Here is a 53,228-nt window from a genome sequence, read left to right on the forward strand (position 1 = left end):
CCAGCGCACCACCCCCGAGATCAAGGGCGTCGTCAAGCTCGTCTCGGCCGACGTCACCCAGGACAAGGACGATAAGTCGGGCCAGTCCTTCTACAAGGCCACCATCCAGGTCCCGGCCGCCGAGCGCGCCCGGCTCGGCGAGGTCACCCTGGTGCCCGGCATGCCCGTCGACGCCTTCCTGCAGATCGGCGAGCGCACCGTCATCTCCTACCTCACAAAGCCCATCCTCGACCAAATCGCAAAGGCCTGGCGCGAACACTGACCCCGCCCAGGCATCGACGTCACACGCCGCGAGCCCGACCGAGAAAGGACATGGCCATGACGATCCGCTACCCCGTCCTGATGAGCGCCGCGCTTCTCGCGGCTCCCGCCGCGAGCGCCGACGCTCTCTCGCTCAGGCTGCCGCTCGCCTGCGAGATCGGCCGGACCTGCTTCATCCAGCACTACGTCGACCGCGATCCCGGCAGCGGCGCCCGCGACTACACCTGCGGCAGCCGCACCTATGACGGGCATGACGGGATCGACATCAGGCTGTCGAGCCGGCCCGCCGCGGCCGGACCGGCCGGCGCGGTGCTCGCCGCCGCGCCCGGCCGGGTGCTGAGGACGCGCGGCGACGCCGCCGACGTGTCGGTGCGCGAGACCGGGCGGGATGCCGTCGCGGGCGTCGAGTGCGGCAACGGCGCCGTGATCGCCCATGCCGACGGCTACGAGACGCAGTATTGCCACCTCGCGAAGGGGAGCCTGACGGTGCGCCCGGGCGATACCGTGGCGGCCGGCCAGGCGATCGGCCAGGTCGGCCTGTCGGGCGCCAGCGAATTCCCGCACCTCCACTTCACGCTGCGCCGGAACGGCCGCATGCTCGATCCGTTCGCGCCGACCGCCCCCGCGGAGGCCTGCCTCCCGGCCGGCGCGCTGCCGCCGGACAATCTCTGGGACGCGTCCGTGCAGCCCGCCCTCGCATACCGCGCCGGCGCCGTCCTCAATGCGGGCTTCTCGGGCGGCCCCGTCGGCATGGCAGAGGTCGAGACGGAGGCGACAGGGTCGGTCGAGCCGGCCTCCGGCGCGCTGGTGGCCTGGATCCGCACGATCGGTCTCGACACGGGCGACGCGCAGCGCCTCGTCCTCCAGGGACCGGACGGTCGCGTGCTGGCCGAGAACGCGGACAAGCCGCTCGCGCGGCCACGGGCGCAAACCCTGATCTTCGCGGGCAAGAAGCGGCCGGCGGCGGGATGGGGCCCGGGCACCTACACGGCGACCTACACCGTCTGGCGGGCCGGGTCGGTCGCCCTGCAGCACAGCTTCTCGACGACGCTGGCGGCGCGGTAGATCCCGGTCGCGCGGCGTGGCGGCCGGTTCGACCGCCCTGCCGCGCCGGCTGCGCCGCGGCCACCGAGGCGGTCCGGCGGATCGTCCCGCGCGGCGGGCGCGTTGAACCCAGAACGGGGGCAAGCGGAGTTGTCTCCATGGAGAAGCCGAGAATCGCGCCGAACGACCCGGTCGCCGAGGGCGCCCACACCCGGGCGCGCCGCATCCGCAAGGATGCCTGCCCCTACCCGCTCAATTCCCCGGAGCGGGCCGCCTGGATGGAGGGCTACGACGGCAGGCCGCGGGATTACGGCGCCGACCGCCCGCAGACCTCCGCCTGAGCGGGCGCCAGAGCGGGCGCCAGAGCGGGCCCTTGGGCGGCCGAGGCGGCGACATCCCGGATCGCCCAGGCGTAGCGGGCAAGGATCGACCGGTAGGGCGCGAAGGCAGCGGCCACCGCGCGGGTATCGTCGCGGCCGGTCAGGCGGCGCAGGCAGCCCACCGCCGCGACGTCGCCCTCCGGCCAGATGTCATGATCGAGGCAGTGGAAGATGCCGACCATGTCGGCCGTCCACGGGCCGACGCCCCGGATGCCGCGCAGGATGGCGGAGCGCTCGGCATGCGGCATGGCCGCGAGATCCGTGCCGAGCAGCCCGGCCGCGTCGGCCTCCCGGATCGCCTGCAGCGCCCGCACCTTGTTGCCCGAGATGCCGCAAGCCCTGAGGACGGCCTCCTCGCCCGGCACGAACAGGTCGCGGGGCGCGAGGCCGCGCGCGCCGGCGGCGGCCTCGACCCGCGCCCAGATCGCCGCGGCGGCCCTCACCGAGAGCTGCTGGTTGACGACCTCGACGAACAGGCGGTCGGCGACGGTCCTATGGCGCGGGGCCGAGATCGCAAGCGGACCGACGCGCTCGATGGCGGCCCGCAGCGGCTCCGAGACGGTGGCCGCCACGCGGCGCAGATGATCGTAGATCTCCGGATCGAGCATCCCGGCAGCCTGCGGCGTCACGCGGGGCGCGCACGGACCCGGCGGCGAGCCGGGGCGGCTGCCGATGCCCGCGCCGGGCGCTCGCGACCGGGAGCCTCGCTCGCATGCGCTTCGCTTGCACGCCTCTTCGATCCGGGAGAACGCCCGCGCTCCGGCGGCGTTCCGCCCTCACCCGACCTCCTCGACCTCCCGCGGCAGGCCGAGCCAGGCCTTCAGCTTCGCGCCGAGCGGGCGCGCGCTCGCCCGCGACCGCTCGGCCTCGCCGCGCGCCGCCCGCATCCGGCCCGCGACCTCGTCGAGCCCGAGCGGATCCGCCTGCCGCCCGATGGCGAGCGCCCCTTCCAGGATCCGGATGCCCTCGCCGAGCGGAACGCAGTTCGCGAGCGGCGCGTCGAGATCGATATGCGCCCGGATGTAGGCTGCCCGGCGAGCCTCCACCTCGGGGCTGTCGGCGCAGGCGAGCCGGTTGACGAAGGGCATCAGGCGCTGCCGATCGGCCTCGCCGGCCTCGTCGTTGAGCCGCAGGGCGAGCCGGCAGATGGGGCGCGAGAAGCATTCCGGCAGATCGAGCGGCGACTTCACCGGCCGGTACGGGAAGCCGCACGCCACCACCGCCGCCTCGTTGATGCAGGTCCCGCCATCCGGACCTGGAAAGGGATGAGAGCCGCGCTTCAGGCTCCAGTTCAGGATGTGGTCGAAGCTGTCCATGGTCAGCACCTCGGTTGCTGCCCCCGATCCGCAACGATCCTCCCGGCGAACGCGTCCGTCCATAACATGCCTCAAGGGCGCGCCGGCGCGGGCTCAGCCGTCCGGGGTCAGCACCGAGATCAGGGCGTTGCCGAACCGCGTCGCGGGCCGGACCTTCGCGGCATGCTCGATGCGGGCGATGATCTGCGACCCGTCGCCGTTGCAGAACGTCTCCACGATGTCGCCGGGCATCAGGCCGAGGTCGCGTCCGAGCAGATCGTGCACGGCCGCGAGGTTCTCGTCCGTGTCGATGGTGAAGCCGAAGGATTGGTGCGGCTTGTAGAACAGGACCCGGTCTCCCGGCCGGAGAAGGGTCTTGATCGTCTCGAAACTGACGTTCGGCGCACGCTCTGGCACCCTGCGAGCCTCCGGTGATCCCTGCCCGCGGGGTTTTTGCCGGGCGGATCCGCGGCGTCAATGCCCACGGTCCGCATAAGGCCGGCCCCGGGCCCGATCCTGCGGGCCTCGTCAAGCCCCGCCTCGCCAAGCCTCGCCTCGCCAAGCCTCGCCTCGCCAAACCCCTCAACGGCGCCGCCGCGGCGGTGTAGGATCCGTCGCGAGGAGGCGCCGCCGATGAGCACGACAGGCACGCCGCCCGAGCGGCTGGCGCGGGTTTCCGAGCTTGCGGCGAGGCTCGCCGAGAAGACTCTGGCCGATCGGATGCTCGAGCACCCGACCCCCGACGCGACGCTGCGGGCCCTCGCGGACGCGGCGCTCCTGCTGGACGCCCACGGCCAGCCGATCCCGCCGCTCGCCCTCGAACTCCTGACGCGCCTGTTCGAGGAGCGCCGCGGCGAGGCCGGCGCGGCGGACGCCGTCGCCGCCGACGAGCCCCCCTCGGAAGGAGGCTCGGACGCCGCCCCGGAGGAAGCGCCTGGCCGCAGGCTGATGCGGCTGTTCCGTGCGCTCCGCCCGGGGGCGAAGACCTGAACCGCCGCCAAGGCTCCCTCGACCGCCGAGCCGCCCTCCGCTGAGCCCGTCGCCGCCCGTGCGGCCGCGATTTCGCGCTGCCGCGGGCCGCGCAGCCCGGCATCCGCATCGGGCGAGTGTGATCGACCTCACAGAAGGTCGCCGCGCCCTTGGGGCAAGCCTCGCGGAATTCTTTATCCATTCGAGGTCGCCATGAGGACGTCGACGTCGCGGTTGCCGGATCTTGCCGAGGTGGAGGACTACGTCGCGGAGGGCACGCACCTGCTCCGTGCCGGGGCGGAGCGGCTGGATTGCCTCCGCCGGGACGGCGCCTGCGAAGCCGAGCAGCGCTGGGCCGCCGACATCCTGGCGGCCATGGAGCGCATCCAGGTTCTGCTCCAGGATCATCATTCGCGCCTGGCGCGGGCGGACGCGGTCCAGCCCGTCACCCGCCCGGCTCCGGGGAGCCGCCGCTGGTGGCCGGTCGCGGACCACCGCAGCGAGGGCGTGGCGCGCAGCCGCTGAACCCCGTCCCGGCGCGCCGCCCCGATCGGAGATGATCAATCGAGGAGAGGGCCTATATCGCCGATTGCTGTATTAGTCAAAATAACAACCGAGGGTTATTATCGATCATTTAGGAATGTCCGGCTAGACATCTTGTCCAAGCTTCGCGGTCGAGAGAGAATGCCATGGTCCTCCATCTCCACCTGTCGCGCTCCTACGAGGCGAAACGCGCCGGGCGGCCGGCCGCGAAGCCCGTGACCGAGGCCTCCATCAGGGAGGCGCTCATCCGCAGGAGCAGGCCGCGCTTCCATGCCGGCCACATCCTGGTCCTGCTGCCGCTGGCCGGCGCCTTGCTGTTCATCGCCCGCCTGATGCTCATGCGGCCGTGAACCGGCCGCTCCCGCATGCCCGGGCAATCCGTTCCGGCGGCCACCCGGGGCGCCGCACTCGCGAGGCCGCTATCCCAGGACGGGCGGAGCGGCTACACTCCGCCATGAGCAACGTCATTCGACCCGATTTTGGCCGGAAGCCTGCCGACGAGAGCCCTGGCGAGGCGCCATTCGTCTTTCAGGCCCTGCATGTCTTCGGCGATGCCGCGGGCTACCGAGTCTGCCTTGTGCACGATGAGGGGGCAGCGGAGGGCGACGTCCTGAAGGTCGTCGTCGGCCGGGTCGGAGGCTGCGATTTCGAGCCCGTCTCGATCCTTCCCAACACGCAGGACGGCAGGAGCGATGCGGCCTCGGTCGGCCTCGCGATCCTGCGCACGCTCGAGATCATCGAGAACGCCCCGTCCAGCGCCGGATAAGCCATCTCGAACCGTCGGGCCCGCGGCCGCGCTCCGGACGATCCAGAGCCCCGTGGGCAGCGCGAGCCGGTGCCGGAAACGCAAGAAGCCGCCCCGGACGGGGCGGCTTCGAAGCGGGGCGCGAGCGCGCCGGGCTCAGGCGGCCTGCAGGTTGCCGGCCGACTGCTTGCCCGAACGCCGGTCAGTCTCGATCTCGTAGGAGACCTTCTGGCCTTCGACGAGGTTGCGCATGCCGGAGCGCTCGACGGCCGAGATGTGGACGAACACGTCCTTGCCGCCGTCATCGGGCTGGATGAAGCCGTAGCCCTTGGTCTCGTTGAACCACTTCACGGTTCCTGTGCTCATCAGTCGTTCCATATCTGTGCTGGCGATCGAACGGGCCAGCGCATGCACTGCAGGGGCCCGGTCTCTTGTCGTCGAAATGTGGGAGAATACAGTACGCGCGCCTGTCAAGGCGATACGGCCGGATATCTGGCCAGAGATCGATTCCGATTTTCTACGCCATCCTGGCGATGTTTTCAAGCATCGGCCGGCTGACGCGAAAAGCTGCACGACATCAGAGCGTAGCCGGGCGTCTCTCGGCCCCGTCCAGCCCGATGCCGCGCTCGTGTGTTGTCCGGCGGCGGCCTCGGCGTCATATCGCGGTTCGGACGGTCGCGATCCTGCCGGTCGCGGCGCGTCGGTTCGGCTCGATCGGAGACGGCCACGACGCCGGGACGGGGCGAGACCGGATCTGCGAGCGCTCCGCCTGCCCTCCGTGGCCGTCGGTGTGCATGGACCGGCTCCCGAAGCCGGCCGGAGCTTCGCAGAGACGCGCTGAAATCGGGTCGGCCGTGGCAGTTGCGGGGTCGGGGGGCCATATCGGGACCATGAGCACCGATGCGATCTATCCCTACACCCTCGAGATCAGACCCTGCGAGGAGCCCGAGGGCCACTTCACCTGGGTGATCCGCGAGCGCGGCAAGCTTCTTCAGCGCTCGGACAAGCCGCATTCGTCCGAGGCCCTGGCCCGGAAGAGGGGCGAGGCCGAGATCGAGCGGCTACTCGGACCGGGACGCTGAGGACGCCGCCGGTCGCGTGAGACCCGCGCCGGGATGACCGGGCGCGGACGAGGCATCCTCCGATGGCTTAGGCTGCCGCCGCGAGCGATGGCGGCCGGGGAAGCTCCGGCACGTGGGCGCCGGGGCTTCCTTGAGCCCGGCCTGCCGGCGAGGCCTTGGCTGCGGGGCGCGACGACAAAACCTCGCGCTCCGAGCCCGGGCCCCGCCGGCGCGGGATCGCCGCGATCAGTGGGCCCCGGTCGACGAGGCGCCCGCCTTCGGGGCGCCGGGCGCCGCTCTGGTTGCGCCGGACGGCGCTGCCGTGGTGGCACCCGTCGCGGTGCCGGTCGTCGCGGCGCCGTCCTTGGCGGGCATGCCCTTCTCGGTATTGCTCTTGACGCTGCCGGGATTGTTCAAATTTTTCTCGGCGCTACCGGCCGCGCCCGTCTGGGCCAGGGCGGCACCGGACAGCGAGGCGAGCAGTACAGCCGCCAGAGCGACACTCTTCCTATGCATGACGTTCTCCCTTGACGCGAACCAGGATCGCGAGCCGGCGGCCTGCTTCGGCCCTCCGACGGCGGTTGGTCTTCACCAACGCGATCAGACTGTGCCTGTTCGGATGAACGCGGACTGAGGTGCGCGCCGGGTCGCCGTTCAGGGTGGGCCGAGCCCATGCGAGCGCATCGTCGGCCGGGCCTCACCGGTGCGCGAGCGAACGAGGCCGGCTCCGAGACGCGGCCGGACTCCCGGCCCTCGCCGGCCTGCCGGCGCGAGCCGTGGCTGCCCTCAAACGAGCGGACCGGGCCTGCCCATGCAGGCGCCGCGCGAACGGAGCGTATCGGGCAGCTTGCGCGTCCGGCGAACCCGCGCGGACGCCCGCATGAAGGTCGCGTAGTTCTCGGCGTCGTCCAAGCTCAGCCCGCTCACGACGGGATCGTGCCCCTGGATCACCGAATGGGTGCCGTCGCACCCGAGCTTCACGCTGATCTTCGACATGCGGCCTCCTCCGAGAGGGGCGCTCGCTCCGGCGCCACGGTGCCGGCACGCGCCATAGCCGCCTAACGGCTGACGACGGACTTGGTTCGGTTCCGACCCTCGATCCGGGCATCGCGACGATCCGGTCTCTCGGCGAGTTCCACAACCCGGCCGAACGGTCTCGACGGCATCACGGGCAGCGGTGCCGTGCGTTCGAGGCTTTCGCGGACGTCGCGTTTTTTCCGAACCACCCGGCCGACTTGCAGGTGATCGTCAGGGACGGGTGATCGTCAGGGGCAGGTGATCGTCAGGGCAAGCGACCGCGACGGCAGAACCGCCGGCGGCTTCGGCGACGCGGTCCATCCGTGAGGAGATGGCTCCGACGCTGCTGCCGGCCCGAGCGCAGCGTTCTCCGCGGTCGGGACGGCGATCAGCGGTGACGGCCCTCCAGGCCGCGACGCCGCGTCGAAGCGGCGTCTCGCAGATCGGAAGCTTTGGGAAGAATGGTGGGCGCACTAGGGTTCGAACCTAGGACCCGCTGATTAAGAGACTGCGGAACAGCGAGTTTCTACAAGGGCCATTTCGACATCTTCCCTTTTCGTTCCAGCATTGATTGGAAAGGGAAATTCCGTTTTGTCGAAACAGAACTCAGGACCGCTCTGCTCCAACGAAGTGACCTCTCCGCACGCCTTTGACGCAGAGCAGGCACTCCTCGGCTCAATCCTGCAAAACCCAGATGCGCTCGACCGGGCTCGGGAACACGTCCGCGGCGAGGACTTCATCGATCCCGTGCACCGGCACCTGTTCGAAGTCATGGGTCAACGCCGAGATGCCGGCGAGCCCATCGACCTCCTGCTCATGACGGCGGCTCTTGGAGATGCCGACGTCGGGGGAATGACCCTTCGTGCCTACCTGATCAAGCTATTTACTGAAGCAACCACGGTCAGCGGCGCACCCGGCTACGCCAAAATGATTCGTGACGCCGCGCAGATGCGCCGGATCCTTGAGACAGCGAAAGCCGCCGTAGCCGAGATGACGGCCGGCTCGGTGCACAGCCCGACCGCCTACGCCACCTTCATGATCCAGGAACTCGACGAGGTTGCGAGCGCTGGCCTAGCCGAGCACGCCCGCTGCGTCACGCTCGGGCAGAGCGTCGGCAGCGTAATCGCGCGCGTCCATCAGGCGCGAGCGGGTCTCACGCCGCGGAGCGTGCCTTACGGCCTGCCGAGGCTCGATCACGCGACCCTCGGGATGCGACCAGGGCAATTCATCGTCGTGGCCGGGCGCACGGCGATGGGGAAAACGACGGTCGCCATACATATCGCGATCTCGGCGGCTCGCGGCGTCGGTCCCGTCGGAATGTTCTCACTCGAGATGGTTGCAGACGAACTGTCTGAACGCGTGCTTTCCGCTGCCGCCTACGACCCCTATGCACAGGAGCCGATCACGTACCGGGCGATCGCCGAGGGCCGCGGGCTATCCGAGCAGGCCGTAGAGCGGCTCCAGGAGGCCGAGCGGGTCTGCGCGGGGATTCCGGTCTGGATCGAGCAGCAGGCCGGTCTCACGCTAGCTCAGATCGCTGCCCGGGCCCGGCAGATGCGGTCGCGGGCCGAGCGCCAGGGCGTGCCACTGGCGGCGCTGCTCATTGACCACATCGGGCTGATCCGCCCCTCGAAGCGCTACTACGGCAATCGCGTGCAGGAGATGACCGAGATCACCGCTGGCCTAAAGGGGCTGGCCAAGGAACTTGGCGTCCCGGTGCTTGGCCTCAGCCAGCTCAACCGAGAGGTCGAGAAGCGCCAGGACAAGCGCCCGCAGCTCGCGGACCTGCGCGAGAGCGGTTCGGTCGAGCAGGATGCCGACGTCGTGCTCGGCTTATATCGGGAGGCCTACTACCTTGAGCATAAGGCCGACCGGACCGATGTCGAGGAAGACCGTCTCGCGCGCTGCCTGAACACTCTTGAGATCGAGATCCTGAAGCAGCGCTCCGGGCCCACTATCCGGATCGAGTGCTTCTGCGACGTCGCTTGCAACGTCCTGTCGGAGATGGCGCGATGAAGGGCGAGTTCTACAAGATGGATTACGAGGCATGGGACACGGGCACCGTGGACCTGCCCCTGGAGCTTGAGGCGGCGTACCTGCGCCTCTGTCACCAGATGTACCGGACCGGCCATCCGGTTCCGAATTCGATCAAGCTGCTACAGGGCCTGTTCCGCTGTGGGCACATCAAGGCCGCCGCGCTCCTCCGGCGCTTGATTGAGGCAGGCAAAATCCAGGTCAATGAGCAGGGCCAACTAACCAACAGCCGGGTGAGCCGGGAGCTCCTAGCCCGGGAGTCATTGTCGAGTAAGCGCCGCGTAGCGGGCGCGTTGGGCGGGACTAACAGCGGAGTCAGTGGTGCCAAGCCATTGAAAAACAAGGAAGTGGATGCAGCAATTGCTTTGAGACTGCTAACCAGAGGAGAGGAGAAGAGAGAAGAAAAACCCCCTACAGTCCCCCAGGGGACAGAGGCAGCCGGCTTTGAGGAGTTCTGGTCCGCTTACCCGGAGCGGGGGGGCGACAATCCACGAAAGCCTGCAGCCGAGGCATACGCCGCGGCAGTGCGGCGAGGTGTGACGCACGCCGCGATCATGGCAGGCATCGAGGCGTACAGGGCCGAGCTTACGGAGGCACAAAAGATCGGTACCGAGTTCGTGGCGCACGCCGCTACATGGTTGAGAGAAGAACGATTCAATCGGTGTGGTGCCAAGCCGCAGAAGACCGGGAATGACCCCTATCTCGCCAAACTCGCCGACGATGACTGGCGCGAGCACATGCGGCGCTGGAAGGCGACCGGTGGCCAGTGGACGTTAGCTCAGAAGTCTGAGCCGCCGGATAGCCAGCAGACGAAGGTGCCACTGCATATTCTGCTTGAGTTCGGCATCGGGCTTACCCCATCGCGCCCGCTAATCAACCTGCTGACGGGGGTAGGCTGATGAGCGATGGCCTGCATACGTGCACCGAGGCCCTCGAGGCACGATATCTCTCGTATCCGAGGCGGAGGCATCCGCCGTGATCAGGAAAATGGATCTGTACTGTGGCCGAAGACTGGTCAAATAGTTTGGATGAGCCGCGCTCGCTTTGAGATCGCAAGCGGGCTTTGCCTGTATAATAACTTGGGCTGCTTGGTAGGTGCCGAGATGGAGAGAGCGCGCTGGGACGAAACTCATCCACAATTCTACGACGACTTCGAGGAGCTGTTTGACGAGAATCCGTATGCGGATTTGGTTTACTGGAGCAAGGTTGCGTACTGGACGATCGAAGAAGGAACCGCTCTGTCGTATGGTTGTGAACCGCGTGTAGTTAACTGGGATGCCCTTGAGGGCAGCGAATACCCCTTCGCTGCCATTTACGCGGTCCGGAGAGATCTCGCGATGCGGGCTCGTGACATGGGCCAGCTTCAGGAAAAAAAATGAACCAACGGCGTTCATCAAGTGGACGAAAGGACTCGATGTGCCCTTTTGCCCTGAGCTTGAGAAAGCCGTCTATGCAAGAGTCAAGGCTGAGAAAACCACGCGAACGTCGGGTAGCGATACCCTCAACCCGAAGGAGAAGCAGAGCCTGCAGAAGCTTGTGCTTGGGCTCGCTGTTGTTGCTTACCGGTACGCGCCTAAGCAAGGACCCAGCAAGATATACCAAGAAATCAAGAAGGACTTAGAAGACGAAGGCATCGTACTAGACGTGGACACCGTGCGCAAACACCTGATCGCGGCCGACGAAGCGTTCCGTCACTTGATCGAAGAGAAAGAGAAAGACTCCTGACCGAAATCGGCCTCGGTCAAACCGAGTTCGGCCACCGGTCTCCCGCCCGAGCCTACAAGGTGCCCGTCCACCACGAGACGGGAGGTCTACCATTGGAAAGTAAAGCTCATTCAGGTTCGGGGCCTCTGGAGATGACAGGGGTTCCCGAGCTGTTCCGTCCACATGAGTTCAATCGGCAACAGGCTGATCGCAACACTTTATCCCAGAGCCCGGCCCTCAGCCCGCCGGCCCCGTCCGGATACTGCAAGGGGCACGCCTCGGCTCTGAGGGCGGGCGGCCGGCAGTGAGCGCATCGCCTGCCGCAAGCAAGGCCGCGCACGTCGCCGCTCGTCACAATCGGCTACAGTGGCGTGTTCATGCCTTCAAACTCCGACGGTTGACCGCCGGACTGCACCGTGGAAGCCGGGAACGCCACGAGCGCGTGCGCACTCGCAGGATCAAGCGCAGCAGCCGATCACGGTCCAGGTGCTCCGAGCGCGCCGAGACTGACGGACCGTTTGCAGCCGATCGGCTAAGCAACACCACAGCCTAAGTAGCCTCGGCGCGTCGTGACCGGCTGGCTTAAAGCTGGGCTGTCCCGGACAACTTCAGGGCCAGAGGATTTGGACATCCTCCGTGGCTAAACGACGGGCACGGAGTAGTCGTGCTGAGGCAGCGCCAGATCGGGGTTAGGGTCACACGGTCGGCCGCAATGATGAGACGGACCAGGTAGATCTTAGAGGAACCGCCTCGCGATCTTAGGTCCCGATACCCGCACCGAATGTGGATCGTCTCACGGTCAGTAAATGGAGGATTATGCCTGATAAAGATAGAGGATCACACTCAACTGAATCTCAAGGGCAGCATCCAGCAGGCAGGGCGATGCCAGAGTAAAGTGATCACCAGCAAGTGATCACCAGTAAATCGACTTCACTCTCTGGAACAAGAACCCAGAACCTCGATCTCTACATTCGCTCCCTCTCCGAGATCATTCGAGATCGCTCCGCTCAAGGATGGTCGGTTAACCTCTTGACCATCATGCCCGACCGGATCAGTCGGGACGTGCGGTTGATCTCCTCCCTCCTTCATGAACCCACTTGCCGGATCTACGCCAAGTTGACCTCTCGTGTGGTCCGCCGTCCTCGGTCTCCGTCTGTAAGAGACCGGCTGCCCGTGCTGATCGGGTGTGCCGACCTGCCGATCTACAAGCGTCGCCGTGAGGGATCCTCGTCCTGCAATTCCGATGTGGACGGAGGCCTTCACCTCCACGCCCTCCTGGCTGTTCCGCCTGTCTCGCGGCTCAAGAGCGAGACGGTGGAAGAGCACTTCGCCCGGAACGACGCACTCTACCGGAGAGGTGGAGGTATCGCGGCGATCGACGTCCGACCGATTTGCTCCTCGGACATCGAGAAGGTGACCCGCTACGCCTTCAAGGCCGTGCGCGACGGCAAGATTGGTCTGGATGCCGGCGTCCTGATCCTCCCACGCACAGTCACGGAGCTCTCCCGGTAGGTGTGGCTCGGAGGCCTGTCCTAGAGCGCCCACTCTCTGCGGCTGGGACGAACAGGTCGGGCGCCTTACGGCATCACCCTCTCATACGTGCGCCATGCACGTGGGCGGAGGGCAGCGTGGAAGGTGGTCTCATCTGGCTCAGCATCATCGCCGGGATCGTGTGCCTGGACGGGCTCACCTACGGGTTCACGGCGCCATCGAAGGGGCGGCAGAACGATGCCCTCTGCGTGGCCACCGGCGAGCATGCAGCAACGTAGAATATGCCCACAAAACCGAAGCCATCCCGGCTCTCGCCACGTGCCGGGTTAGTACCCCCGCGTGATGTCCACGGCCTCAGGAACTTGTCCTGTTCTGCGGTAGGCGCGCACGTTGCCCGCGACGACAGCGGCCGCGGTGCGTGGGTTCGTCGGACCGCTGATGTGGGGCAGGACCGTCACGCTGGGGTGCCGCCAAAGAGGAGAGGTGACCGGGAGTGGCTCGATGTCGAAGACGTCCAGCACAGCGTGCGAAAGCTGTCCGGTATCGAGAGCCGCGATGAGGTCATTGGTCGCGACGACCGGGCCGCGCCCGAAGTTCATCAGGGCTGCGCCCGGTTTCATCGCGGCGAGCTGCGGTGCGCTCAGCAGGCCGGGCGTCTCCGCCGTCAGCGGCAGGAGGCAGATTACGATGTCGCTCAGCGAGAGCAGTTGCGGCAGGCCATTCGCTCCAGCGAAGGCCCCGTCCACTGTCAGAGACGCCGGCAATGCCTTGGGCGAGCGGCTCCAAGCAGCGACCCGGAAGCCGGCCTGATGAAGCCTTTCAGCCGCAGCGATCCCGAGGGCACCCATCCCGAGGAGACCGACCGTCGTCTCCGCGGGAGAGTGATAGGCGTGGGGCTGCCAAATCCTCGCCTCCTGCTGGCGCCGGTAGGCCGGCATGTCGCGCTGCAGGTAGTAGGTCCAGGCCAGGGTCGCCTCGGCCATCGTTCGGGCGAGTTCCGGATCGACTAGACGGACAATCGGCACGCCTCTCGCCCCAAGATCGCGGACGATGCGCTCGACGCCCGCCCACACGCTCTGGATCCAGGCGAGGCGCGGCAGCAGCGCGACCTCGGCGGGATCGGGATTGGCCACGATGGCGATCTCGACTTCGGTTCGTTGCGCCGCTGTGAGGCTGCCGAAGGAGCGAATGTTCTCCTCAGGCAGCGCGCTGGATAGCGCTGAGAGGAAGGCCGCTTCCTCGTCCGCACCTAGCGTGCCGAGGAAAACAATCGGTTTGCGCATCGGACCTCTCTTGATGGCTCCGCTGCGAGCCGAGACGGGCAGTTGTTTCCGCAGCTCAACCGCCGCGACCGGGTCGCGACCCGCCTCTACGCCACCGGGCTCATCGACCCGGCCGGTTCATCATCGGGCAGCACCGCATTCTCCGCCCTGTCGCTGGAGCGTTTCACCGCAGCTCTGGCGCAGACGGGCGGCGGCGCGGAAGCGGCCTATCTCCAACACCGGTATCTCGCCCACACGCCCGTCCTCGATCTTGTCCTGGCCAGAGGCTCAATGCCGGCCGCCGCACCACCGCCCTCGGCAACGCCCCTTGCTCTGCGCTCCCTTCATCCGCGCCCGTTAATCCGCCGCGAGAGGACGCCCTGCTCCTTTGTCGGCTGCCTCAATGCGCTGTGCTCGGCAGCCGCACCGACGCACTGTAGCCCGGGTCGCAGCAGCGCAACCGCCGTCGTCTACCCCGGGCCGCACCTCGGTCTCGCGTCGGCGCATTGAGGTGCGCTGATGTTAGCAAGGCAGCCGTGTCGCGGAGTGCGAGCACCGGCAGATCATCCTGGACACGATTGCGCGGTACGCCTCGTCGGCGCCGTGAGACGGTCCCTGGCGCAGATTCCGCGAGCGCCGTGACGCTGCCGCCCTGAAGGCGAGCCGCTCGGGAACGTCATCGAGCCGGGCAGCGCCCGATGCAGCCCGCGCGCGGCGAACGCCCCGAATTCGTAGCGGTGGGCGGACTTTCGTGCCTTACACTCCGAGCGCCACGGCTTCCCTTCGGCCGACAATCGCGGACGACGATGCGCGACCCGCTGCCCTTCACCTTCGGGATCGCACTGGTGCCCCGGCCGCTCGCGCGGAACTGGGCCCTGATCGAGGCATTGCTCGACCTCACGCTCACGTCGGTGGGCGCGCAGACGGATCCGGACTTTCGCGTCGTCATCGCCTGCCACGACAGGCCGCGCACGGCGATGGACGGCGATCCACGCCTCAGCATCCTGCCCGCCGATTGGCCCGTGCGGGAGACCGGCCCCCATAACGACGACAGCGGCCGCAAGAAGCACGCGCTCAACGACCACGTCCTGGCGCAGGGCGGCGGCCTGTTCATGCTCGTCGACGCGGACGATTGGGTCGATCGGGAGACCGTCGCGGCTGCGCGCGCCTGCATCGGGCCCGAAGAGGTGGGCGGTCTGATCGAGGCCGGAATGATCCTGGATCTCCGGACGCGGCGGATCGCGGCGCTGCCGCACCCGGACATCTTTCCCGGCGAATTCCACCGGCTCTGCGGCACGAGCACCGTGGCCTGCCTGCGTCCCGGCGCGGCGGACCCGGTTCGCCGCGACCCGTTCAGCACCCTGCGCTCACATCATCAATGGCTGGAGATGGCGCGGGAGCGCGGCGTGCGGCTCGCGTCCCTGCCGATCTCGGCGTGCTACCTCATCAACACCTCCGAGAACCACTCGGACCTGCACGGGCCCCATCTCGCCTGGCGCCGCACCCTGACGGCGGCCGTCAACGCGCAGGGCTGCGACCTCGATGACTTGCTCGCGGCTCGCTTCGGCCTCGATGCTGCGCGGGTGAGATCCCTGTCCCGGCGGTTCTTCCCGCCCGCTTCGGACGCCCGCGTCACGGCCTGAGCACGCGCCGCAGCTTCTGCGCGTAGCGCGCGCTCGATCGCCGGTGACGCAGGGCCTCGGCGGGGTCGTGCGCGGCGTCCGCCGCCATGCTGGCGGCACCGAGTTGGAAGGCCAGGTAGCAGGGCGTCAGGAATGCGAGGAGTTCGGGATCGACCGGGCGCCCTCCCCCGCGCGCCACGATTGCCGCGAGGCGGCCTTGCGCGTCTTCGGGAAGCGGCAGTTCCGCGACTGCGCCGACGATGTCCCAGGCGACATCCTGGCAGCCGACGAGATCGTGGGCGACATGGTGGTCGAGGGCGTCGCATTTCAGGAGGCGCCCGTCCGGGCGGACGAGGAACTCCCAGGGCTGCATCCGGCCGTCGATCTCCACCGGATGCGAGCGGTCGGCGAGCCCTGCCAGGCGAGGTGCGGTCCAGGCACCGAGCGCTCCGGCCCAGTCCGGCCCGAGGGCCTCGCCGACGTTGTGGCGGGCCATCGCGAGGAGATCGGTCACGCTCGCGCCGCGATCCGGCCCGCTCGCGAAGTGCCGCGCCCGGAATCCGAGATAACGTCCGACCCGATCGATGAGGAAATCCGGCGCGACGAAGCAGAGGTCGAGGGGCCGGCCCTCCTCGAGCCAGCGCTCGACGAGGAACCCGTGGCGATAGCCGGCGACCGGAGGCGTGAACCCGGCGGCGTTCAGCGCACGGGCCCGGCCGAGCTTCGCGCGCCCGGCCGGCCCGAGACCGGCGAACTTGAGGAGCCAGGCTGAGCCGCCGGCTCTTACCAGGAACTTGCGCTTCTCCTGCTGCGCGTCGACGGGCGGCCAAGCATCCTCGCTGCGGCCCTGGAGCGCCCGCCATCGCCCGCCCGAGATGTCCGCGAGGGGCGCCTCCGCCGGGCCCACCAGATCGGCAACCCAGGCCGCGAGCCCGCCGGCCAGCACCACGTCCTCGAACGATGCGAGGTGGCGCCCGAGCCGATGCCAGCGCGCCCGATGCCGCTCGGCCGCCTGCGGACCCGGCGCGCCGGGATGGCTCGGGAACAGGGCGATCCGGTTCTCGGGGATCCCGAGATCCGCGAGCCTGTCGAGGACCGCCCCGAAGGAGCTTCCGGACAGGCCGGGCCCCTCGTCGGCGACCGCGAACCCGCCCGGATCTCCCGCGATCAGACCCGCGGCGAGCGCGTCTCCGAGGGAGAGCTCGCGCCGGAACGGGCGGCCGACGGGCCGCACCGTCCACAGGTCTCCCGACCCGAGCCCCGCGGCCACCATCGCGCCGAGGGGCGCGCCGATGCTGCGAATGCCGACGATACGCGTCGTCGCGCTCAAGCCGGCGCGCGCCGCCGCGACCGCGTAGCTCTCCGGGTAGAGCGCGTAGAAGGCGAAGCCTTCGGCCCAGCGCGTCGTGATGCGGTCGGGCAGCATCGTCGCAGCGAGGACCGCCAGGTCGGGCGCCCCGGGCGTCTCTCTGAACCCCGTCCGCCACGAATCCCAGACCGATCGGGCGAGCGCCATCAGGAGGCCGGTCGCGGCGTCCTGTGCGCGGGAGGGGGCGTCGTGGCCGCGATCGCGGAACGCCGCATCCGCGATTCCCTGCGCGAGTTCCCCGGCCTCGATCAGAGCCGCGACGAGGGCACAATGGCGGCCGATGCCGGGCGGCTCGTCCGCCATCTCCCGAAACAGCTCGGCGAGGATCTCGAGCCTGTCGCGGGGATCACCCGTCCGGCTCGACTTGCCGAAGACGAGCATGGTCGCCCCTCACCCGGTATCCACCCGCGCGGGCGCGTAGCGGCGCACCATGTCGGCGCAGAACGCGACGTATTCCTCGAGCACCTGCGGCGCGCTGGTGTGATGGGGGGCGATGCCCCGGTGCTCGGGCGTGAAGCAGAACGTCACGGTGACGTCGAATTCGCGCAGCGCCTCCATCTGCCGGTCGAACCAGTTGAGGGCGTCCGGCCGGAAGCTGTCGGCCCAAGACAGGCCGGTGCGCAGGTAGGTCACGCCGAGGCGCTTCATCCAGGCCACGGCCTCGTCCAGGCGGTGGTCCTCGAAGTGGAACCACTGGCACAGGCCGAGGGCCGGCGTGTGCTTGGCGAATTCCTCGAGCGCGAGCTTCGGCGTGCCGTCCTGGCGAAGCAGGCCCATGTGGAAGTGCCGGTAATAGGACGAGCCCTCCGCCTCCCGGTGGCGGGTTGTGGCCTCCCACTCGCGCGGCAGGTCGTAGAGGCTGTACCAGTGGATGCGCGGGGCACGCCCGGTCAGGAGCTCGGCCGTGCGCGCGAGCCCCCAGAGCTGCACCTCTTCCGCTCCGAAGGTCGAGACGCCGACCTCAGAGACCCAGATCGGGAGGTCCGTGACGGCGCGGATCTCCGCGATCTTCTGCGGCCATTCGTGAATCGTCCAGAGGTTCCAGTCGAGGGGGAAGCCGTGCACCGCGACCGCGTCGACGGCGCCGAGCACGCCCTGGCCCTCCATGCGGCGGATGAAGAGCGGATCGATCGGCGAGATGCCGCCGAGAACCCGCGTCAAGCCCGGATTGACGGCATGGATCGCCTCGCCCGCGGCCCTGGCCATGGCGCCGAAGCGCAGCCAGTCCGGATCGATCTCGGGATCCCAGTGCGACTTGTTGTTGGGCTCGTTCCAGAGCATGACCGCTTCGATCATGGGCCAATGTCCTCGGCTGTCGGGGTGTCGTGCCGCGGGCCGGCCGGCCGCATCGGATGAACGGCCCCGGCGCCTTGCGGGAGGGGAGCGCAGCGGCAGACATAGACCTCCTCCTCGGGGTGGGCGACGACGGCGAAGCCGCTCGCGCGCAGCATCGCCTCGGTGCAGGCCCGATTGGGGACCCACCAGTTGGTCCAGTCGTTCGCGTAGCGATGCTCGATGAAGTGCAGCTTCGGGTAACCAGGCTGCGCGAAGTGGTCGTCCTTCCAGAAGTCGTAATCCTCGGCGACCGGCGCGACGTCCCGCGCGCCGCGCTGCATCGACTGGAACACAAACAGGTCGCGCGCCGCGTGCTCGCGGATCAGGTCCAGCGCTAGGAGGGGGTGGCGCAGGTGGTAGAGCACGCCCATGAACAGCACGACGTCGAAGTGTTCGCCGAGCGCCCCGACATCGTAGACCGAGAGGTTGCGGAACTCGATGTCCTGGCCCGTCCAGGCGGAAGCGAAGCGGGCCTGGGCGAGGTAGCGCTCGTCGGAATCCACGCCGAGGACGCGTGCCGCGCCGCGCCGCTTCATCTCGATGGCGTAGAATCCGCCGTTGCAGCCGATATCAAGGACGCTCCTGCCTGTGAGATCGGCCGGGATCGCGTCGGCGAAGCGCTTCCACTTCACGCGCGGGTAATCCCCGAGGAAGTGGTTCGGCGCGGTCGGCACGCCGTCGAGGTCGATGTTGTGGAACCATGCCCCGAGCGCCTCGATCCTTCGGCGCAGAGCGGCGCTCTCCTCGACCGGGCTCATCGTGTGCTCCCTCCGGGCATCAGGGGATCGGCGGCGCGCAGGCCTGGGCGGCGGGCTCGCCGAGGGAGAGGCGTCCCGGCGTTCCGGTCCGCTCGGCCTCGCCGAGGAGAGCGATGGCGGCTCGATACCCGTCGAGGGTGCCGACATCGACGTAGGAGCGCCCCGCCCGGATCCCGAGAGCGCGCCCACCCTCGGCCAGATAGGCGTTGACCAGCGTGCCGATATACTCGTCGGCGCAGTCCCGCGACCGCCAGGACGCGTGCAGGGCGCCTAGGATCCGTCCCGGCATCTTGAAGGCGCCCCAGATCCAGCGGGAGGTCGCATCCCTGCGCTTCACCTGGATCTCCACGACCCGATCCTCGGCATCGAGGACAACCGCGTCGAAGCGCTCCGGCTGATCCACGGGAAAGAGCAGGAAGGAGAGCGCATCGTCCGGAAGCGTCCTCAGAGCCTCCTCCGGAAACCAGATGGTGTCGGGAAGCCCGACGATCACCGGCTCGTCAGGGGCGATGAGGGGCAGGGCGCGGAAGACCGCGTCGCACAGCCCGACCGGGCGCGGCTGCACTACGTAGGCGATCGGAACGCAGCCGTAGCCGGCCCCGTAATACTCGACGATGTCGGACTTGCCAGGCGAGATCACGAAGCAGATCCGCGTGGCCCCCGCGCGCAGCATCCGCTCCACGAGGTACTCGCTCACGGCGCAGGGGCATGGCGAGCCGTCCCGGAGGCGGCTTCCCACCGGCAGCAACTCCTTCGAGAAGGCGAGGGGTTGGATGCGGCTGCCGCGGCCCGCCGCCGGCACGATTCCCCACATGCTCAGGGCTCTCCGCCGAGTCCGGCCAGGCGCGCGCTGATCTCGGGTGCGCGCCTCGGCGCCTCGGCGAGGACCCGCTCGAGCGCGTCGACGCGACGGGTCGCGCTGTGATCGGCCAATGTGCGATCGCGACCCGCCTCGGCGACACGCCGGATCTCGGTATCGGTGAGGTCCATGGCGGCGCAGACATCCTCGGCGCTGCGCGCGATCAGGATCTCCTCGCCGGGCCGATAGAAGGCATCGAGCCCCTCCCAGTCGTCGCTCAGGACGGCGGCGCCGCAGGCCGTCGCCTCGAACAGGCGGCCGGACGGGCACCAGCCCATCCCGGCCATGGCGCCCCGCGTGACGTTGAGCGTCAGCCGCGAGGACGAGAAGAAGGCTGGGTGCTCCTCGGGGACCACGTGGTGCACGAAGTGGATGTTCGAGGTCCAGGGAAAGTCCGCAGGGTATTGAGCCCCGCCGATGAGGAAGCGCCGGTCCGGACGGTGCCGGGCCGGCTCGATGAGGAGGGCCGAGACGCCGGCCTGCCGGTCGGCCGCGTAGGTCCCCAGATAGGATATGTCGGACCGGTAGCGATCGAGGGGAGCGGCCGGACGATGCACGGAGGGATCGGCATGCCCGTAAAGCGGGGCCACCCGGCGTGCCCCGAGCTCGTCCCGCAGGGCCGTCAGCGCGCTGCCTCCGGTGTAGCTCAGCACCAGATCGAAGCCGCCGAGTCCGCCCGGACCGATATACTCGACCGCCTCGCCGCGGCGCAGGCGGGCGAGCGTCACCGGCGTGTCGAGATCGTAGAAGACCCGCCTCGCCCGGGAGGCCGTGAGCACGAGATCCGTCGCGGCCAGAGCGTCGGGGCAGTAGGAGGTCACCATCGCGGCGTCCGTGTCGGTGAGCTCGCGCGCCGCGAGGGCCTGCACCTCGCTCCACGCGTCGAACAGGACGAGGCGGCCGCCGGGCAGAGCGGTGAGGTCGCGGTGCGCGCGGTAATAGGGCAGGTCGCGCTCGAAGAAGACGACCTGATGGCCGTGTTCCGCCAGCGCGCGGCACAGGCCCCGCCAGAGGGTCGCATGGCCGTTGCCCCAGGCCGAGCTGACGGTGAGCCCGAAGACGATCAGCTTCATCGTGGCCTCACGCGGTAGCCGGTTGCTCGTTCAGGCCGACGAGGCGTCCGCCCCCCGGCCAGAACTCGATGAGGCTCAGCGACCCGGGATCGACCGCGATCCGGTCGTAGGCATCGAGGGACAGACCGAGAACCCTCACGAGGACCGACCGGATGACGTCGCGATGGCTCACGAGGACGCAGGTCCCGCTGAGCCGCTCCAGGAGCCCGAGAACGCGCCCTTGCGCCTCCGCCATGCTCTCCCCTCCCGGCGGGCGCGCCGTCGCGCGGGCCTCGTTCCATCGCCGCCAGGCAGGGTCGTCCGCGAGGTCCGCGAAGCGTCGCCCGGTCCAGTCGCCGAACGCGATCTCGTCGAGTTCCGGCGCGATCCCGAGCGGCTGCCCGAGGCGGGCGGCGATGGGTTCCGCGGTCTCCACGGCCCGTTCCAGCGGGCTCGAGAGGACGAGGGCGGCGCCTGAGGCGGCGAGGCGCGCGGCGAGCGCCGCCGCCTCGGCACGGCCCTGCGCGCCGAGCACGATCCCGGGCATGCGCCCGCAGAGGGTCGCGTGCACGCGGTCGTGCGAGGCGTGACGCACGAGGTAGACCCGACTCACGTCGGCTCCGGCGATCCGGGCGTCTCCGGATCGGGCAGGCCGGCGACGAAGCGGAGCGTCCGCTCCCGCGCCTCGCTGTCGGTGAACTGGCGCGGCGGCGCCTTCATGAAGTAGCTCGACGGTCCGATCAGCGCCCCGCCGATGCCCCGGTCACGGGCAAGCTGCGCGCAGCGCACCGCATCGATCACGATGCCGGCCGAGTTCGGGGAATCCCAGACTTCAAGCTTCAACTCGATGTTGAGCGGCACGCCGCCGAAGGCCGTTCCCTCAAGACGGATATGCGCCCATTTGCGGTCCGTCAGCCAGGGCACGTGGTCGCTCGGGCCGACATGGATGTCGTCCGCGGCAAGGGGCACGTCGAGCTGGCTCGTGACGGCGCGCGTTTTCGAGAGCTTCTTCGATTCAAGCCGCTCCCGCTCCAGCATGTTCTTGAAATCGGCGTTGCCGCCGAAGTTGAGCTGGTAGGTCCGATCGAGACGGACTCCGCGCTCGCGCAGGAGATTCGCGAGTACCCGATGCACGATCGTGGCGCCGACCTGGCTCTTGATGTCGTCGCCGATGAGCGGCAATCCGCGCTCCGCGAAGCGCGCCCGCCAGGCCGGATCCGACGCGATGAAGACCGGGATGCAGTTCACGAAGGCGCAGCGCGCCCGCAAGGCGCACTCGGCGTAGAACTCGGCGGCGCGCTGGGAGCCGACCGGCAGGTAGCAGACAAGGACGTCGGTGCGGGTCCGCTCGAGCTCCGCGGCGACGTCGACTGTCGGTTCGTCCGCTTCCGGCACGTCGGCACGCAGGTAGGCCCCGAGCCCGTCGAGCGTCGGCCCGCGCCGCACCACGACGCTGCCCGGCGGCACGTCGGCGAAACGCTGGGTGTTGTTCGGTGCGGCGAGGATCGCCTCCGCGAGGTCGCGGCCGACCTTCCGGGCATTGATGTCGAAGGCCGAGACCACCTCGATATCGGCGACGTGATAGCCGCCGAGTTCGACGTTCATCAGCCCCGGCACGGTCTCGTCGACGCCTGCCTCCCGGTAGTAGCGCAGGCCCTGCACGAAGGAGCAGGCGCAGTTGCCGACGCCGACGATGCCGACGCGAACCTTGGGGCCACCCATCAGGGCCTCCTCATGCGCGCTGAAATCCGGGGACGAAGCAACGCCCCCCTTTGTCTGCGGGGTCGCGCTCACTCCGCCGCAAGGACGTTATCCTTCTGCCGCTTCAGCGGGGCCGCGACGTCCGGCACGACCTCGTTCGCGAACCACGCGATCGTTGCCTCGAGCCCCTCCTCGAGGGCCACGACCGGGGACCAGCCGAGCAGGTCCCGCGCCCGCGTGATGTCGGGCTTGCGCCGACGCGGATCGTCGACCGGGAGCGGCCGCTCGACCACGCGCGAGGCGGTCCCGGTGAGGCGGACGACGCACTCGACGAGGTCCCCGATCGTCAGCTCGTTCGGGTTTCCGAGATTGACCGGACCGCCTGGCAACGCATCCCGCGCCATCAGGCGCATCAGACCGGTGACGAGGTCGCTCACGTAGCAGAACGAGCGGGTCTGCCGCCCGTCGCCGTAGATCGTGATGTCCGAGCCCGCGAGCGCCTGACAGACTACATTCGAGACGACGCGCCCGTCATCCGCCCGCATGCGGGGCCCGTAGGTGTTGAAGATGCGCGCCACCCGCACGTCCGTGCCGTGGCCGCGCTCGAAATCGAAGACCAGGGATTCGGCGGCCCGCTTGCCCTCGTCGTAGCAGGCGCGCGGTCCGGTCGGATTCACGTGGCCCCAGTAGGATTCCTGCTGCGGGTGGACGTCGGGATCGCCGTAGACCTCGCTGGTCGAGGCCTGGAGGAAGCGGGCGCCGTCCGCGCGGGCGCGCTCCAGCAGACGGTTGGTGCCCAGCACGCTCGTCATCATCGTGTGCACCGGGTTCGCCTGATAGTGCGGCGGCGAGGCCGCGCAGGCGAGATTGAAGATCCGGTCGAATCGCGGCAGGCGCGGCAGCGGATCGACGAGGTCCGCCTCCAGGAAGGTGAAGCGGGGCTCGCGCCTGAGATGGGCGAGATTGGCCTGGCGCCCGGTCAGAAGATTGTCGAGGCAAGTCACGCGCGCACCGTCGGCAAGCAGAGCGTCAATCAGATGCGACCCGATAAACCCGGCACCACCAGCAAGAAGAACATTCAGGCCTCTCTCTCCCGTCATGGGACCTTCCTTTTCTGCTGCCGTTATTCGCTCATCGCTTCACTGGCGGATGCCTCGGCGAGCACCAGGCGCATCGTGACGTTTCGGCGTCTCTCGATCGCCACCCGAAGATGGTTTTCGAGTTCCGCCGCGCGGTGCGCCGCGCTGTGGCTGCCGAGCACCCGCGCGCGGGCCGCCGCGGCGAGCCTCAGGCGCTCGGGCTCCGGCTGCCCTTCGAGCAGGGCCAGCACGTCCTCGGCGGTGTCGACGGGCAGGATCTCGCGCCCGGGAGCGAGCACGGTCTCCAGGCCCTTCCAGCGATCCGTCAGGATCGGCGTGCCGCAGGCGGCGGCCTCGAACAGGCGCACGCTCGGGCTGTACCCGGCCCGGATCATGTCGGCCCGGGTGACGTTCAGGGTGTAGCGGCTCGCCGCGTAGAATGCCGGGTGTTCGGCCGGCGCCACGTGCTCGATCCGCTCGACGTTGCGCGGCCAGTCGATCTCGCGGGGATATTGCGGGCCCGCCACCGCGAAGCGCAGCTGCGGCGCGCGCCGGGCCGGTTCGAGGAGGAGCCGCGTCAGGGTCGGCTGCCGGTCGGGGCTGTGGGTCCCGAGATAGGACAGGTCCCAGAGCGCGTCCCGCTCCAGCGCCGGGTAGGCCTCCGGGTCGACCGAGCAGTAGAGCTGGCGCGCCGCGGGCGAGCCGTAGCGCTCCTCGATCCTGCGCAGCGTCGGTCCGCCGGCGAAGGACAGGTAAAGGTCGTAGGAGCGGATCAGATCCGGCGCGAGGTACGCGTGGTCCCGCGCCTCGAGCTTCGCCAGGGTGACGGGCGTGTCGATGTCGTAGAAGGCGCAGACGGATCGGTTCCAGGCACGGACGCGCCGGCCGACGGCGACGCCCTCGGGCACGTAGGAGCCGACGATCACCGCGTCGGCCGAGGCGATCCGGTCCCGGAATCGTTCGAGGTCGACGAGTTCGCGGTAGAAGGCGAGGTCGCAGAAATCGGACTCCGTCAGGTCCCGATGCTCGGCGTACCAGGGGACCTCGCGCTCCAGAAACAGGACCGCGTGCCCGCGCTCGGCGAAGGCCCGTAGCAGGGCCCGGTAGGTCGTGGCGTGGCCGTTGCCCCAGGAGGAGGACAGGCTCAGCCCGAGGACGACGAGGCGGAGGCGCGCGCGCGTCATGCGACGCTCCGCTCACGCTTGCGCGCGCGGACCTCGTTCAGGATCGCGTCGACCTCCGCGCCCCGGTGCGCGTAGGTGTGCTCGCGGGTGATCCGGGCGCGGGCCGCGGTCCCGACGGCGCGGGCGCGCTCGGGCGTCAGGGCCCGCATCTGCTCGGCGACGTCCCGGCCGTCGCGGGCGACCAGAACCTCCTCGCCCTCGCGCAGGAACAGGTCCAGCCCGGTCCAGGCGTCGGTGATCAGGCAGGCGCCGGCGCCGGCCGCCTCGAACACGCGGGTCGCGGGGGAGAAACCCACCGCCGCCATGCTGTCGCGGGCGATGTTGAGCACCGCGCGCGGCGTCGTGTTGAAGGCGTTGTGCTCGCGTGTGTAGACGTGGCCGAGATGGCGGACATTGGCCGGCATGGCCTTGGTGTCCCAGCCGTTGCCGCCGATCAGGAAGGAGCGGTCGGGCAGCCGCACCGCGGCGCCGAGGAAGAAGGCCTCCACCCGCGCCTCGCGGTCCGGCAGGCGGTTGCCCAGGAAGGCGAGGTCGGCGGCGAAGCGCGGATCGGCCGGGACCGGATGGTGGGTGTCGGGGTCGAGCGCGTTGTAGATCGGGATGCAGCGGGCGGCCCCGAAGCCTTCGTAGGCGGCGATCACCGGCGGACCGCCGCCGTAGGTGAGAACGAGGTCGAGAACCGGCATCGCGCGGTGGAGGGCATGATCGGGGAACCGCGCGAGTTCGGCGAGGGTCGCGGGCGCGTCGACATCCCAGAAGATGCGGATCGCCTCGGGACGGGAGGCCGCGATGACGCCCGCCAGCAATTCGTCGTCGAACACGCCGACGCCGCTCGCCTTCACGACGACATCCGCCTGGGCCGCCTCCGCCGCCACGGCGCGCATCGCTTCCGGCGTCGCCGGATAGACCCGCACCGCGGCGTAGGGCGGCGGGTCGATGTCGCGGTGCTTCTGCCGGTCGAAGGCGTCTGGCTCGTAGAAGGTGATGCGGTGGCCGCGCGCGGCGAGGTCCCGCAGGAGACCGCGGTAATACGTGGCCGCGCCGTTCCAGTAGGAGGACAGCAGGCTCGATCCGTAGAAGGCGATTCTCACGCGAGACTCTCCTGCAGGGCGGGAGCGCGCAGCCGCCGAGCGACACTCAGAAGCTCGTCGGCCCGGTGGCGGCAGGTATGGCGGGCCCGGATCACCGCGAGCCCGTTGTCGACGAGGCTGCGCCGCAGCTCGACATCGTCGCGCAGGGCGCGCAGGTGGCGCTCCATCTCCGCGCCGGTTCTGGCGACGAGGTAATCGATGCCGGGCCGGAACAACCCCTCCGCATCCTCCCAGGGCGCGCTGACGAGGGGTATGCCGCAGGCCAGCGCCTCGAAGACCCGGATCGTCGGAATCCCGGGCAAGCGCTCCACGTAGAAGCGCCGCGGCACGTGCACGGTGGCGAGGTGACGGGCGAACAGCTCCGGAGCCGCGGCGTTCGGAGCCCAGCCGCGATAGCGCGCGCCGGTGCTGGCAAGCGTCGCCAGAGCGGCTCCGGGGTAGCGCACGCCGTAGATGTCGAGGGGCAGCCCTACAGCCTGCGCGGGCCCGAGCAGGAAGGTCTCAAGCTCGGTGCTGCGCTCGTCGTCGCCCCAGTTGCCGATCCAGATGAGGCCCTGCCGCGGGCCTTCCGCGAGCGGAGGACGGAACAGGCGTGTGTCCGCGGCCTCGTGCCAGACGGCGACGCGGTCGCCCCAGCCCCATCCGCGATAGACCTCGGCCAGAGTTTCGCCGAAGGCGAGCACGCCGTCGTAGCCCGAGAGATCGAAGCGCCGTATCGCCTCCGGCTCGCTGACCGCCCGGTGATGCGTATCGTGAAACAGGAGCGTGCAGGCGGCGCCACGCCCGCGCGTCGCGCCGAGCGCCGCGATGAGGGCGGGCTCGTTCCATTCATGCACGATGACGAGGTCGGCCTCCGCCGCGCGCTCGACCGCGGGCTCGAGCGCGTCGTAGACCTGCGCATCGAGTTCCGGATAGGCGGCCCGGAAGGGAGCCAGCCCCGCCTTGCCGTGGTCCCGCAGGAGGTTCGCGAGGCTCCAGGCGCCCCGCGGCTCGAACGCATCCACCGCATGGCCGCGCAGGATCAGCTCGCGCAGGACGCCGCGCAGAAAGTGGGCGTTGCCGTGATTCCAGCACGAGGCGAGCGAGTGGGTGAAGTAGGCGATCCTCACGCGGCCTCTCCCTTCAGGGAAGCTCGGGCCGCAGGCCCGGCAAGGAGTGCCTCCAGGGTCCGCAGGACGCCCGCCGTCGAGGCCGCGATCGTGTAGCGGCCGGCTCGCTTGCGCGCCGCCTGCCCGAGCTTGGCGCGCGTTCCCGGGTCGGCCGCGAGGCATTCCAGGGTGCCGGCGACCGCGTCCGCGTCACCGGCATCGACGAAAACGGCGGCGTCCTCCCACAATTCTCGGAAGGTCGGCAGGTCCGAGAGCACGAGGGCGCAGCCCACCTGTGCGGCCTCGAGAATTGCGAGGCCGAAGGGCTCATAGCGCGCGAGCGAGACGAAGATCGGGCGCCCTGCGAGCTGCGCCGCGATGCCGGCCTCGTCGAGCTGCCCGAGCCATTCGAGATGCACCGGCGAGATGCGCTCGCCATTGGGTCCCGCCAGGGGGCCGGCCGCGCGCACCGGCAGGGCCGCCCGGGCCGCGACGCGGTCGAGGCCCGCGACGTTCTTTCCCCGGTCCCACAGCCGTCCCGCGGTGAAGGCGGAGGGGGTTGGCTCCGTGCACGCCGCGCCGGTGAGGCTCAGCGCCCGGCGGCCGTTGTGAACGATCCTCGGCGGCCGGGTCAGCCCGTAAGCGCGGGCGGTCGCGGCGGCGAAGGCCGCGCTCGGGGCCAGCAGCGCGTCGGAACGGCGGCAGCCGCGGCCGACGAGGTCCGCCCGCCACGCCAGATCGTCGGGAAGCGGGCCGGTCTCGACCGCCGCCCACCAGGTCGCGACGCAGGAATGGCAGACCGCGACGACGGGCACGCCGAAGGGCGTCTGCGCCGCGAAGGCGGGACTATGCAGGTGGACGAGATCCGCGCCGACCGCCCGGGCGGTCCGCGCCAGCATGTCGCCGGCCTCGATCACCGCGCCGGGCTCCGCGGCCGTCCAGTCGAGGGGGAGGCCGGTCCCGACGAGGCGGCAGCCGGCAGCCTCGGCCCGCGCGGCCTGTGTCGCGGACGGCTCCGGTCCGAGCACGGCGAGCGTCACGCCGACCTCCGCGCCGGCGAGGCCCTCGGCGAGGTCGACCGCGTAGGACCAGACGCCGCCGACGGCGTCGGCCGTCATTAGGACGTGGAAGCGCTCGATTCTCAAGTCCGACCGCATGCAGCCTCCAGTTCCCGAAGCGGCAGCGGCCGCTCCTCCTGGATGTCGCTGAACACATCGAACTGGCCGAGGTAATGGGCGTGCGCCCGCTCCCAGGCCTCGTCGTCCGGCTCGCCCCAGAGCCGCCGGTAATCGGGGGAACTCGGATAGGGGTAGAGCGGCACGGGATCGTTCGCCCAGACGCCGCGCCCGCGCAGGCGATCGCGCCACAGCGCCACCAGCGCCGGATCGTCGCCCGCGACCTTGATCAGGTTCGCCTGCACGAAGGGCACCGTGTTGCGGGCGTGGATCAGCCGCTCGGCGAGCTCGTCGGTGGTGGCGCGGCACCTCTTGTCGAGGGCTGCCCGGCCCTCGACGGTCAGGCTCTCGATGCCGGCCTCGATCGAGACGCATCCAGCCGCACCGAGGAGGTCCAGCATGTCCGGCTTCCACAGGTCGATCCGGGTCTGGATGCCGAAGCGCAGGTCGCGCGGAACCAGGGCCTCGAGGAGGGGCTTCTGAGGCAGGAAGATCTCGTCGATGAAGTAGACGTAGGTCACGCCCTGCGCGACCAGCCCGTCGATCTCCGCGAGAACGGACCCGAGTTCGCGGCGCCGATACACGTCGCGGAAATCGATCTTCGCGCAGAAGCTGCACGTGTAGGGGCAGCCCCGCGAGGCCTCGACCTCGGCGCCCGGCCCGTCGGGCTCCCGGTCGAAGCGGTGGTGGTGGTGGGAGTGGCGCGCGATCCACTCCGCTGGCCAGCGCAGAGCCGGGAGGTCGCTGAAGCGGGCCACGTGCGGTCGACCCGTGATCAGAACCCCGCCATCGTCCCGGCAGGCGATCGCGGGGACGCCGCGGAGATCGTCAGTTTCGGCGAGGCGCAGCACGATCTCTTCGCACTCCCCAAGCACCACCGCGTCGACGCTGAGCTTCGCCAGCGTCGGCCGGGGCGTCGCCGAGCCGTGCGGTCCGACGGCGACCGTGCGCCCGCCGCGCCCGGCCAGCGCGTCGAGGAAAGCCCGCGGCACCCGCAATTCCGGTGGGGCGCAGCGCCAGAACAGGTAGGTCGGCGCGGTCGTCACCACGGTCATGTCGGGCCCGAACGCCGCGACACCCTCGGCGGCCCGCTCGTTCGTCAGGCTGCAGAGATGCGCGTCGAGCATCAGGACGTCGTGGCCGGCAGCCCTCAGGAGCGCCGCGGCGTAGCCGAGTTCGAGCGGGAGATGCGGCTCGCGGCAGCCGAAATAGATGCTGTTGCGGTAGTCCCAGGCAGGGTTGACGAGGGCGACCTTCATTCGGCCGCTCCCATCAGCGGAACGTCCCGATCGCCGAGGCACGGGATCGCGCCGGTGCCCCGCGCTGCCGCGAGCCAGGCGGCGAGGTCCGCCACGCCCTGCCGCCACGGCGTCGGGGCCGGGAGGCCGAGGATCAGCGCGGCGCGGCGGGTATCCGAGACGTAGTAGCGCTGGTCTCCCGCGCGCCAATCCGAGAAGCGCAGATCGACCGGGCGGCCCACGAGCGTCTCGACGTGAGCGAGGACCTGGCGCAGGCTCACAGCGTTGTCGGGACCGCCGCCGAGGTTGAACGCCTGGCCGGCGATGCTCTCGATCCGCGTCCAGGCCGCGAGGTAGGCTGTCACCGCGTCCGAGACGTGCAGGATGTCGCGCACCTGCCGCCCGTCCCCGTAGATGCTGATCGGCCGGCCCTCGATGGCGCTGATCAGGAAATGGGCGACCCAGCCTTGATCCTCGGTGCCCATCTGGCGGGGGCCGTAGATGCAGCTCATCCGCAGGACCGAGGTCGGGACGCCGAAGCTGCGGGCGTAGTCGAGCACGTACTGGTCGGCGCCCCCCTTCGAGCAGCCGTAGGGCGTGTGGAAGTCGAGGGGCCGCTTCTCGCCGATGCCCCATCGCCGCAGTTCGGGATCGGTCGGCACGTAGGCATCGTTCGTGGCTGTCAGCGCAAGATCCGGCAGATTGCCGTAGACCTTGTTGGTCGACGCGAAGATCAGCGGCACCCTGCGCTTGCGCAGAGCTTCGAGCAGCGTGACGGTGCCGCCCAGATTGACCGCGAAATCCTCGCGCGGTGAGACGAGGCTCGTGGTCACGGCGACCTGTGCCGCGAAGTGGAAGACGACATCCGCCCCGGCCACGCAATCCGCGACCCGGTCCGCGTCCCGGACGTCGCCAATCACCGCCGTCACTCGGGCGGGATGGCGCTTCTCCAGCCAGTCGAGGTTCGCCTCGACGCCCGGGCGCACCAGGGCGTCGAAGACGACGACGCGGTGCCCGGCCGCGGCCAGACGGTCCGCGAGGTTCGCGCCGATGAATCCGGCGCCCCCCGTGATCAGAACGTCGCATCCGGCCGGGTCGCCCGGCGGGCGGAGTCGCGACCGCATCACGCGACGAGGCCTCGGGCCTCGAGCTCCCGGCGGGCCTCGGTCACCCGGTCGGTGGCCTGCTGCTCGGTGACCCAGGCCGCCAATTCCGCCACCCCCTCCGCGAAGTCCCGCCGCGGCGCGAAGCCGAGCTCTCGCCGGATCTTGCCGATGTCCGCGATGCAGTGCCTGATATCGCCCGTTCGAGCCTGCGCGATGATCTCCGGCTCGAGATGCGGCTTGCCCATCGCTCGGGCGAGGATCTCGGCCACCTCCCTGACGGACCAGTTCTGGCCGCTTCCGACATTGTAGACATTGCCGGGCGCGCGCGGGTGCTCGAGCGCCAGCACGAAGGCCTCGGCCACGTCCTCGACATGGACGAAATCGCGCCGCTGCTCGCCGTCCTCGAAGATCATCGGGGGCCGCCCGTTGTGCAGCCGCGAGGCGAAGATCGCCAGGACGCCCGTGTAGGGATTCGAGAGCGCCTGCCCCGGTCCGTAGACATTCCAGAGACGCAAGGCGACGCCCTCCATGCCGTAGACCGGGCTGAGCGTCAGGGTCAGGCGCTCCTGCACGTGCTTGGTGAGCGCGTAGACCGACGCCAGGCTCGGCGTCTTCCATTCGGGGGTCGGCACCGGCACGAGCGGATGCCCTTGCTCATCCACCGGATCCCACGGCTCGCCAGCGCGCCGGGCCTTGCGTACCGCATCCTGAACGATGCGGCCGTCCGCGGCCCGATAGAGACCCTCGCCGTAGATGCTCATCGAGGAGGCGACGACGACACGCCGCACCGGCCTGTCGATGAGCTGCTGGAACAGCGCGGCGGTGCCGCAATCATTGACCGATACGTAGCGCTCGACCGCGTACATGCTCTGGCCGACGCCGACCTCGGCCGCGAGATGCACGACGGAATCGACGTCATCGAGGGCGCCGGCCACCGCTTCCGCGTCGCGGATATCGGCCTGGATGAATTCGACCCGCGGATCCGGAGGCCTCGGCCTCGTCCCATCTCCGTGAACCTGCTCGATCAGGCTGTCGAGGACGCGGACCCTGTAGTTGCACATCAGTAGAGCATTCGACAGATGAGTCCCGATGAAACCCGCGCCTCCGGTGATTAGGACGATTTTTTTCAAGCTGCAGATACCTTCATGCGCTCACGTTGATGGAAGGACAGCAGGTCCGTCGAGGCTCCGTGTCTCCCGATCGGAGCTTTGCAAGACTAGTACACGCACAAGCAGACAGCGCCTCGCGCCTGCAAATCCGCGAGCGGCTTTTCCCAAAGACTGGGCTCGGATTTCACTGCTCAGGCGGCGTGATCCTGCGCTTTGTTCAACTTACCCTTGAAATCGGTTCCAAAAAATATCCTGTGATAATCTTATGAATTGGATGACCGCCGCGGATCGGACGTTCGCGCCTTTTGCCCGGCTGGCCTTCGGCCCCAGTGGTCGTCAACGCCGCGACCAAGCCCGGGCAAGTCTGCGCCGGGTGCTGGTCGCGGGCCTGCACGACCGCGGCCCGCCCCCGACGAGGTGGTCCCTTTCCGAAGTCGGTGTGCGGCTGGCACAGACAGTTCCATCTGATCGACGCCCAGACCATCTCGGCGCGCCTGCTCGCGCGGAGTGCGGGCCCTGCCAGCCGGCAGGCACGAGCGCGATACGCAGCCGGATGCCGATCAATGGATCCACTGGATCATCTCAACATCTGCGGCAAACGGTAGCATCGCCCGCGAAAGATCTTCAATCCGATCGCTCGTCATCGCGAAATAACCCAGATTAATCTCCACAGCGAAGGCGGTGTCCGCGTGGAACAATGCTCGGCCACTGGGGTTCCGAATGGCGATCTTCTTTAGATCGTCCGCAGCACGGCCCGAAGCCGGCAGCCCTCATCAGTCCGATTCATGCCGGATCGCAGGGTCGCCGGCGGCGATCCGTGCGCCGCATCCTGATACGAGGCGCAATGCTCCTGCCCACCGACGACAGCTCGCATCCCCTGGCCGAGCGGTTCCGAACCTTCATCCGGCAGGCGCCCTTCCCCTGCGTCGGCGCGAAATCGGCCCTCTCGCGGGGCCAGATGAAGGTGATGGTCGCCCGCGACATCGGCTCGGCCTGGGACGACCTGCGCATCTATCCGGCGCTCCTCGCCTTCATCTGGCGCTACCGCGAGCAGCCGGACCTGTTCCAGAGCTTCGCCGTGGTCTTCGAGGGGCCCCACACCCTCTCCGAGGAGGAGTTCGAGGCGGCGCTCTGGGCGCGGGTCCAGTCGCTCTCGGACAAGGACAACTGCCTCGGCCAGGGCTACGACCCGCGGGTCAAGGCGGATCCGGACGATCCGCATTTCTCGCTCAGCCTCGGCGGCGAGGGCTTCTTCATCGTCGGGCTGCACCCGGGGGCGAGCCGGCCCGCCCGCCGCTTCGAGACGCCGGTCCTCGTCTTCAACCTGCACGACCAGTTCGAGCGCCTCCGGGCGGAGGGGCGCTACGAGCGCCTGCGCGACTCGATCGTCGAGCGCGACGTGGCCTTCGCGGGCTCGTCGAATCCGATGCTCGCCCAGCACGGGGAGCGCTCCGCCGCCCGGCAGTTCAGCGGGCGGGCGGTGCCGGAGGACTGGGCCTGCCCGTTCCGGCGCCGGGAGGAGGCGCCGCCCTGGGACGCCCAGCAGGTCGCCGCCGACCTGCGCACGGGCGCCTTCCTCGCTCCGCAGATGGACGGCTGAGATGGGCATTGGGGATCGGACCATGGCGCAGTCGCTGGCCTTTCCCGCCGACGAGGACGCCCTCGTCGCCCTTGCCCGCGCCGTTAGCGAGACCGGCTACACCTTCACCACCGTGACGCCCGCGACCCACGCGCGCGTCAACGCGCGCCCACGAAACGCCGAGGCGCGCAGCCTCCGAGACGTGTTCGGCTGGAGCCGTCCCTTTCGCCGGGGCCTCCTGCCCGACGCCTTGGTGCGCCTGATGGACGAGGCGGGCGCGCTCATGCGCGAGGGCGAGCGCCTGCGCGCGGCGATCCGCCTGTCGAGCCTCGACGGCGAGCTGTTCGCGCACGCGGCCTATCCACCGAGCGCGGCCGATGCCGTCTTCTTCGGGCCCGATACGATGCGCTTCGTCGCGGCGGTGCTGGCGCACCTCGAAGGCCGCGACCGGCCCGTGCGCCGCGCCGTCGATATCGGCTGCGGAGCGGGTGCGGCGGGCATCGCGCTCGCCAAGCGCTTGCCCGGCGCCGAGATCGTGCTCGCCGACATCAATCCCGCGGCCCTGCGCGCCGCCCGCGTCAACGCCCGGCTCGCCGGCACGGAGGGCGTCGAGCCCCGCCGCAGCGACATGCTGCGCGACGTCGGCGGCCGCTTCGACCTCATCGTCTCGAACCCGCCCTTCATGATCGATGCCTCGGAGCGCGCCTACCGGCATGGCGGCGGGCCGCTCGGGGCCGGCTTGTCCCTCGCCGTCGTCGAGGCGGCGTGCGAGCGGCTCGCGCCGGGCGGCAGCCTCGTCCTGTTCACGGGCGCGGCGATCGTCGAGGGCCGGGACCCGTTCCGCGAGGCGGCCGGCGCCGTCTGCGCCCGCGCCGGGCTCGACTGGTCCTACCGGGAATTCGACCCGGACGCGTACGGCGAGGAGCTCGACGACCCGGCCTACGGGGAGGCCGAGCGCATCGCCCTCGTCGTCCTCACGGCGACGCGTCCATGAAGGCGGATTCCCTTGCCGGCTTGCCGGAGCAGGCGGAGCGCGCCGAGTTCCTGCGCGACGCGCTCACGGGGCTGACGGCGCCGGTGAAGGCGGTGCCCGGCAAGTACCTCTGGGATGGGACGGGCTCGGACCTGTTCGACAGGATCTGCGGGCACGCCGACTACTACCCAACGCGCCAGGAGATGGCCCTGCTGCCGCGCGCCGCCGCCGAGGTAGCGGCCCGGGTCGGAACCGGCGCCACGGTGGTTGAGTTCGGCAGCGGCGCGAGTCGCAAGATCCGCACCCTCCTCGACGCGCTGGAGCGGCCCGCCGCCTACGTCGCCATCGACATCGCGCGCGATTATCTCGCGGCCGCTGTCCGGCGGCTCGCGCCGGATTACCCGGCGGTCGCGATGATCTCGGCCTGCGCCGATTACACGAAGCCGGTGCGGCTACCAGTGGAGACGGCGGGCCGCACCATCCTCGGCTTCTATCCCGGCACCACCATCGGCAACTTCCCGCCCGCCGAAGCGATCGCGTTCCTGGAACGGGCGCGGGCGACGCTCGGCCCGAGCCTCTTTCTCGTCGGCACCGACGCGACGACAGATCCTGAGCGCCTGCGGCGCGCCTATGCGGGCTCGGACGGGCTGATGGCGGCCTTCCACCTCAACCTCCTCGCGCGCCTGAACCGGGAACTCAACGCCGATCTCGACCCGGACAACTTCCGCCACGCGATCCGCCTCTGCGGCGATCCGAGCCGCGTCGAGGCCCATCTCGTGGCACGCTCTGACGCCACCTACAGCCTCGGGGGCGAGGCGATCAGCTTCGCGGCGGGCGAGAGCGTCCGCACCGACACCTCGCACAAATATGGGCCCGACGCTTTCCGGACACTCGCGGCCACGGCCGGCTGGCGGGTCGCCGAGACCTGGCAGGACAAAGCAGGCCATTTCAACCTCCACCTCCTCGAAGGTTGAGGGCGCCCGGAACAGCGGCGCGCGGGCCGGGGTTTGCGATGAGGTCCCCTCGCTCGCGGACGCCGTCTCCTCCCTCCACCACGCGGGACACCCGGCATGGCTCAACAGATCCCCATTTCCCAGAGCGGCCGCGCCGACGATCCGGCCGCCGACGCCCTGCGCGGCGACCACACGCACGAGATCGCGCCCGATCTCGCCTACCGCCGCCTTGCCATCGCCAACGTCGTCCTTGTCGGCGCGGCGGGCGCCGGGGACCGCGGCTGGGTGCTGGTCGATGCCGGGATATCGGGCTCGAAGCCATTCATCGTGAGCGCGGCCGAGGCGCGGTTCGGCGCGGGCGCGAGGCCCGCGGCGATCGTGCTGACGCATGGCCATTTCGACCATGTCGGCGCGCTCGAGGACCTCGCCGCCGCCTGGGACGCGCCCGTCTACGCGCATGCCCTGGAGCACCCCTATCTCGACGGCAGCCGGTCCTACCCGAGCCCCGACCCGAGCGTCGGCGGCGGCCTGATGGCGCGCATCTCGCCCCTCTATCCGACGAGTCCCGTCGACGTCTCCGGCCATCTGCGCGCGTTGCCGGCCGACGGGAGCGTGCCCGCGATGCCCGGCTGGCGCTGGATCCACACGCCCGGCCATACGGAGGGCCACGCTTCGTTCTGGCGCGAGGCCGACGGCAGCCTGATCGTCGGCGACGCCTTTGTGACGACGGCCCAGGAATCGGCCTACGCGGTCGCCACGCAGGCGCCGGAGGTGCACGGCCCGCCAATGTACCTCACGACCGACTGGGCGGCGGCGCGCCGCTCCGTGCGGGCCCTCGCCGAGCTTGCGCCCGAGCGGGTGATCACCGGGCACGGCCGGCCGCTGGCCGGCCTGGAGATGCGCCGGGGCCTGAGCGCGCTGGCGCGCGATTTCGACGCGGTGGCGGTGCCGCGCCAGGGCCGCTACGTCGACACCGCCGCAAAGCCCGGCCGCCCGGCCTGAGCGCGGAGCCTTGCGCGCGTCCGCCGGTCGCCGAACGCTCCTTCGTGTCGGCGGGGCCGGCAGCCTGCGCGGTTCGGCAGCAGCGCGGCGACATGGCTCGGCCCGTCCGAAGCGGCCGCCGATCCGCCCCGGCACCTCGTCCGATCCGCGTGCCTGCGGGCCGCCCCGCGGCCATCCTCAGGCCCGCTCGCCGGCACTCGGCAGGGCGCGTGCCAGCCCCGGCCGACTGCCCGGCGGCGGCCGTGAGACCAACCGGTAGAAGGCCGCCAGGGCGAGGAGGAAGGCGGCAGCCGCGAGCGCCGTCGCCGTGGCGTGGAACTCCGCCCCGACGAGCGCGAGCGAGTTGCTGCGGCCGCTGAAGGTGTCGGAGGCCGCGATCAGCACGCCGACGAGGCTCTCGCCTACGAGGAAGCCGGAGGCGAGGAGCACGCCGCGGCGGCGCGCGTCGCGGCTCGCCGCCGCGTCGCGAGCGCGGAGCGCGCGCGCGGCCAGCCACGCGACCACGCCTCCCGCCGCGATCGTCATCACGACCGTCAGCGGCAGGTACATGCCGATGCCGATGGTGAGCGCCGGGAAGGATAGGCCGCGCCGCCGCAGCGACGCCTCCAGCGCGACGAAACCGGCCCCGATCCCGATCCCGGCGAGCAGCATGCCGTAGGGCAACTGCCCGTGCACGATGCCGCCCGCGATCTGGGTCATCAGCGCGGCCTGCGGTGCCGGCAGGGCGCTGCCGGCCTCCATGCCCTCGTGCGGCAGGGCGCCGACGAAGCCGTAGGCCCGGTAGAGCAGCTCGAGCAGCGGAGCGATCACCAGGGCGCCGACGGTGACGCCCGCGATCAGCGCCACCTGCTGGCGCCAGGGCGTCGCATCGACAAGCTGGCCGGTCTTCAGGTCCTGCAGATTGTCGTTGGCGATCGAGGCGACGGTGACGATCACCGCGGCCACGAGGAGCACCATGCCGATCACGAGGCGGTCGCCCTCCGGCCCCGCCGCCCGCCCGATGAGGAGCGGCAGGAGCAGGGCCGCCAGGATCGTCGTGAGGATGCCGATCCCCGAGATCGGGCTCGACGAGGAGCCGAGGAGGCCCGCGAGGTAGCCGCAGGCCGCGGCCATCAGGAAGCCGACGAGGATCACGAACAGGCTCGCCGCCAGGATCAGCACTGGCAGGAGGCCGCCGAGCCCGGCGCCGAGCGCGAACCAGGCGAACAGGCCCGCGATCGGCAGCGCGAGGGCGAGCGCCGCCCCGCCGACCCAGGTGATCGGCAGGTCCCGTTCCTGGCGCGGCAGGTCGCTTGACATGCCGCCCGCGCGGGCGGCCTCGAGCGCGGAGCGGATGCTGTCGAGGATAGGCCGGGCGAGGCTCACCACCGTGAAGGCGCCGCCCGCCGTGATGATCCCGGCCCCGATCAGCCGCACCTCGCCGGACCAGACGGCCTCGGCAGCCTGGGCCGGGGCCCCGCCGCCGTGGCCGAGGGCGGTGAGGAGCGGCACGGCCAGCCCCCAGGCGAGGACGACGCCGGTGAGCAGGGCGAGGCAGGCGCCGATGCCGACGAGGTAACCGACCCCGACGAGGGCGAGCGAGAAGCCGGTGCCGAGCCGGAACACCGCTGGACCGGCGGAGAAGGTCCCATGGATGCCTTCGGCGAGCAGCCGCAGCCCGCTCGTAGCGAGCCCCAGCGCGGCGGCGACGCCAGCGGCGCAGAGCAGGTCGCGCAGGCCGCCGTCGCCCTCGCCGGCCTTCAGCACCTCGGCGGCGGCGGTTCCCTCGGGATAGGGCAGTCCTGCGCCGACCACGAGGGCGCGGCGCAACGGGATCGAGTAGGCGACGCCGAGGAGGCCGCCGAGGAGGCAGACGGCGCCCGTCTGCCAGAAGGGGAAGCCCTGCCAGTGGCCGATCAGGACGAGGCCGGGCAGGACGAGGATGACATTGCACAGTGTGCCGGCGGCCGAGGCCTGCGTCTGCACGATGTTGTTCTCGAGAAGGCTCGCCCCGCCGAGAAGCCGCAGGCAGCCCATCGAGATCATCGCGGCGGGAATCGACGAGGAGAAGGTCATCCCCGTCTTGAGACCCATATAGACGTTGGCTGCCATGAACACGACGGTGATGGCAGCCCCGACCAGGAGGCCGCGCAAAGTCAGCTCGCTGGCATGCGCCTGTGTCGGCCCGCGGGATGCCATCGCGCTCCTGAGTCTGGCCCGGTCCGCGGCCGCCGGCGCGCACGGACATCCCGCGACAACGCGAGGACGATGATCCCGATCCGTTTTACACGCAGAAGATGTGAAGTCCGGTGAGCCAATCGGCGTCTCGGACGTTCTCGCCCGCGGCCCGGCACTCCGCCGGCGCGCCCGACAGGTTTTTCGATGCCGAACATGCCCGCGCGACCCGCCGCCTCTGCCCCGGCCCCGACCGGAGCGCACGCGATCCGCCACACCATCCCACCCCGCTCGGGCGCCGCCTTCACCCTCGCCCGCGGGCAACGCCTGACTGTGATCGACCCGGAGGGCGAGCAGGTCGCCGACCTCCTCGCCTTCTCGGCCGGCGATACCCACGAGGTGATCTCGTCCGGGCGCAGCCTCGACTATGCGAGCCGGATCTTCCTGACGACGGGAGACGCGCTCTACTCGAACCGCAGCAACGTGCTCCTGCGCATCGTCGAGGACACGGTGGGCCGGCACGACTTCCTGCTGACGCCGTGCTCGGCCGACACGTTCCGCATCCTCTACGACGACGTTGAGCCGCACCACGGCTGCTTCGGCAACCTCGTCCGCGCGCTCGCGCCCTACGGCATCGGGCCGGACCGCATCCCGGTGGCCTTCAACGTGTTCATGAACGTCACGGTGGACGGCGGGACGGGGGAACTCGCGGTGCGCCCTCCCTTGAGCCGGGCGGGCGACCGCATCGTGTTCGAGGCCGAGACGGACCTCATCATCGGGCTGACGGCCTGCTCGGCCCCGCAATCGAACAACTTCGCCTTCAAGCCGATCCAGTACTCAATCTCGGATCCGCCATTCGAGGCCAGCGCTCGATGAACCCCAGGGACGGCTGTGGGCGGCCCGTTCGGACCTACGCGACGCCTGCGTCCGACCCGAGCGAGTTCGCGAGGCAGCAGGCTCTCGCAGGCCCCGTGATGAAGGGTCGAGGGTTGGGTGCGTGAGGTCGAGGTACGGCCAAGAACGAGCGTGGCCGGCGCTATCGCCCGAAGCGTGTGCATGCGCTCGGCGGTTCCCCCGGCTGCGCCGGCCGAACAGGAGCCTATCTGCTCCGGTCGGTGTTCAGGCTAGGGGAAACCGCCAACATGCGAGGGCAAGCAGATGACCAGAGCCGTCAAGGAACTGAGCGGCCACGCCAGCGACCCAAAGCTGAAGCAGATGCTGGAGCACTCGGTCGGCGGCATCGAGAAGCACACTGGCACCCTCAAGGAACTGATCCAGCAGTGTGGTGGTGAGACCGAGCCGGAGTACTGTAAGGGCATGGAGGGGCTCGTCACCGAGGCGCGCAAGCACGACATCCAGGAGGCGGCGCAGGATCCCAAGCTGCGGGATGTGGAGATCATCGCGCAGTACCAGCGCATGACGCACTACGGGCTAGCCGGCTTCGGCACGGCGGCGGCCTATGCCAAGGCGCTCGGCAAGTCTGAGGACGAGGGAAAGCTTAGGCAGGCGGTCGCGGAGATCTTCAAGGGCGACGAGTTTGCCAGCAAGCTGGCCGAGAACCTGCAGCAGGTCGCCTCCAAGTAGGACGAAGTTTCCGAACAGAGCCGACGTGGGCAGACAAGCTCGGCCCTCGACATTTCAGGCCACCGCGGACCGCCCGATCATCTCGCCCACCATGTTGACGATGGCCTTCCCCTGATAAGGCTTCGTCACGAACCGCGCCCTCCGCCAGATCGTGCATGCTCGGCCACTGCCGGCCGGACGCGGCCCAAGCCCGAAGCTTTTACCAAATGACGCGAGCTGCGTCACGGGTGGTGCCAGGTGGGCAGTCAGACGCGGGCGCTTGGCCAGATCCGCCACCTTGCCGTCCTCGGGCCTCCGGCACGATCACACCGGAAAGCTTGGAGCGCCTCTATGGCGTCGAGATCGTGGTGGTGCCACTTCCTACCGCTGCCAGTATGACGCGATCCGCTCCAGCCTCATCGGCAGTGTAGCCGAACATAACGGCCAGCAGCTCACGCGCGCGAAAGACGCGGCTCTTCACGGTGCCGATCCGGCAGCCCATGATCACCGCAGCCTCCTCGTAGCTCACGTTGTTGATGGTCACGAGCACGAGCGTCTCGCGCATCGCGGCTGGCAGCTTGTCCAGGGCAGCCTGCAAATCTTGCAGGTCGAGGGCGGAACTCTGGGTTGGCGCGACCGCCAGCATTTCGGCGGTTGCTCCGTCTATGTCCTGAACCTCGCGGCCAGCCTTCTTGCTCTCCGTGTAGAAGTTGTTGCGCATGATCGTGAACAGCCACGAGCCCAGGTTCGTGCCGGGCTGGAAGCGATCACGAAATCGCCACACCCTCAGTAGCGTCTCCTGCACCAAGTCGCCGGCCCGCGCTCCGTCTTTCGTCAGCGATATGGCGTAGCTGACAAGGCTCGGGACAAGCTCCAGAAGCGCTGTACGGAAATCTCGCTCGTCCTTGGCGCCTTGCGTGACGAGGGCGACTTCAAGATGACTCAGCAGATCCTTGAAGCGGTCGGTGTCCTGAAGGTCGGACAGGTCGGCATAGACCAGAGCGAGCGCTTGGCCGAGGTGTTTCCGGATCGTGTCTACAAGCGGTTATGGGCAATCAGGCGTGCTCACGAAATCTCTCACGTGCCGGTCACACGTCCTGACACATAGGGCGCCTGTGCAAGCTTTGCAGAAGCGAGGGCGGCAACCGCTTTGATGGCGTCTGCCTCAGCCTCTCCGAGTTCAATGCTCCGCTCCGCCGGCCTGAAGGTGGTGCTGGCGCTCCCGCAGCACCTTCAGGTTCTCCTCCAAGAGGTGCAGCAACAGCATGGAGGAGGTTACGTCCTCGCCCTCTGCTCCGCGCCGAGCGATGAACTCTGCTTGATCGCGTCGGCGGCACTCGGCCTCGGCGATGCTGATCGCCAGCGCGTTGAGCTTGTTCTGTGTTGAAGCTGTCATGCCTTGAGCGAAACCGATGCCGGGGCATAACGCGGTCGTGCCGGTTCGGCTGCGGCTGGTCTCCTGGCGTTCAACGGCTACCGAAGGCGCTTCGCCTGGGCATTGCCCCGGGTGTGCTGTTCTCTCTGGCCGAGTCCCCGGCCACCGGCCATGCGCGTCGAGTGGACGGCTTGAACCTTCGACGGGCTCGCCGGTTTCCCCTTACGAGTCCAATGACTCGCGCATTGCAAGGTACTCCTCGATCGAGAGCCGGTTGTCAGGATGGGAGCGGGAGCTTGGTCCGCCTGTCCTGACAGCCGGCTTTCACCTGCGTCCGCTGATTTGGTATTCTGGCGCCAGCCTTCGGCGCAGGATCATTGCGCTCCCGGTAGCGCCATCCGTCATCCGGGCCAGCCGCGTTCCCGATTCGTTCGGATGACGGGCGCGAAGGTTCACAACTACACGCACGGTGCGGACACGAGGCGGCGCGCAACCGCTAGGAAGCGGACTGCAAGCGGGCGAACGAGCGTACCACGGCCAGGATCTCGCGCCGGAACTGCGGATCGCGGATCGCCGCGTAGGCCGCGCCAAGTTCGTGCGCTCCCCCGACCTGCATCAGCGCCAGTACCTCCTCCGACAGGCCGCCCGCAGAGCCGGCCGGGTCCACGATGTCGGGCACCGACACACCAAGAGGGCGCGCGAGCTGGTGCAGGCGTGCAACCGGGATCTGGTTCCTGCCGCTCTCATACTTCTGGATCTGCTGTTTCGTAATACCTGTTGCGGCCGCCAAGCTCGACTGTGACAAGCTCTTCGCACGGCGGATTGCGGCGAGCCGCTCGCCGATATCGCGGTCACGCTCGTTCGCCTTCAATCCCCCCATATTTCCCAGCCTCGAATGCGTCGGCCCTTCCAGCGAGGATGAGTGATGGGGTGCCGACCGCACCCCTTGAGGTGCAGGACCGCCGGCTCTCGGCGTTATGCGCCACCCTCCGAGTGGGCGAGGCCGCCCCGTCACTAAAGCGATCTGGTAAAGTCTACCGATGTCGAAGGCGCGAGTTCCCTGTCCGCCAACAGCCGCGAATTTAGTTGCTGACTCTCGACGTCCTGGCCCGCACCGGCAGGGAAGGCACAGAGATCAAGCGGGGTGGGGTTCGTATCTTCAGGAACATAAGGTCTGCGGCGGGGTTCCGGCTCAACCACACCGGGCAACTTCAGTCGTCCCGGGTGCGATCCTCGATCCGGAGCCAACCTCATGCACAGACGCGACTTCCTGTACGGCATGCTGACCGCTACCGCTGCGCTTGCGGTCACGCGCACCGCTATTGCCCAGCCAACCCCGGCCGGTGCCATGCCGACGCCCGTCTACCTCAACATGGCGACCAAGGGCGGACTGTTCCTGGAAAACACCGCGCGTGACGCCCACGAGAAGACCCGCAACCCGCGCGTGAAGGCATTCTCTCGGGCAGAGGTCATCGAGCAGGTCAACCTCGCCAACAAGATCGACGGCTATACCGGTCGCGCGGCGCCGCTCGCAGGAGGTCCGCCGGGCCCCGGTGGTGTGGTGGGCGGTCTCGTGGCTGCACCGCTCGCGGTTGCAGGTGGCGTGGCGGGCGCCACGGTCGGAGCTGTTGGCGGGGCGCTCGGCGCTCCCCCGCCGGGCAGCATGACGACGGACGAGCAGAAGGCGCAGATCCTGAGCCAGCTCTCCGGCCTACAGCCCGGACCGCAGTACGACGCCGCGTTCGTCAACGCGTCGCTGCAAGGGCATCGCGAGGCGCTAGCGCTCCACGGCTCCTACGCGCAGAGCGGCGAAGATCCGGGCCTGCGTCGGATCGCGCGCGGTGCGCTTCCGCTGATCAATCTGCACATCTCGCAGCTCTCCCGCATGCAGGCCACGATGGGGCCAACGCAGGGCTGATGGCTGGTGCGGTGATGGGCACCTTGCTAGAGTTCCTGCGGCCGGAAGCGACAAGCTCGAACTTTCCACGTCGAGATCTGTTGGTTCGTTGAGCCTTCGGGCTCGTTCCTTCAGTGATTAACGGGGAGCCGGCCGGCTTCTATTGGCCGGCTCTTCGTTTGGTGCCTGTGGCGTGACACGGAGCAAAAAGCCCGCCGCGGCAGAGGCCGGGCGGGCTCTTGATCGTTGCGCTGCGGCTCTGCTCAGCAGTCGTCGTCCTTCTGGCCGAGCTGCTGATTGGCGCCGGCATTGTTCATGGCGCCGACCGTGCCGGGCGAGGCAGGCTGCTGGCCGCCCGCAAGATTCTTGCTCGCCGGGTCCGTGTTCCCGGCCTGCTTGCCGTCACTGCCAGATCCATCTTTCTGACCAACCTGCTGGTTGGCGCCGACGTTGTTCATGGCGCCGACGGTACCGGGCGAGGCGGGCTGCTGGCCGCCCGCGAGGTTCTTGCTCGACCTGTCGACGTCGGAGCTTTTGTCGTTCATGGCTTGGTCGTTGGGGCTCTTGCCCTTCGTCGAGCCCGTGTTGCAGGGCGCGGCGAGAGCCGATCCGGCCGTCAGGGCCAGGATGGCGGCAGCGCCGACGAAATGGGAAACCTTCATCGCGTGTTCCTCCGTGATTATTGACGGGAAACAAATCGCCGAGGTTTTGCTGGGGTTCCGCACGAGCGAAGGACAAACGGTCCATGGCGCCCTCTGCCCTGCCGGCCTCCTATCCAGTGCTGAGACCGCCGTCGGGTTGGCGGCGGTCTCCTCGCCGCTACGCCGGGATGCAGAGGGCGAGTGCATCAGCGGCGGCGATGCTCAGGTAGGTCGTTCAGCATGTAACGGCGTTGGCAGAAGGCGGCGAGGCTCGCGCCCTGCATCGTGGCGCTCCACTCCCCCGTCTGAACCAATCAGCCTCAGCATCCTTGTCTCAGTCCAAGGAGCCAGAGATCCCGCGATGACGAGTGCTTGGCAGCCAATCGACACAGCCCCGGACGAGGAGGGCAGCAAGGCTCTGCTGTTTGACGGCAAGGATCAGTTTGTCGGCGTGCTGACCTATTACAATCGACATGGGCAGTGGCGCCTGTGGACTGGAGAGAAGCCTGTTCCCTGGGATGGCCAGACGCCGACGCACTGGATGCCGCTGCTTGAGCCTCCTCCCGACCATTGAACGCATTCGCTCAGGGCAGCGTTTGATCCCTCACATGAACAAACGGGAGAAACGCACGATGAGCACGAAGTCCATCGCTCTTGCCGCTGCCATGGCCCTTTCGCTGAGCGGAGCTGCCTGGGCGCAGACGCCTGCCGGCGGCGGACGCACCGAGGGCAACATGAACAACCCCGGCAGCGTGAAGAGCAACACCGAGAAGGGCATGGAGCGCTCCACCGGCTCGGCCACAGGCGGCTCCATGGGCGCGGCTGGCGCTACGACAGGCACCGCCGGCTCAACCAGCGGTCACAGCGGTGGCGGCAACACGAGCACCGGCGGCACGAGCGGCGGTTCAGGAGCCGGCGCGCGCTAAAGTTGGCCAATCGACGGAGACAGGAAGGGCCGGCACCTGTCGGCCCTTCTGCTATTCAGCAGGCTGATGTCGTGACAGCCAGCACACCACGCGTCAGTCCCGGCCGTGGATGAGATAGCCGAGAAGATAACCGGCACCAAAGGCCACAACGATCGTGCCGATGGGGGTCGCCGAGGCGTAACCCCGAACTGCCTCGTTGCCGCGCCGGTAGATCTCGTCCGCACCCGGTAAGCGTTCGCGGCCTTGTCTGAGAGCGTCTTGCGCCAAGCCGGCAGCCTGCCCGGCAATCTGGCTCGCGGCATCCTTGACCTGCCCTACCAGGTTCTCAGCCGTGCCTCTCAGCTCGGTGGCCTGACCTTCAGCCTTCGTCTTCTGATCACCGGTGAGATCGCCGACCGCTCCCTCGACCTGGCCCGCAACCTTCTTGGTCTCGCCCGTCACGCGCTTCTCGTCCATCGCAACTGTTCCTTTCCCTCGTCAGCTGCCCGCAGGCAGAGCCTTGGGCGCATAACGCAGAGCAAGAAATATCGGTCCTGCCTGCGTCAGGGCAGAACTGCTGACCAAGCGGAACCGTATTGGTGGATTGCCGTTGCACTTGTTCCTGTCGAAACGGCGGCCCGCGCAAGAGATCCCATGCCTGACACCAGCAACGGATTGGGGCCCGATCCTGCAGCATCGGCTCAGGAAGACCCGACCGAGTTCTCAGACGCGATCCGAGACCAGGCGTTGAGCTATGTCTCGAAGCGCAAGCAGGATGTGGCTCGGGCCGTCTCGGACGTGGCTGAGGCCATCCGCTCAAGCGGCTCAGGCTTCGCGAACTACCCGCACGTGCGGGCCTTCTTCGACACGGCGGCCGAGGGTGTCGAGGAGTTCTCCGAGGGCATCAATCGGCGCACGGTCGGTGAAATCTATGACGAGGTTGAGGCGGCCGTCCGACGTCGGCCGGGGGTGGCTCTCGCAGGCGCCGCCCTGGCGGGCTTCGCCCTCTTCCGCTTCTTCCAGGCTTCCGAGATCCGGCCGATCCCACGCTCGCATGCTGTGGTGCCGGTCGACGTCTTTCCGACGCCCGACATCTAGGGGCGCCCATGGCAGAGCCTCAGGCCCGATCCATCCCGACCTTGATCGGTGATGCGGTCCGCGAGACGCAGGACCTCGTCAGCAAGGAGATCGCCCTCTTCCGCACTGAGATGCAGGAAGGATTGGAGCACCTCGCCTTCGCCCTCAGCCTGTTCATCGCTGCGGGCGTGTTCGCTCTGACCGCTCTGCTCGTGCTGATCCTGGCGTTGGTCAAGGGCTTGGCCGTCCTCCTGCACTCGGAGGCGTTGGCGGCGCTGATCGTTGCTGGCGCCTTCGCTCTCGTCACCATCGGCTTGGTGCTGTGGGGGCGCAGCAAGGTCTCGGTCTCAGGCTTGAAGCCGACACGGACCGAGCGGCAGGTGCGAGAGGACGCAGCCATCATCACGGAGCGCTTAGGCGAATGAGCAAATCGGCCGATGAGTTGGAGCATGAGGTCGAGGCGAGCCGCGCGAGGCTTGATCAGACCCTTGCCAGCCTGCAGTCGCGCCTCAACGTGTCCGGTCTGGCCAGGGACGCGGCTGGATTGCGCCATGCGAGCGTGCGGCTGAGTGAGGGTGGCGAGCGCCTGCTCGACGGCATGCGCGCAAACCCGGTGCCCGCTCTCCTGATCTGTGCCGGCCTCGGCTTTCTCCTCTACGACGCTGTGACCCGAGCAATGGAGCGGAGGAGGCTCGCCCGGTCCTCAGCAGCACCGGTGCGGACAGGTTCAGACGCCGACTTGCCGGAGAACCATCAGGTCCGATTGCACGACAAGCTCGACGCTGCCCTGGAAGAGAGTTTCCCGGGCAGCGACCCGGTCTCGGTGCGAATCACCAAGTAGGAGAAAGGGCAGCACGTTCCCGAGCATGCGGCATACGAGCGTGGGAGCGGTAGCCTTGATCTGCCAAGATCAGCTTTAGGTGGATGATGTAACAGCCGGCCCGGACATTCTGCCTCGCCAGCAAGTCCGGTCAGCACTTGTATGCCCCCCGAAGCGGTCGCCCATCCCATTCCTCCCCCGTGCTGACCCTGCGAACTCTCGGGCGCCGTAAACGTTGCCGCACGCCACGGGAGAGGAGGCGGAGGATGAAGCAACGCTGGCCGGCCCGGATCTGGATCGTCCGTCACGGGGAGAGCGCTGGCAACGTTGCTAGCGAAGCCGCGCACGGCGCGAGCCTCGCCCGGATCGACATCGCCGAGCGCGACGTCGACGTTGCCCTGAGTGCGCGCGGCGAGCAGCAGGCGGACGCCCTGGGCCACTGGTTTGCCGCCATGCCCCCCTTTGAGCGCCCGGAGGTCGTGCTGACCTCACCGTATCTCCGGGCACAACAGACGGCGGCTCGGATCCGCGCGGCCGGCGGCTTGGCGGTCGAAGCACCCGAGGCGCTGGTTGACGAGCGGCTGCGCGAGAAGGAACTCGGCATCCTCGACAGGCTGACACGGGCCGGCGTCAAGCAATTCCACCCCGAGCAGGCCGAGATGCGGACCCGCTTGGGCAAGTTCTATCACCGGCCGCCCTCGGGCGAGAGTTGGTGCGACGTGATCCTCCGGCTCAGGAGCGCCCTGGACACCATCTCGCTGCACCATGGCGAGAAGCGGGTCCTCGTCGTCGCCCATCAGGTCGTCGTGCTCTGCCTGCGCTACCTGTTGGAAGACATGACCGAGGCAGAAGTTCTCGGCATCGACGCCGAGGGAGACGTCGCGAACTGCTCCGTGACGGAGTACGCCTTTGAGCCCCACGAAGGCACGACAGGAAAACTGGTGCTGCAGCGATACAACTTCATCGCTCCAGTCGCGCAGGCGGGCGCGCCAGTGACCGCCGAGCCAGACGCGAACGTGGCAGCCCGATGACCGAGAACCACCTTACATTGGAGAGCCTTCGGGCCTTGCCGCTCCCGATGCCGGAGGAGGGCAGCAAGGAGCAGCGCGGCACGGTCCTGGTTCTCGGCGGCTCGATCGAAGTCCCCGGAGCCGCCCTCCTTGCCGGCGTCGCCGCACTCCGGGCCGGGGCCGGTCGCCTTAGAATCGCTACGGTCCGAAGCGCTGCGCTTTCTATGGCCCTTGCATTGCCGGAGGCCAGGGTCGTCGGGCTCGATGAGACGCAGGACGGCGAGATCGATCCGGCTCAGGCCGAGAAGCGCGTCCCGGCGCTCGCGGAACGCTGTGACGCGGTCCTGATCGGACCGGGCCTGAACGCGGGCGTGGCCACGGACACCCTCTGCTTCTCCGTCCTGCCGGGCCAGCCGCCCACCTCCTTCGTGCTCGATGCAGGGGCCATCTGCGGCCTCGGTGCGCACGCGGATCTGGTTCGCTCCTGCGGCGGCCGGGTGGTGATCACCCCGCATGCCGGCGAGATGGCGCAGCTTCTGAAGATCGAGCGAGACGCGGTTGAGGCGGATCCGCTCGCGGCCGCTCTGAGGGCGGCGGACCTGTTGAGATGTGTCGTGATCATGAAAGGCGCGAAGAGCTGGGTCGTGAACCCGGCTGGCGAGCGGTGGCTCTATCAGGGAGGCGGGGTCGGCCTGGCGACGTCCGGCTCCGGCGACGCCCTGTCCGGCGTTCTTGCGGGCCTTCTCGCGCGCGGCGCCGAGGCGACGACAGCCGCACTGTGGGGCGTCTATGTGCACGGCGAAGCAGGTAGACGATTGGCTGGCCGAGTGGGCCCAGTCGGCTTCCTGGCGCGCGAGATCCCCGGTGAGGTGCCCGCCATCCTGCGCGAAGTAGCTTCAGAGCAGCCGGGGTGAGCGGGGGAACATCGCCTCAATTCGCCGGTTCTTCCAGCCCTGGACGAGGGAGTGAAGCATGACGAGCTCAGAGCCCACGAAGCCCGGAGATGAAGCTCGGCCCGGAACACCCGGCACGGGTGAGAACCTGTGCCCGCGCTGCGCGGGATCCGGTCAGTTCGAGGCGAAGACCTGCCCGGAGTGCAACGGCACCGGAAAGGTGATCACCGGCATCGGCGGAGGGTGATCGCGGCCTCAAGGCGCTGGCGCCGCTATCACAGGACCAGTCCTACCGTCGCGCATTAGCCTGACACATTCCGCTTTCCGCTGGGCTCGTAGCCGTGCGGCGGCTTGATTCAACACGTCAGAACCGAGGCGTGCTGGTAGCGGAGGGCCGAGCAGGCCTGCCGCGTCCGTCCAAATGCGGCGGGATACTCGCCGAGAGCGTTCTCGCTGCTGGTCGACCTGTGCTTATCATGCGTGGCAGCATCGGAATGAGGTTGGCCACGATATCTAGCTTGACGATGTACTCCGCGCCGTTCCGTAGTAGACGAGCAGTCTGGTCCGAGTGCCCGGACATCAGCACGAGTGCGAACTCCGACCGAAGGCTCCGCGATCTGCCCCGGCTCCCCGCCATTGATCTTGCCAGGAATTTGTGCGTCCGTGGTGGGAGGCGACGCCTCGGAGGCTTGAAGCAGCTGCAGAGCCCGATCGGTGGTGTCCGCATCCGCAACCGAGAACCCGGCCTTTCTCAGCAAATCTGCAATCGCCGAGCGCACATCCGGCTTTTCTTCGACGAAGATCACCATCGCGCTTTGCCCCGGAGCTGCGGCGTTCACAAACCTCGCCTCGTCGCAGCATCAGATCACGTGAGCGTCGAGAAATGTCACTCAGTTCACCCGGTAGAGATCAGAGCAGCGAGATCTCCTGCGCGCGGACAATAATGCTCTCCTGTCCGAAGCGGGCCTCCAAGGTGCGCCGGTAGCCGTTCCACCATCGCTCGTCGAGATCGGACGCCATGACCTCGAACACGACGATGTCGTCACGAGTTGTCTTGCCGTTCTCCTCCCAGAGGCCTTCGGCCGGACCCCGAGTGAAGGCCGTCATCCCTCCGAACTGCTCGGTCAGCTCCGACCGCACGCGAGTGTACGCGGAGCGGGAGAAGGGCCTGTCCTCGTTATCGGAGAGGGGCAGGAGGATCTGGATCAGGTGCTGGGGCATTGCGCGGCCTTAAGAAGCGGATCAATCGTCGAACTGCATTGCTGCCGTCTCCTCAATGAGCAAAGACTTGGCTGCCTTGCTGTTCAGGACGCGCATGGACGAAGGCCGCGACCGCACTCGCGACCTTCCGCCCGCCCTGGACCGACGGCTCGATGGGATTGGCAAAATCGGCGTCTTCGCCGCAGAGCACGCGCAGGTCGATCAGCGTGAGGCGGAGTGCGAAGGCCTCGCGTGTGATGACGTCGTTGAGCAAGGCGAGCGCCGCGGCCGTCAGGCGACGTCGCTGCGGGTTGGGATAGCGCGGATCATAGATCGTGCAGAGTGCCGCCGGCCGCGCCGTTGCCTGGACCGCATCCAGCATGGTGCTGTACTCGGCTTGAAAGCGCTCCCGCACCTCCGCCACGAGAATCAGGGCTTCAGCTACGGATCGGGCGGCGCGCTCGAGCACCGCAGATGCTCTCAGCGCATCATTGCCGCCCGCGCTCACCACGAGATGCGTCGCGTTTTTCGGAAGTCTACCGAGCTGACTCGGCACATCGTTGATGATGTTGCCGTCGACGGCGAGCAGGGTGGCCTGCCAGTCATCGGGCAGCACAGCCCGTACCTGCTGCACCACATCCGAGCCCCCGCCCACATAGGCGGCATTGTCGAAGACGGAGTCGCCAAGGAGCACGACGTGCGGCATGAATGCCTCTTTGGAAGCGAGCGTCTGAGGCCGAGCAGGTCGAAGGAGCATGAGGTTCACTGCCGCAAGGAGGCCGCGCCGGCCCATGAGGTCGCTCGGGACGCTCATCGGCATGCTTCGGGGCTCCCGCAAAGGCCACCCATTACGCCCAGTTCTGGAGCAGGGTGTCCGTCGTAACAGTCTCGACCTGCTGGCCATAGCGGCGATGGTAGAGAGTGAGCATCGCGTCGTGCGCCTCGTCCGAGGAGCTGCAGAGGCCGTCCGTGACGATGATGATGCGGTAGCCGTGGTCGACCGCACCGAGCACGGTGCTGAGAACGCACACATCCGTCTCGCCGCCCGTCACCACAAGCGTGTCAATGCCACGCGCCCGCAGACGTTCGTGCAGGTCCGTTTCGACCCAAGGTGAGTAGACGTACTTGTCGATGGTCTCGGCGGGCGGCACGAACCGGGCGAGTTCCGGCACCAGCTCGATGCGCTCCCGTCCCACCCGCTCGATGGTCATGGAGGCCCAGCGCTCGTAGTAGCGCTTCCACGTGCCATCACCGTGGCCGGGAGCTTGGGCCGGGATGAAGCGGGTGAACAGGGTGTGCCGGGGATGAGCCTCGACGATCCTCTGCACCTTCGGCAGGACCTGCGGCATCCAGGGCGTACACCAGTCGGTGTGCTCGGCAAACATCCGCTGCATGTCGACACAGAGGTGAGCGCAGCTGTCGCCCAGTGCGCCGAAACGAAGCTCGTCATCTCCTGCCATGTGACGCCCGCCCTGAGGTGTTTATCGGTCTCTGGGCCGTTAAACCGGACGGGCTCCGGTCGAGTTCCATGATAAACATAAATCAATGGCGCGCCGAGAGGCAGAATAGATGCATCCTTTGGCAAGTTACTGCCAAGCACATCTCAAAAAGATCTTGGTGCTTCAGGCTAAGCATTCGGCGCACCGACACCGATATTCGCCGAATAGAAGCGTCATTACTGAGATAGAAAGTTCACTGGCGCGTTGTTGATTTGCTCCCGCTCCTCATGTGCAGCCCGTGAGTTGCTCTGGGCAGCCACTCGATCCTGCCCTGCCCGCACAAGCCGAGGCTCTAGGTCGCGGGTGCGGGCTGAGAGCGGGATCTTTCTTGCCCCACACGAGCGAGCGGACTGGGATGCAGCAGGCTCAATCACCGCCCTGTCGAACGAGGGCCAGCGCGGCCTCGGCGTCGCCGCGCCGGACCACCCGGAAGTCCTTGCCGGCAAGTTGGTTGTACTGCGCGAAGAACGCTTCAACCTCGTCGAGCATGCCCGGGCGCAGGTCGGAGAGGGCATGGATGTGCGCGTGCGTGCGAGCCTTCACGGCCACGCCGATCAGCCGGTCGTTGCGCTCCCACGTGCCGTCGCGCTCCCGCTGCTCCGCCTCGATCACGCCAACTAAGCGCGCCTCCAGCACGCAGCCGGGAAAGGCGGGGGCATCGAGCAGGATGAGGATGTCGAGCGGATCGCCGTCGGCGCCCTTAGTGGAAGGGATGAAGCCGAAATCGTACGGAAAGCTCATGCCCTCCGGCAGGACCATCTTGAACTGGAAGGTGCCGAACGCCTCCGCATAGGCGTACTTGTTCGGGCTGCCCTTCGGTGTCTCGATGACAACATGGACGGCGCCCTCCTCACCGAATGTGGGCAGGCAGCTCAGGAGCGGGGTGGCTTTAGGCACGGGCTGGCTCCAGCACGGCGTTCAGGTATCGCGGCAGCTAGTTGAACTTGGAAGCAACCGCCGGGATCTGCCCCCTCAGACGCCGGCCACGGCTGAGAGGCGCTCAGCGGCGTGAGGCTCCATGTAACCGACCCAGAGCCTCGATGAAATTCCGCAACTCCTTCAGCCGCTTGGCCGCGTCGGTCACCTGCTCGTCGAGGCCGAGCCGCCACGCCAAGTCGCGCCGGCGGGGTTCACGATGGAGCGCGTCGACTTGGCCTACGTAGGCCTCTACCTCGCTTTGGCTTCGGGCCAGCCCTGCCTCAAGTAAGCCGTCCGCCTGCCGGCGCAAGGCTCCGGCGACCTCGTCGAGCGCGAGCTCCGGATGGTACTGAACGCCCCAGAACACGCCCGCATCGTAGCGGATCTCGGCCGCCTGCACCGCTGTGACCCGGTTGCCGGCCAGCAGCAGCGCCCCCTCCGGCAGCGACTCGACCTCATCGGTGTGCACCGCCGGCGCGTCGTAGGAGGCAGGCCGTCCCGCCAGGAGCGGGTGGCTGCGCCCGTGCCCGGTGAGCGTGATGCGGCGAGCGAAGCCAGCCTCGTAGCCGCGCACGTTGGGGCGCACAGTGCCCCCAGCGGCAACTGTGGCGACCTGAAGGCCAGCGCAGGAGCCGAAGGACGGGGTGCCGGAGGCGAACACCGCACGCATGAACGCGACGGTGCGCCGCGTCTCCGGCGTTTCCCTGTAGAGGTGGAGCGGGGAGCCAGTCAGGAACACACCGTCATACCCTACGAGCGACGCTCCGGCAGGAAGGCCCGCCCCGGCATCTGCCGGCTTGATTCGGTGGCATTCTGCACCGGGTGCCAGGCTCAACAGCGTGTCGAGGTAGGTCTCTCCCGAGGAGCGGCCGACGCTCTCCCGCCGGCTCGCTCGTGCATCAGGAGGCTCGCTCTCGGCCACGAGGAACCGCAATGGAGGGCTGGATGGCACGTTGGCTGTTCTCTCGCAGTGACGCAATCTGCCGTGGAGGGCGTGAACCGGCCGCCACATCCAGAAGTTCCGGACAGAGGCTCTGCGCCGCAGCTTGACGGAGGCCGCGGCTAGGCTGGCCCTTATGGGCGGGTTCGCTGGAACGAGTGGGATGATGACGGAGCCGTGGTCCAACGAGGTGGATGGGCCGCTCGACTGCCTAATCGTCGGCGGCGGCCCGGCTGGGTTGACGGCCGCGCTCTACC

65 protein-coding genes and 1 pseudogene (1 of these 66 running past the window's edge) are annotated in these 53,228 nt (G+C 68.8%); 32 read left to right on the forward strand and 34 right to left on the reverse strand.

The genetic code is table 11. The annotated features are described in order from the left end of the window. The 3 genes from WDW90_RS17725 to WDW90_RS17735 form a co-directional block, all read left to right on the forward strand. Positions 1–262, forward strand: a 262-nt coding sequence (locus tag WDW90_RS17725; RefSeq protein ID WP_488803308.1) for a beta-barrel domain-containing protein, incomplete at its 5' end; no start/stop codon positions are given. A gap of 50 nt (positions 263–312) precedes the next feature. Next, positions 313–1,326, forward strand: a complete 1,014-nt coding sequence (locus tag WDW90_RS17730) for a M23 family metallopeptidase (RefSeq protein WP_336488744.1) — start codon at positions 313–315, stop codon at positions 1,324–1,326. A 137-nt stretch (positions 1,327–1,463) separates the two neighbouring features. After that, entirely contained in the window at positions 1,464–1,646 is a 183-nt protein-coding gene (locus WDW90_RS17735) for a hypothetical protein (RefSeq protein WP_336488745.1), read from the forward strand. Here the strand turns inward: WDW90_RS17735 and WDW90_RS17740 are convergent. The 3 genes from WDW90_RS17740 to WDW90_RS17750 form a co-directional block, all read right to left on the reverse strand. Further along, complete coding sequence (locus tag WDW90_RS17740; protein ID WP_431311064.1) at positions 1,613–2,314, reverse strand: DNA-3-methyladenine glycosylase family protein; 702 nt, start codon at positions 2,312–2,314, stop codon at positions 1,613–1,615. The two genes, WDW90_RS17735 and WDW90_RS17740, sit on opposite strands and share 34 nt — an antisense overlap. Positions 2,315–2,461: 147 nt before the next feature. Then, a complete protein-coding gene (locus WDW90_RS17745) occupies positions 2,462–3,001 on the reverse strand; it encodes a hypothetical protein (protein ID WP_336488810.1) in 540 nt (179 codons plus the stop codon). 93 nt (positions 3,002–3,094) lie between these two features. Then, positions 3,095–3,397 carry a hypothetical protein gene (locus WDW90_RS17750; RefSeq protein WP_336488746.1) on the reverse strand — a complete coding sequence of 101 codons (303 nt, stop codon included), beginning with the start codon at positions 3,395–3,397 and terminating at the stop codon, positions 3,095–3,097. A gap of 14 nt (positions 3,398–3,411) precedes the next feature. Here WDW90_RS17750 and WDW90_RS17755 point away from each other — a divergent pair, with 14 nt between their 5' ends. The 5 genes from WDW90_RS17755 (at position 3,412) to WDW90_RS17775 (ending at position 5,258) form a co-directional block, all read left to right on the forward strand. Further along, positions 3,412–3,588, forward strand: a complete 177-nt coding sequence (locus tag WDW90_RS17755; RefSeq protein ID WP_336488747.1) for a hypothetical protein — start codon at positions 3,412–3,414, stop codon at positions 3,586–3,588. 25 nt (positions 3,589–3,613) lie between these two features. Then, complete coding sequence (locus WDW90_RS17760) at positions 3,614–3,970, forward strand: hypothetical protein (protein ID WP_336488748.1); 357 nt, start codon at positions 3,614–3,616, stop codon at positions 3,968–3,970. 192 nt (positions 3,971–4,162) lie between these two features. After that, complete coding sequence (locus WDW90_RS17765; RefSeq protein WP_336488749.1) at positions 4,163–4,474, forward strand: hypothetical protein; 312 nt, start codon at positions 4,163–4,165, stop codon at positions 4,472–4,474. 164 nt (positions 4,475–4,638) lie between these two features. After that, positions 4,639–4,842 (forward strand): hypothetical protein, encoded by a 204-nt coding sequence (locus WDW90_RS17770; protein ID WP_336488750.1) that lies wholly within the window; start codon positions 4,639–4,641, stop codon positions 4,840–4,842. 104 nt (positions 4,843–4,946) lie between these two features. Then, positions 4,947–5,258, forward strand: a complete 312-nt coding sequence (locus tag WDW90_RS17775; protein WP_336488751.1) for a hypothetical protein — start codon at positions 4,947–4,949, stop codon at positions 5,256–5,258. Between the two features lie 135 nt (positions 5,259–5,393). Here WDW90_RS17775 and WDW90_RS17780 read toward each other — a convergent pair whose 3' ends face one another. Continuing rightward, positions 5,394–5,603 carry a cold-shock protein gene (locus WDW90_RS17780; RefSeq protein WP_336488752.1) on the reverse strand — a complete coding sequence of 70 codons (210 nt, stop codon included), beginning with the start codon at positions 5,601–5,603 and terminating at the stop codon, positions 5,394–5,396. A gap of 524 nt (positions 5,604–6,127) precedes the next feature. On the opposite strand from WDW90_RS17780, the gene WDW90_RS17785 reads away from it, so the two are divergent. Then, a complete protein-coding gene (locus WDW90_RS17785; RefSeq protein WP_336488753.1) occupies positions 6,128–6,319 on the forward strand; it encodes a hypothetical protein in 192 nt (63 codons plus the stop codon). A gap of 225 nt (positions 6,320–6,544) precedes the next feature. Here WDW90_RS17785 and WDW90_RS17790 read toward each other — a convergent pair whose 3' ends face one another. Together WDW90_RS17790 and WDW90_RS17795 are read right to left on the reverse strand one after the other, a co-directional pair. Beyond that, positions 6,545–6,814 carry a hypothetical protein gene (locus tag WDW90_RS17790; RefSeq protein ID WP_336488754.1) on the reverse strand — a complete coding sequence of 90 codons (270 nt, stop codon included), beginning with the start codon at positions 6,812–6,814 and terminating at the stop codon, positions 6,545–6,547. Between the two features lie 270 nt (positions 6,815–7,084). Beyond that, a complete protein-coding gene (locus WDW90_RS17795; RefSeq protein WP_336488755.1) occupies positions 7,085–7,294 on the reverse strand; it encodes a hypothetical protein in 210 nt (69 codons plus the stop codon). A 612-nt stretch (positions 7,295–7,906) separates the two neighbouring features. Between WDW90_RS17795 and WDW90_RS17800 the strand changes: the two genes are divergently transcribed. From WDW90_RS17800 to WDW90_RS17825, 6 genes are all read left to right on the forward strand, one after another. After that, positions 7,907–9,331, forward strand: a complete 1,425-nt coding sequence (locus WDW90_RS17800) for a replicative DNA helicase (protein ID WP_336488756.1) — start codon at positions 7,907–7,909, stop codon at positions 9,329–9,331. Beyond that, positions 9,328–10,248, forward strand: a complete 921-nt coding sequence (locus WDW90_RS17805) for a DUF1376 domain-containing protein (protein ID WP_336488757.1) — start codon at positions 9,328–9,330, stop codon at positions 10,246–10,248. The genes WDW90_RS17800 and WDW90_RS17805 overlap by 4 nt, the downstream gene beginning before the upstream one ends. A gap of 129 nt (positions 10,249–10,377) precedes the next feature. Further along, a complete protein-coding gene (locus WDW90_RS17810; protein WP_336488758.1) occupies positions 10,378–10,728 on the forward strand; it encodes a hypothetical protein in 351 nt (116 codons plus the stop codon). Further along, positions 10,697–11,074: a hypothetical protein gene (locus tag WDW90_RS17815; RefSeq protein ID WP_336488759.1), complete on the forward strand. Its 378-nt coding sequence runs from the start codon at positions 10,697–10,699 to the stop codon at positions 11,072–11,074. Before WDW90_RS17810 ends, WDW90_RS17815 begins: the two co-directional genes overlap by 32 nt. 1,152 nt (positions 11,075–12,226) lie before the next feature. Further along, complete coding sequence (locus WDW90_RS17820) at positions 12,227–12,565, forward strand: hypothetical protein (protein ID WP_336488760.1); 339 nt, start codon at positions 12,227–12,229, stop codon at positions 12,563–12,565. Between the two features lie 116 nt (positions 12,566–12,681). Next, positions 12,682–12,822 (forward strand): hypothetical protein, encoded by a 141-nt coding sequence (locus WDW90_RS17825; protein WP_336488761.1) that lies wholly within the window; start codon positions 12,682–12,684, stop codon positions 12,820–12,822. A 48-nt stretch (positions 12,823–12,870) separates the two neighbouring features. Here WDW90_RS17825 and WDW90_RS17830 read toward each other — a convergent pair whose 3' ends face one another. Beyond that, a complete protein-coding gene (locus tag WDW90_RS17830; protein ID WP_336488762.1) occupies positions 12,871–13,827 on the reverse strand; it encodes a 2-hydroxyacid dehydrogenase in 957 nt (318 codons plus the stop codon). 785 nt (positions 13,828–14,612) lie between these two features. On the opposite strand from WDW90_RS17830, the gene WDW90_RS17835 reads away from it, so the two are divergent. Continuing rightward, positions 14,613–15,449 carry a glycosyltransferase family A protein gene (locus WDW90_RS17835; RefSeq protein WP_336488763.1) on the forward strand — a complete coding sequence of 279 codons (837 nt, stop codon included), beginning with the start codon at positions 14,613–14,615 and terminating at the stop codon, positions 15,447–15,449. On the opposite strand, the gene WDW90_RS17840 is transcribed toward WDW90_RS17835, so the two are convergent. The 15 genes from WDW90_RS17840 to WDW90_RS17910 form a co-directional block, all read right to left on the reverse strand. Further along, positions 15,439–17,178 (reverse strand): hypothetical protein, encoded by a 1,740-nt coding sequence (locus tag WDW90_RS17840; RefSeq protein WP_336488764.1) that lies wholly within the window; start codon positions 17,176–17,178, stop codon positions 15,439–15,441. The genes WDW90_RS17835 and WDW90_RS17840 overlap by 11 nt on opposite strands. Before the next feature lie 9 nt (positions 17,179–17,187). Then, on the reverse strand, positions 17,188–18,093 hold the full coding sequence (locus WDW90_RS17845) for a glycoside hydrolase 5 family protein (protein WP_336488765.1): 906 nt from the start codon (positions 18,091–18,093) through the stop codon (positions 17,188–17,190). Then, complete coding sequence (locus WDW90_RS17850; RefSeq protein WP_336488766.1) at positions 18,090–18,890, reverse strand: TIGR04290 family methyltransferase; 801 nt, start codon at positions 18,888–18,890, stop codon at positions 18,090–18,092. Before WDW90_RS17850 ends, WDW90_RS17845 begins: the two co-directional genes overlap by 4 nt. 19 nt (positions 18,891–18,909) lie before the next feature. After that, positions 18,910–19,704, reverse strand: coding sequence for a nucleotidyltransferase family protein (locus WDW90_RS17855; RefSeq protein WP_336488767.1), 795 nt, complete (start codon positions 19,702–19,704; stop codon positions 18,910–18,912). A gap of 2 nt (positions 19,705–19,706) precedes the next feature. Next, positions 19,707–20,822, reverse strand: a complete 1,116-nt coding sequence (locus WDW90_RS17860) for a CgeB family protein (RefSeq protein ID WP_336488768.1) — start codon at positions 20,820–20,822, stop codon at positions 19,707–19,709. A gap of 7 nt (positions 20,823–20,829) precedes the next feature. Beyond that, the gene (locus WDW90_RS17865; protein WP_336488769.1) at positions 20,830–21,414 is read right to left on the reverse strand and encodes a histidine phosphatase family protein; all 585 of its coding nucleotides are present in this window, start codon (positions 21,412–21,414) and stop codon (positions 20,830–20,832) included. Continuing rightward, positions 21,411–22,523 carry an inositol-3-phosphate synthase gene (locus WDW90_RS17870; protein WP_336488770.1) on the reverse strand — a complete coding sequence of 371 codons (1,113 nt, stop codon included), beginning with the start codon at positions 22,521–22,523 and terminating at the stop codon, positions 21,411–21,413. Before WDW90_RS17870 ends, WDW90_RS17865 begins: the two co-directional genes overlap by 4 nt. A gap of 68 nt (positions 22,524–22,591) precedes the next feature. After that, the gene (locus WDW90_RS17875) at positions 22,592–23,602 is read right to left on the reverse strand and encodes a UDP-glucuronic acid decarboxylase family protein (protein WP_336488771.1); all 1,011 of its coding nucleotides are present in this window, start codon (positions 23,600–23,602) and stop codon (positions 22,592–22,594) included. A gap of 23 nt (positions 23,603–23,625) precedes the next feature. Next, on the reverse strand, positions 23,626–24,765 hold the full coding sequence (locus tag WDW90_RS17880) for a CgeB family protein (protein WP_336488772.1): 1,140 nt from the start codon (positions 24,763–24,765) through the stop codon (positions 23,626–23,628). Next, complete coding sequence (locus WDW90_RS17885) at positions 24,762–25,856, reverse strand: CgeB family protein (protein WP_336488773.1); 1,095 nt, start codon at positions 25,854–25,856, stop codon at positions 24,762–24,764. The genes WDW90_RS17880 and WDW90_RS17885 overlap by 4 nt, the downstream gene beginning before the upstream one ends. Next, on the reverse strand, positions 25,853–26,965 hold the full coding sequence (locus WDW90_RS17890; RefSeq protein ID WP_336488774.1) for a CgeB family protein: 1,113 nt from the start codon (positions 26,963–26,965) through the stop codon (positions 25,853–25,855). The genes WDW90_RS17885 and WDW90_RS17890 overlap by 4 nt, the downstream gene beginning before the upstream one ends. After that, positions 26,962–28,101 carry a glycosyltransferase family 4 protein gene (locus tag WDW90_RS17895; protein WP_336488775.1) on the reverse strand — a complete coding sequence of 380 codons (1,140 nt, stop codon included), beginning with the start codon at positions 28,099–28,101 and terminating at the stop codon, positions 26,962–26,964. The genes WDW90_RS17890 and WDW90_RS17895 overlap by 4 nt, the downstream gene beginning before the upstream one ends. Further along, a complete protein-coding gene (locus WDW90_RS17900) occupies positions 28,086–29,378 on the reverse strand; it encodes a TIGR04295 family B12-binding domain-containing radical SAM protein (RefSeq protein WP_336488776.1) in 1,293 nt (430 codons plus the stop codon). Before WDW90_RS17900 ends, WDW90_RS17895 begins: the two co-directional genes overlap by 16 nt. After that, positions 29,375–30,481 (reverse strand): SDR family NAD(P)-dependent oxidoreductase, encoded by a 1,107-nt coding sequence (locus WDW90_RS17905; protein ID WP_336488777.1) that lies wholly within the window; start codon positions 30,479–30,481, stop codon positions 29,375–29,377. Before WDW90_RS17905 ends, WDW90_RS17900 begins: the two co-directional genes overlap by 4 nt. After that, entirely contained in the window at positions 30,481–31,593 is a 1,113-nt protein-coding gene (locus WDW90_RS17910) for an NAD-dependent epimerase/dehydratase family protein (RefSeq protein WP_336488778.1), read from the reverse strand. The genes WDW90_RS17905 and WDW90_RS17910 overlap by 1 nt, the downstream gene beginning before the upstream one ends. Positions 31,594–32,416: 823 nt before the next feature. Here WDW90_RS17910 and gntA point away from each other — a divergent pair. The 4 genes from gntA (at position 32,417) to WDW90_RS17930 (ending at position 36,079) form a co-directional block, all read left to right on the forward strand. Next, positions 32,417–33,172, forward strand: coding sequence for a guanitoxin biosynthesis heme-dependent pre-guanitoxin N-hydroxylase GntA (gene gntA / locus WDW90_RS17915; RefSeq protein ID WP_336488779.1), 756 nt, complete (start codon positions 32,417–32,419; stop codon positions 33,170–33,172). Between the two features lie 22 nt (positions 33,173–33,194). Beyond that, the gene (locus tag WDW90_RS17920) at positions 33,195–34,145 is read left to right on the forward strand and encodes a methyltransferase (RefSeq protein ID WP_336488780.1); all 951 of its coding nucleotides are present in this window, start codon (positions 33,195–33,197) and stop codon (positions 34,143–34,145) included. After that, complete coding sequence (egtD, locus tag WDW90_RS17925) at positions 34,142–35,098, forward strand: L-histidine N(alpha)-methyltransferase (RefSeq protein WP_336488781.1); 957 nt, start codon at positions 34,142–34,144, stop codon at positions 35,096–35,098. Before WDW90_RS17920 ends, egtD begins: the two co-directional genes overlap by 4 nt. 96 nt (positions 35,099–35,194) lie before the next feature. Continuing rightward, positions 35,195–36,079: an MBL fold metallo-hydrolase gene (locus WDW90_RS17930; protein ID WP_336488782.1), complete on the forward strand. Its 885-nt coding sequence runs from the start codon at positions 35,195–35,197 to the stop codon at positions 36,077–36,079. A 177-nt stretch (positions 36,080–36,256) separates the two neighbouring features. Here WDW90_RS17930 and WDW90_RS17935 read toward each other — a convergent pair whose 3' ends face one another. After that, positions 36,257–38,257: an OPT family oligopeptide transporter gene (locus tag WDW90_RS17935; protein ID WP_336488784.1), complete on the reverse strand. Its 2,001-nt coding sequence runs from the start codon at positions 38,255–38,257 to the stop codon at positions 36,257–36,259. Positions 38,258–38,449: 192 nt separating this feature from the next. On the opposite strand from WDW90_RS17935, the gene WDW90_RS17940 reads away from it, so the two are divergent. Both WDW90_RS17940 and WDW90_RS17945 read left to right on the forward strand, forming a co-directional pair. Continuing rightward, the gene (locus WDW90_RS17940; RefSeq protein ID WP_336488785.1) at positions 38,450–39,109 is read left to right on the forward strand and encodes a DUF1989 domain-containing protein; all 660 of its coding nucleotides are present in this window, start codon (positions 38,450–38,452) and stop codon (positions 39,107–39,109) included. A 279-nt stretch (positions 39,110–39,388) separates the two neighbouring features. Then, positions 39,389–39,817 (forward strand): annotated as a pseudogene (locus tag WDW90_RS17945) (DUF892 family protein); the annotation flags it as partial. Positions 39,818–39,871: 54 nt separating this feature from the next. Here the strand turns inward: WDW90_RS17945 and WDW90_RS17950 are convergent. The 4 genes from WDW90_RS17950 to WDW90_RS17965 form a co-directional block, all read right to left on the reverse strand. Further along, positions 39,872–40,093, reverse strand: coding sequence for a hypothetical protein (locus tag WDW90_RS17950; RefSeq protein WP_336488786.1), 222 nt, complete (start codon positions 40,091–40,093; stop codon positions 39,872–39,874). A gap of 52 nt (positions 40,094–40,145) precedes the next feature. After that, positions 40,146–40,826: a sigma-70 family RNA polymerase sigma factor gene (locus tag WDW90_RS17955; RefSeq protein WP_336488811.1), complete on the reverse strand. Its 681-nt coding sequence runs from the start codon at positions 40,824–40,826 to the stop codon at positions 40,146–40,148. A 150-nt stretch (positions 40,827–40,976) separates the two neighbouring features. Beyond that, the gene (locus WDW90_RS17960; protein ID WP_336488787.1) at positions 40,977–41,192 is read right to left on the reverse strand and encodes a hypothetical protein; all 216 of its coding nucleotides are present in this window, start codon (positions 41,190–41,192) and stop codon (positions 40,977–40,979) included. Positions 41,193–41,667: 475 nt separating this feature from the next. Next, entirely contained in the window at positions 41,668–42,042 is a 375-nt protein-coding gene (locus WDW90_RS17965) for a helix-turn-helix domain-containing protein (protein WP_336488788.1), read from the reverse strand. 381 nt (positions 42,043–42,423) lie between these two features. Here WDW90_RS17965 and WDW90_RS17970 point away from each other — a divergent pair, with 381 nt between their 5' ends. Continuing rightward, on the forward strand, positions 42,424–43,089 hold the full coding sequence (locus WDW90_RS17970; RefSeq protein WP_336488789.1) for a DUF4142 domain-containing protein: 666 nt from the start codon (positions 42,424–42,426) through the stop codon (positions 43,087–43,089). 242 nt (positions 43,090–43,331) lie between these two features. On the opposite strand, the gene WDW90_RS17975 is transcribed toward WDW90_RS17970, so the two are convergent. Then, positions 43,332–43,730, reverse strand: coding sequence for an exopolysaccharide production protein YjbE (locus WDW90_RS17975; protein WP_336488790.1), 399 nt, complete (start codon positions 43,728–43,730; stop codon positions 43,332–43,334). A gap of 340 nt (positions 43,731–44,070) precedes the next feature. Here WDW90_RS17975 and WDW90_RS17980 point away from each other — a divergent pair, with 340 nt between their 5' ends. Both WDW90_RS17980 and WDW90_RS17985 read left to right on the forward strand, forming a co-directional pair. Further along, positions 44,071–44,283, forward strand: coding sequence for a hypothetical protein (locus WDW90_RS17980; protein WP_336488791.1), 213 nt, complete (start codon positions 44,071–44,073; stop codon positions 44,281–44,283). A 58-nt stretch (positions 44,284–44,341) separates the two neighbouring features. Further along, entirely contained in the window at positions 44,342–44,635 is a 294-nt protein-coding gene (locus WDW90_RS17985; RefSeq protein ID WP_336488813.1) for a hypothetical protein, read from the forward strand. A gap of 93 nt (positions 44,636–44,728) precedes the next feature. Here WDW90_RS17985 and WDW90_RS17990 read toward each other — a convergent pair whose 3' ends face one another. Then, positions 44,729–45,091, reverse strand: a complete 363-nt coding sequence (locus WDW90_RS17990) for a CsbD family protein (protein WP_336488792.1) — start codon at positions 45,089–45,091, stop codon at positions 44,729–44,731. A 177-nt stretch (positions 45,092–45,268) separates the two neighbouring features. Between WDW90_RS17990 and WDW90_RS17995 the strand changes: the two genes are divergently transcribed. The 6 genes from WDW90_RS17995 (at position 45,269) to WDW90_RS18020 (ending at position 48,661) form a co-directional block, all read left to right on the forward strand. Next, positions 45,269–45,712, forward strand: a complete 444-nt coding sequence (locus WDW90_RS17995) for a hypothetical protein (RefSeq protein ID WP_336488793.1) — start codon at positions 45,269–45,271, stop codon at positions 45,710–45,712. An 8-nt stretch (positions 45,713–45,720) separates the two neighbouring features. Next, on the forward strand, positions 45,721–46,116 hold the full coding sequence (locus WDW90_RS18000; RefSeq protein WP_336488794.1) for a phage holin family protein: 396 nt from the start codon (positions 45,721–45,723) through the stop codon (positions 46,114–46,116). Continuing rightward, positions 46,113–46,532, forward strand: coding sequence for a DUF3618 domain-containing protein (locus tag WDW90_RS18005; protein ID WP_336488795.1), 420 nt, complete (start codon positions 46,113–46,115; stop codon positions 46,530–46,532). Before WDW90_RS18000 ends, WDW90_RS18005 begins: the two co-directional genes overlap by 4 nt. A gap of 245 nt (positions 46,533–46,777) precedes the next feature. After that, positions 46,778–47,542 (forward strand): histidine phosphatase family protein, encoded by a 765-nt coding sequence (locus tag WDW90_RS18010; protein WP_336488796.1) that lies wholly within the window; start codon positions 46,778–46,780, stop codon positions 47,540–47,542. Continuing rightward, complete coding sequence (locus WDW90_RS18015; RefSeq protein WP_336488797.1) at positions 47,539–48,435, forward strand: NAD(P)H-hydrate dehydratase; 897 nt, start codon at positions 47,539–47,541, stop codon at positions 48,433–48,435. Before WDW90_RS18010 ends, WDW90_RS18015 begins: the two co-directional genes overlap by 4 nt. Before the next feature lie 58 nt (positions 48,436–48,493). Continuing rightward, positions 48,494–48,661 carry a hypothetical protein gene (locus WDW90_RS18020; RefSeq protein ID WP_336488798.1) on the forward strand — a complete coding sequence of 56 codons (168 nt, stop codon included), beginning with the start codon at positions 48,494–48,496 and terminating at the stop codon, positions 48,659–48,661. Positions 48,662–49,323: 662 nt separating this feature from the next. Here the strand turns inward: WDW90_RS18020 and WDW90_RS18025 are convergent. From WDW90_RS18025 to WDW90_RS18045, 5 genes are all read right to left on the reverse strand, one after another. Continuing rightward, entirely contained in the window at positions 49,324–49,635 is a 312-nt protein-coding gene (locus WDW90_RS18025; RefSeq protein ID WP_336488799.1) for a hypothetical protein, read from the reverse strand. Between the two features lie 52 nt (positions 49,636–49,687). Continuing rightward, positions 49,688–50,434 (reverse strand): GDSL-type esterase/lipase family protein, encoded by a 747-nt coding sequence (locus WDW90_RS18030; protein WP_336488800.1) that lies wholly within the window; start codon positions 50,432–50,434, stop codon positions 49,688–49,690. 28 nt (positions 50,435–50,462) lie between these two features. Continuing rightward, positions 50,463–51,074 (reverse strand): cysteine hydrolase family protein, encoded by a 612-nt coding sequence (locus WDW90_RS18035; RefSeq protein WP_336488801.1) that lies wholly within the window; start codon positions 51,072–51,074, stop codon positions 50,463–50,465. A gap of 405 nt (positions 51,075–51,479) precedes the next feature. After that, positions 51,480–52,010, reverse strand: a complete 531-nt coding sequence (locus WDW90_RS18040) for an inorganic diphosphatase (RefSeq protein ID WP_336488802.1) — start codon at positions 52,008–52,010, stop codon at positions 51,480–51,482. A 103-nt stretch (positions 52,011–52,113) separates the two neighbouring features. Continuing rightward, the gene (locus WDW90_RS18045; protein WP_336488803.1) at positions 52,114–53,043 is read right to left on the reverse strand and encodes a type 1 glutamine amidotransferase; all 930 of its coding nucleotides are present in this window, start codon (positions 53,041–53,043) and stop codon (positions 52,114–52,116) included. 94 nt (positions 53,044–53,137) lie between these two features. On the opposite strand from WDW90_RS18045, the gene WDW90_RS18050 reads away from it, so the two are divergent. Continuing rightward, positions 53,138–53,228, forward strand: the start of a protein-coding gene (locus tag WDW90_RS18050; protein ID WP_336488814.1) for an NAD(P)/FAD-dependent oxidoreductase. It continues 902 nt past the right edge of the window; 91 of the gene's 993 nt are visible here — the first part of the coding sequence; its start codon is at positions 53,138–53,140; the stop codon falls past the right edge of the window.

The sequence above is a fragment of the Methylobacterium nigriterrae genome, assembly GCF_037106235.1.
Classification (GTDB): domain Bacteria; phylum Pseudomonadota; class Alphaproteobacteria; order Rhizobiales; family Beijerinckiaceae; genus Methylobacterium; species Methylobacterium nigriterrae.

Coding starts and splice junctions, on each gene's coding strand:
- WDW90_RS17730 (WP_336488744.1), top strand. CDS start 313: ATGGCCATGACGATCCGCTACCCCGTCCTGATGAGCGCCGCGCTTCTC.
- WDW90_RS17735 (WP_336488745.1), top strand. CDS start 1,464: ATGGAGAAGCCGAGAATCGCGCCGAACGACCCGGTCGCCGAGGGCGCC.
- WDW90_RS17745 (WP_336488810.1), bottom strand. CDS start 3,001: ATGGACAGCTTCGACCACATCCTGAACTGGAGCCTGAAGCGCGGCTCT.
- WDW90_RS17760 (WP_336488748.1), top strand. CDS start 3,614: ATGAGCACGACAGGCACGCCGCCCGAGCGGCTGGCGCGGGTTTCCGAG.
- WDW90_RS17765 (WP_336488749.1), top strand. CDS start 4,163: ATGAGGACGTCGACGTCGCGGTTGCCGGATCTTGCCGAGGTGGAGGAC.
- WDW90_RS17770 (WP_336488750.1), top strand. CDS start 4,639: ATGGTCCTCCATCTCCACCTGTCGCGCTCCTACGAGGCGAAACGCGCC.
- WDW90_RS17775 (WP_336488751.1), top strand. CDS start 4,947: ATGAGCAACGTCATTCGACCCGATTTTGGCCGGAAGCCTGCCGACGAG.
- WDW90_RS17780 (WP_336488752.1), bottom strand. CDS start 5,603: ATGAGCACAGGAACCGTGAAGTGGTTCAACGAGACCAAGGGCTACGGC.
- WDW90_RS17785 (WP_336488753.1), top strand. CDS start 6,128: ATGAGCACCGATGCGATCTATCCCTACACCCTCGAGATCAGACCCTGC.
- WDW90_RS17790 (WP_336488754.1), bottom strand. CDS start 6,814: ATGCATAGGAAGAGTGTCGCTCTGGCGGCTGTACTGCTCGCCTCGCTG.
- WDW90_RS17795 (WP_336488755.1), bottom strand. CDS start 7,294: ATGTCGAAGATCAGCGTGAAGCTCGGGTGCGACGGCACCCATTCGGTG.
- WDW90_RS17805 (WP_336488757.1), top strand. CDS start 9,328: ATGAAGGGCGAGTTCTACAAGATGGATTACGAGGCATGGGACACGGGC.
- WDW90_RS17810 (WP_336488758.1), top strand. CDS start 10,378: ATGAGCCGCGCTCGCTTTGAGATCGCAAGCGGGCTTTGCCTGTATAAT.
- WDW90_RS17830 (WP_336488762.1), bottom strand. CDS start 13,827: ATGCGCAAACCGATTGTTTTCCTCGGCACGCTAGGTGCGGACGAGGAA.
- WDW90_RS17835 (WP_336488763.1), top strand. CDS start 14,613: ATGCGCGACCCGCTGCCCTTCACCTTCGGGATCGCACTGGTGCCCCGG.
- WDW90_RS17840 (WP_336488764.1), bottom strand. CDS start 17,178: ATGCTCGTCTTCGGCAAGTCGAGCCGGACGGGTGATCCCCGCGACAGG.
- WDW90_RS17845 (WP_336488765.1), bottom strand. CDS start 18,093: ATGATCGAAGCGGTCATGCTCTGGAACGAGCCCAACAACAAGTCGCAC.
- WDW90_RS17850 (WP_336488766.1), bottom strand. CDS start 18,890: ATGAGCCCGGTCGAGGAGAGCGCCGCTCTGCGCCGAAGGATCGAGGCG.
- WDW90_RS17855 (WP_336488767.1), bottom strand. CDS start 19,704: ATGTGGGGAATCGTGCCGGCGGCGGGCCGCGGCAGCCGCATCCAACCC.
- WDW90_RS17860 (WP_336488768.1), bottom strand. CDS start 20,822: ATGAAGCTGATCGTCTTCGGGCTCACCGTCAGCTCGGCCTGGGGCAAC.
- WDW90_RS17870 (WP_336488770.1), bottom strand. CDS start 22,523: ATGGGTGGCCCCAAGGTTCGCGTCGGCATCGTCGGCGTCGGCAACTGC.
- WDW90_RS17875 (WP_336488771.1), bottom strand. CDS start 23,602: ATGACGGGAGAGAGAGGCCTGAATGTTCTTCTTGCTGGTGGTGCCGGG.
- WDW90_RS17880 (WP_336488772.1), bottom strand. CDS start 24,765: ATGACGCGCGCGCGCCTCCGCCTCGTCGTCCTCGGGCTGAGCCTGTCC.
- WDW90_RS17895 (WP_336488775.1), bottom strand. CDS start 28,101: ATGCGGTCGGACTTGAGAATCGAGCGCTTCCACGTCCTAATGACGGCC.
- WDW90_RS17900 (WP_336488776.1), bottom strand. CDS start 29,378: ATGAAGGTCGCCCTCGTCAACCCTGCCTGGGACTACCGCAACAGCATC.
- WDW90_RS17905 (WP_336488777.1), bottom strand. CDS start 30,481: ATGCGGTCGCGACTCCGCCCGCCGGGCGACCCGGCCGGATGCGACGTT.
- gntA (WP_336488779.1), top strand. CDS start 32,417: ATGCTCCTGCCCACCGACGACAGCTCGCATCCCCTGGCCGAGCGGTTC.
- WDW90_RS17920 (WP_336488780.1), top strand. CDS start 33,195: ATGGCGCAGTCGCTGGCCTTTCCCGCCGACGAGGACGCCCTCGTCGCC.
- egtD (WP_336488781.1), top strand. CDS start 34,142: ATGAAGGCGGATTCCCTTGCCGGCTTGCCGGAGCAGGCGGAGCGCGCC.
- WDW90_RS17930 (WP_336488782.1), top strand. CDS start 35,195: ATGGCTCAACAGATCCCCATTTCCCAGAGCGGCCGCGCCGACGATCCG.
- WDW90_RS17935 (WP_336488784.1), bottom strand. CDS start 38,257: ATGGCATCCCGCGGGCCGACACAGGCGCATGCCAGCGAGCTGACTTTG.
- WDW90_RS17940 (WP_336488785.1), top strand. CDS start 38,450: ATGCCCGCGCGACCCGCCGCCTCTGCCCCGGCCCCGACCGGAGCGCAC.
- WDW90_RS17960 (WP_336488787.1), bottom strand. CDS start 41,192: ATGACAGCTTCAACACAGAACAAGCTCAACGCGCTGGCGATCAGCATC.
- WDW90_RS17970 (WP_336488789.1), top strand. CDS start 42,424: ATGCACAGACGCGACTTCCTGTACGGCATGCTGACCGCTACCGCTGCG.
- WDW90_RS17975 (WP_336488790.1), bottom strand. CDS start 43,730: ATGAAGGTTTCCCATTTCGTCGGCGCTGCCGCCATCCTGGCCCTGACG.
- WDW90_RS17980 (WP_336488791.1), top strand. CDS start 44,071: ATGACGAGTGCTTGGCAGCCAATCGACACAGCCCCGGACGAGGAGGGC.
- WDW90_RS17985 (WP_336488813.1), top strand. CDS start 44,342: ATGAGCACGAAGTCCATCGCTCTTGCCGCTGCCATGGCCCTTTCGCTG.
- WDW90_RS17990 (WP_336488792.1), bottom strand. CDS start 45,091: ATGGACGAGAAGCGCGTGACGGGCGAGACCAAGAAGGTTGCGGGCCAG.
- WDW90_RS17995 (WP_336488793.1), top strand. CDS start 45,269: ATGCCTGACACCAGCAACGGATTGGGGCCCGATCCTGCAGCATCGGCT.
- WDW90_RS18000 (WP_336488794.1), top strand. CDS start 45,721: ATGGCAGAGCCTCAGGCCCGATCCATCCCGACCTTGATCGGTGATGCG.
- WDW90_RS18005 (WP_336488795.1), top strand. CDS start 46,113: ATGAGCAAATCGGCCGATGAGTTGGAGCATGAGGTCGAGGCGAGCCGC.
- WDW90_RS18010 (WP_336488796.1), top strand. CDS start 46,778: ATGAAGCAACGCTGGCCGGCCCGGATCTGGATCGTCCGTCACGGGGAG.
- WDW90_RS18015 (WP_336488797.1), top strand. CDS start 47,539: ATGACCGAGAACCACCTTACATTGGAGAGCCTTCGGGCCTTGCCGCTC.
- WDW90_RS18020 (WP_336488798.1), top strand. CDS start 48,494: ATGACGAGCTCAGAGCCCACGAAGCCCGGAGATGAAGCTCGGCCCGGA.
- WDW90_RS18025 (WP_336488799.1), bottom strand. CDS start 49,635: ATGCCCCAGCACCTGATCCAGATCCTCCTGCCCCTCTCCGATAACGAG.
- WDW90_RS18030 (WP_336488800.1), bottom strand. CDS start 50,434: ATGCCGATGAGCGTCCCGAGCGACCTCATGGGCCGGCGCGGCCTCCTT.
- WDW90_RS18035 (WP_336488801.1), bottom strand. CDS start 51,074: ATGGCAGGAGATGACGAGCTTCGTTTCGGCGCACTGGGCGACAGCTGC.
- WDW90_RS18045 (WP_336488803.1), bottom strand. CDS start 53,043: ATGTGGCGGCCGGTTCACGCCCTCCACGGCAGATTGCGTCACTGCGAG.